The organism is Paracidovorax citrulli (genome assembly GCF_900100305.1).
In the GTDB taxonomy this organism is placed as follows: domain Bacteria; phylum Pseudomonadota; class Gammaproteobacteria; order Burkholderiales; family Burkholderiaceae_C; genus Paracidovorax; species Paracidovorax citrulli.
Genome location: NZ_FNEY01000033.1, coordinates 1 through 52,630 on the forward strand (window position 1 = coordinate 1; position 52,630 = coordinate 52,630).

General features: G+C 69.3%; 45 protein-coding genes. 18 read left to right on the forward strand and 27 right to left on the reverse strand.

Annotated elements, in window-relative coordinates; all coding sequences use genetic code 11:
- The coding region (locus BLR99_RS18495; protein ID WP_233427243.1) for an isocitrate/isopropylmalate family dehydrogenase at positions 1-383 on the reverse strand (383 nt) is incomplete at its 3' end.
- A gap of 143 nt (positions 384-526) precedes the next feature.
- Between BLR99_RS18495 and BLR99_RS18500 the strand changes: the two genes are divergently transcribed.
- From BLR99_RS18500 to BLR99_RS18510, 3 genes are all read left to right on the forward strand, one after another.
- Entirely contained in the window at positions 527-1,444 is a 918-nt protein-coding gene (locus BLR99_RS18500; protein ID WP_046059640.1) for a LysR substrate-binding domain-containing protein, read from the forward strand.
- Entirely contained in the window at positions 1,441-2,154 is a 714-nt protein-coding gene (locus BLR99_RS18505; protein WP_011795211.1) for a helix-turn-helix transcriptional regulator, read from the forward strand. Before BLR99_RS18500 ends, BLR99_RS18505 begins: the two co-directional genes overlap by 4 nt.
- A 64-nt stretch (positions 2,155-2,218) precedes the next feature.
- Positions 2,219-2,902 carry a glutathione S-transferase family protein gene (locus BLR99_RS18510; protein ID WP_011795212.1) on the forward strand — a complete coding sequence of 228 codons (684 nt, stop codon included), beginning with the start codon at positions 2,219-2,221 and terminating at the stop codon, positions 2,900-2,902.
- Between the two features lie 78 nt (positions 2,903-2,980).
- Here the strand turns inward: BLR99_RS18510 and BLR99_RS18515 are convergent, their stop codons facing one another.
- The 5 genes from BLR99_RS18515 to BLR99_RS18535 form a co-directional block, all read right to left on the reverse strand.
- Positions 2,981-3,427, reverse strand: a complete 447-nt coding sequence (locus BLR99_RS18515; RefSeq protein WP_011795213.1) for a GatB/YqeY domain-containing protein — start codon at positions 3,425-3,427, stop codon at positions 2,981-2,983.
- Positions 3,428-3,568: 141 nt separating this feature from the next.
- Positions 3,569-3,781 (reverse strand): 30S ribosomal protein S21, encoded by a 213-nt coding sequence (rpsU, locus tag BLR99_RS18520; protein ID WP_007833691.1) that lies wholly within the window; start codon positions 3,779-3,781, stop codon positions 3,569-3,571.
- A gap of 153 nt (positions 3,782-3,934) precedes the next feature.
- Entirely contained in the window at positions 3,935-4,240 is a 306-nt protein-coding gene (locus tag BLR99_RS23195) for a hypothetical protein (RefSeq protein ID WP_158296386.1), read from the reverse strand.
- The gene (locus BLR99_RS18530) at positions 4,237-4,623 is read right to left on the reverse strand and encodes an antibiotic biosynthesis monooxygenase family protein (RefSeq protein WP_011795214.1); all 387 of its coding nucleotides are present in this window, start codon (positions 4,621-4,623) and stop codon (positions 4,237-4,239) included. The genes BLR99_RS23195 and BLR99_RS18530 overlap by 4 nt, the downstream gene beginning before the upstream one ends.
- Complete coding sequence (locus tag BLR99_RS18535; RefSeq protein WP_017440479.1) at positions 4,620-4,997, reverse strand: NIPSNAP family protein; 378 nt, start codon at positions 4,995-4,997, stop codon at positions 4,620-4,622. Before BLR99_RS18535 ends, BLR99_RS18530 begins: the two co-directional genes overlap by 4 nt.
- 123 nt (positions 4,998-5,120) lie before the next feature.
- Between BLR99_RS18535 and BLR99_RS18540 the strand changes: the two genes are divergently transcribed.
- Entirely contained in the window at positions 5,121-5,888 is a 768-nt protein-coding gene (locus BLR99_RS18540) for an ArsR/SmtB family transcription factor (RefSeq protein WP_011795216.1), read from the forward strand.
- A gap of 29 nt (positions 5,889-5,917) precedes the next feature.
- Here BLR99_RS18540 and BLR99_RS18545 read toward each other — a convergent pair whose 3' ends face one another.
- The 4 genes from BLR99_RS18545 to BLR99_RS18560 all read right to left on the reverse strand — a co-directional run bounded on the left by BLR99_RS18545 (position 5,918) and on the right by BLR99_RS18560 (position 10,753).
- Complete coding sequence (locus tag BLR99_RS18545; RefSeq protein WP_017439397.1) at positions 5,918-7,177, reverse strand: BaiN/RdsA family NAD(P)/FAD-dependent oxidoreductase; 1,260 nt, start codon at positions 7,175-7,177, stop codon at positions 5,918-5,920.
- On the reverse strand, positions 7,177-8,301 hold the full coding sequence (locus BLR99_RS18550) for a sterol desaturase family protein (protein WP_011795218.1): 1,125 nt from the start codon (positions 8,299-8,301) through the stop codon (positions 7,177-7,179). The genes BLR99_RS18545 and BLR99_RS18550 overlap by 1 nt, the downstream gene beginning before the upstream one ends.
- 104 nt (positions 8,302-8,405) lie before the next feature.
- Positions 8,406-10,067, reverse strand: coding sequence for a SulP family inorganic anion transporter (locus tag BLR99_RS18555; protein WP_011795219.1), 1,662 nt, complete (start codon positions 10,065-10,067; stop codon positions 8,406-8,408).
- Positions 10,068-10,087: 20 nt separating this feature from the next.
- A complete protein-coding gene (locus tag BLR99_RS18560; protein WP_011795220.1) occupies positions 10,088-10,753 on the reverse strand; it encodes a carbonic anhydrase in 666 nt (221 codons plus the stop codon).
- A gap of 252 nt (positions 10,754-11,005) precedes the next feature.
- Here BLR99_RS18560 and BLR99_RS18565 point away from each other — a divergent pair, with 252 nt between their 5' ends.
- Positions 11,006-11,512, forward strand: a complete 507-nt coding sequence (locus BLR99_RS18565; protein WP_011795221.1) for an acyl-CoA thioesterase — start codon at positions 11,006-11,008, stop codon at positions 11,510-11,512.
- A gap of 64 nt (positions 11,513-11,576) precedes the next feature.
- Here the strand turns inward: BLR99_RS18565 and BLR99_RS18570 are convergent, their stop codons facing one another.
- The 7 genes from BLR99_RS18570 to BLR99_RS18600 all read right to left on the reverse strand — a co-directional run bounded on the left by BLR99_RS18570 (position 11,577) and on the right by BLR99_RS18600 (position 23,671).
- Entirely contained in the window at positions 11,577-13,085 is a 1,509-nt protein-coding gene (locus tag BLR99_RS18570; protein ID WP_074687430.1) for a glycoside hydrolase family 5 protein, read from the reverse strand.
- 306 nt (positions 13,086-13,391) lie between these two features.
- Positions 13,392-14,252: a uroporphyrinogen-III C-methyltransferase gene (gene cobA, locus BLR99_RS18575; RefSeq protein ID WP_011795223.1), complete on the reverse strand. Its 861-nt coding sequence runs from the start codon at positions 14,250-14,252 to the stop codon at positions 13,392-13,394.
- A complete protein-coding gene (ybiB, locus tag BLR99_RS18580) occupies positions 14,249-15,175 on the reverse strand; it encodes a DNA-binding protein YbiB (RefSeq protein ID WP_011795224.1) in 927 nt (308 codons plus the stop codon). Before ybiB ends, cobA begins: the two co-directional genes overlap by 4 nt.
- A 75-nt stretch (positions 15,176-15,250) precedes the next feature.
- On the reverse strand, positions 15,251-18,211 hold the full coding sequence (locus tag BLR99_RS18585) for a nitrate reductase (protein WP_011795225.1): 2,961 nt from the start codon (positions 18,209-18,211) through the stop codon (positions 15,251-15,253).
- A gap of 584 nt (positions 18,212-18,795) precedes the next feature.
- A complete protein-coding gene (nirD, locus tag BLR99_RS18590; RefSeq protein WP_011795226.1) occupies positions 18,796-19,179 on the reverse strand; it encodes a nitrite reductase small subunit NirD in 384 nt (127 codons plus the stop codon).
- Positions 19,180-19,235: 56 nt separating this feature from the next.
- Entirely contained in the window at positions 19,236-21,707 is a 2,472-nt protein-coding gene (nirB, locus tag BLR99_RS18595) for a nitrite reductase large subunit NirB (protein ID WP_011795227.1), read from the reverse strand.
- A gap of 410 nt (positions 21,708-22,117) precedes the next feature.
- Entirely contained in the window at positions 22,118-23,671 is a 1,554-nt protein-coding gene (locus tag BLR99_RS18600) for a methyl-accepting chemotaxis protein (protein ID WP_046059668.1), read from the reverse strand.
- Positions 23,672-23,900: 229 nt separating this feature from the next.
- Between BLR99_RS18600 and BLR99_RS18605 the strand changes: the two genes are divergently transcribed.
- The gene (locus tag BLR99_RS18605; RefSeq protein WP_011795229.1) at positions 23,901-24,338 is read left to right on the forward strand and encodes a GNAT family N-acetyltransferase; all 438 of its coding nucleotides are present in this window, start codon (positions 23,901-23,903) and stop codon (positions 24,336-24,338) included.
- 7 nt (positions 24,339-24,345) lie between these two features.
- Here the strand turns inward: BLR99_RS18605 and BLR99_RS18610 are convergent, their stop codons facing one another.
- From BLR99_RS18610 to BLR99_RS18620, 3 genes are read right to left on the reverse strand one after another with little or no spacing between them, the layout of a single operon-like run.
- Positions 24,346-25,908, reverse strand: a complete 1,563-nt coding sequence (locus tag BLR99_RS18610) for a TolC family protein (protein WP_046059667.1) — start codon at positions 25,906-25,908, stop codon at positions 24,346-24,348.
- On the reverse strand, positions 25,905-29,114 hold the full coding sequence (locus BLR99_RS18615; protein WP_046059666.1) for an efflux RND transporter permease subunit: 3,210 nt from the start codon (positions 29,112-29,114) through the stop codon (positions 25,905-25,907). The genes BLR99_RS18610 and BLR99_RS18615 overlap by 4 nt, the downstream gene beginning before the upstream one ends.
- A 9-nt stretch (positions 29,115-29,123) precedes the next feature.
- Positions 29,124-30,476 carry an efflux RND transporter periplasmic adaptor subunit gene (locus BLR99_RS18620; RefSeq protein WP_011795232.1) on the reverse strand — a complete coding sequence of 451 codons (1,353 nt, stop codon included), beginning with the start codon at positions 30,474-30,476 and terminating at the stop codon, positions 29,124-29,126.
- Between the two features lie 438 nt (positions 30,477-30,914).
- Between BLR99_RS18620 and BLR99_RS18625 the strand changes: the two genes are divergently transcribed.
- Together BLR99_RS18625 and BLR99_RS18630 are read left to right on the forward strand one after the other, a co-directional pair.
- Positions 30,915-32,567, forward strand: a complete 1,653-nt coding sequence (locus tag BLR99_RS18625; protein ID WP_074687431.1) for a methyl-accepting chemotaxis protein — start codon at positions 30,915-30,917, stop codon at positions 32,565-32,567.
- A 140-nt stretch (positions 32,568-32,707) separates the two neighbouring features.
- Positions 32,708-33,157 (forward strand): CBS domain-containing protein, encoded by a 450-nt coding sequence (locus tag BLR99_RS18630; RefSeq protein WP_011795234.1) that lies wholly within the window; start codon positions 32,708-32,710, stop codon positions 33,155-33,157.
- Between the two features lie 39 nt (positions 33,158-33,196).
- Here the strand turns inward: BLR99_RS18630 and BLR99_RS18635 are convergent, their stop codons facing one another.
- Together BLR99_RS18635 and BLR99_RS18640 are read right to left on the reverse strand one after the other, a co-directional pair.
- The gene (locus BLR99_RS18635) at positions 33,197-34,192 is read right to left on the reverse strand and encodes an LLM class flavin-dependent oxidoreductase (protein WP_074687432.1); all 996 of its coding nucleotides are present in this window, start codon (positions 34,190-34,192) and stop codon (positions 33,197-33,199) included.
- Positions 34,193-34,251: 59 nt separating this feature from the next.
- Positions 34,252-35,679: a carboxyl transferase domain-containing protein gene (locus tag BLR99_RS18640; protein ID WP_074687433.1), complete on the reverse strand. Its 1,428-nt coding sequence runs from the start codon at positions 35,677-35,679 to the stop codon at positions 34,252-34,254.
- Positions 35,680-35,937: 258 nt separating this feature from the next.
- Here BLR99_RS18640 and treF point away from each other — a divergent pair, with 258 nt between their 5' ends.
- Positions 35,938-37,635, forward strand: coding sequence for an alpha,alpha-trehalase TreF (gene treF / locus BLR99_RS18645; protein WP_377792910.1), 1,698 nt, complete (start codon positions 35,938-35,940; stop codon positions 37,633-37,635).
- Positions 37,636-37,669: 34 nt separating this feature from the next.
- Here treF and BLR99_RS18650 read toward each other — a convergent pair whose 3' ends face one another.
- Together BLR99_RS18650 and BLR99_RS18655 are read right to left on the reverse strand one after the other, a co-directional pair.
- Positions 37,670-38,173, reverse strand: a complete 504-nt coding sequence (locus BLR99_RS18650) for a cysteine--tRNA ligase (protein ID WP_017438991.1) — start codon at positions 38,171-38,173, stop codon at positions 37,670-37,672.
- A gap of 1 nt (position 38,174) precedes the next feature.
- Positions 38,175-39,224, reverse strand: a complete 1,050-nt coding sequence (locus BLR99_RS18655) for an AAA family ATPase (protein WP_029413123.1) — start codon at positions 39,222-39,224, stop codon at positions 38,175-38,177.
- A 308-nt stretch (positions 39,225-39,532) separates the two neighbouring features.
- On the opposite strand from BLR99_RS18655, the gene BLR99_RS18660 reads away from it, so the two are divergent.
- The 5 genes from BLR99_RS18660 to xth all read left to right on the forward strand — a co-directional run bounded on the left by BLR99_RS18660 (position 39,533) and on the right by xth (position 44,532).
- Positions 39,533-41,875 (forward strand): ATP-binding protein, encoded by a 2,343-nt coding sequence (locus BLR99_RS18660; RefSeq protein ID WP_048857333.1) that lies wholly within the window; start codon positions 39,533-39,535, stop codon positions 41,873-41,875.
- A 33-nt stretch (positions 41,876-41,908) separates the two neighbouring features.
- The gene (locus tag BLR99_RS18665) at positions 41,909-42,652 is read left to right on the forward strand and encodes a methyl-accepting chemotaxis protein (protein WP_377703624.1); all 744 of its coding nucleotides are present in this window, start codon (positions 41,909-41,911) and stop codon (positions 42,650-42,652) included.
- Entirely contained in the window at positions 42,649-43,227 is a 579-nt protein-coding gene (locus BLR99_RS18670) for a hypothetical protein (RefSeq protein ID WP_017439629.1), read from the forward strand. Before BLR99_RS18665 ends, BLR99_RS18670 begins: the two co-directional genes overlap by 4 nt.
- Positions 43,228-43,287: 60 nt before the next feature.
- Positions 43,288-43,653: a response regulator gene (locus BLR99_RS18675; protein WP_011795241.1), complete on the forward strand. Its 366-nt coding sequence runs from the start codon at positions 43,288-43,290 to the stop codon at positions 43,651-43,653.
- A 90-nt stretch (positions 43,654-43,743) separates the two neighbouring features.
- The gene (xth, locus tag BLR99_RS18680) at positions 43,744-44,532 is read left to right on the forward strand and encodes an exodeoxyribonuclease III (protein WP_011795242.1); all 789 of its coding nucleotides are present in this window, start codon (positions 43,744-43,746) and stop codon (positions 44,530-44,532) included.
- Between the two features lie 18 nt (positions 44,533-44,550).
- Here the strand turns inward: xth and BLR99_RS18685 are convergent, their stop codons facing one another.
- The 3 genes from BLR99_RS18685 to BLR99_RS18690 all read right to left on the reverse strand — a co-directional run bounded on the left by BLR99_RS18685 (position 44,551) and on the right by BLR99_RS18690 (position 48,887).
- Positions 44,551-46,605, reverse strand: coding sequence for an excinuclease ABC subunit UvrA (locus tag BLR99_RS18685; protein ID WP_377703627.1), 2,055 nt, complete (start codon positions 46,603-46,605; stop codon positions 44,551-44,553).
- Between the two features lie 3 nt (positions 46,606-46,608).
- A complete protein-coding gene (locus BLR99_RS23905; protein WP_377703629.1) occupies positions 46,609-47,406 on the reverse strand; it encodes an excinuclease ABC subunit UvrA in 798 nt (265 codons plus the stop codon).
- A 224-nt stretch (positions 47,407-47,630) separates the two neighbouring features.
- The gene (locus BLR99_RS18690) at positions 47,631-48,887 is read right to left on the reverse strand and encodes an MFS transporter (RefSeq protein ID WP_017438056.1); all 1,257 of its coding nucleotides are present in this window, start codon (positions 48,885-48,887) and stop codon (positions 47,631-47,633) included.
- 691 nt (positions 48,888-49,578) lie between these two features.
- Here BLR99_RS18690 and BLR99_RS18695 point away from each other — a divergent pair.
- From BLR99_RS18695 to BLR99_RS18710, 4 genes are read left to right on the forward strand one after another with little or no spacing between them, the layout of a single operon-like run.
- Positions 49,579-50,397: a transketolase gene (locus BLR99_RS18695; RefSeq protein ID WP_074687436.1), complete on the forward strand. Its 819-nt coding sequence runs from the start codon at positions 49,579-49,581 to the stop codon at positions 50,395-50,397.
- Complete coding sequence (locus BLR99_RS18700; protein ID WP_017438058.1) at positions 50,394-51,368, forward strand: transketolase family protein; 975 nt, start codon at positions 50,394-50,396, stop codon at positions 51,366-51,368. The genes BLR99_RS18695 and BLR99_RS18700 overlap by 4 nt, the downstream gene beginning before the upstream one ends.
- Positions 51,361-52,122 carry a guanylate kinase gene (locus BLR99_RS18705; RefSeq protein ID WP_228193994.1) on the forward strand — a complete coding sequence of 254 codons (762 nt, stop codon included), beginning with the start codon at positions 51,361-51,363 and terminating at the stop codon, positions 52,120-52,122. The genes BLR99_RS18700 and BLR99_RS18705 overlap by 8 nt, the downstream gene beginning before the upstream one ends.
- A complete protein-coding gene (locus BLR99_RS18710) occupies positions 52,106-52,555 on the forward strand; it encodes a hypothetical protein (RefSeq protein ID WP_074687434.1) in 450 nt (149 codons plus the stop codon). Before BLR99_RS18705 ends, BLR99_RS18710 begins: the two co-directional genes overlap by 17 nt.
- The last annotated feature ends 75 nt before the right edge of the window (positions 52,556-52,630 follow it).

The following is a 52,630-nucleotide window of genomic DNA, read 5'->3' on the forward strand; positions in this document are numbered from 1 at the left end:
CCGGGCTTGCGGCCCGCCAGCGGGCACGGCACGCCCTCGAACAGGCGCACGGGCCGCAGGTTGATGTACTGGTCGAACTCGCGGCGGAACTTCAGCAGCGAGCCCCACAGCGAGACGTGGTCGGGCACGGTGGCCGGCCAGCCCACGGCGCCGAAGAAGAGCGCGTCCATGCCCTTGAGCTGCTCCTTCCAGTCGTCGGGCATCATCTGCCCGTGCGCGAGGTAGTAGTCGCAGCTGGCCCACTCGAAGGTGTGCAGCTCCAGCGCGAAGCCGAAACGCTCGGCCGCCGCCTGGATCGCCCGCAGCCCCTCGGGCATGACTTCCTTGCCGATGCCGTCGCCGGGCAGGACGGCGATCTTGAAGGTGCGGGAGGGGGTGGTCATGGGCGAAGTCTCCGGAAAAAAGCGTGGAAAGGATGGACGGGAAGGCCGGCACGCCAAAGCGCTGGCCGCCCGCATGCCGCCGATTCTTCGGCAAACCGCATCGCAATACAATCCGCCACCCGTGGTTCCATTGTTCACATATCGTGCATAAAACGCCCGCCACCGACGACCTGCGTGTTTTCACCGCGGTGGTCCGCAAGGCCAGCTTCGCCGGGGCGGCCGCCGAACTGGGCGCCTCGCCTGCCTACGTGAGCAAGCGCATCCGCCTGCTCGAGGAAGAGCTGGCCGTGAAGCTGCTGCACCGCACGACGCGCCGGGTGGCGGTGACGGAGGAGGGTGAGCGCGTCTTCCACTGGGCGCAGCGCATCCTGGACGATTGGGACCAGTTGCTGCAGGAGGTGGCCGTGACGCGGCGCGAGCCGCGCGGGTTGCTCCGGGTGAGCTGCAGTTTCGGTTTCGGCCGGCGCATCGTGGCGCCCGCGGTGTCGCGGCTGGTGGAGCGCCACCCGGGCCTGCAGGTGCGGCTCGAAGTGTTCGACCGGCTGGTGGACGTGGCGGGGGAGGGGTTCGACCTGGACATCCGCGTGGGCGACGAGATCGCGCCGCACCTGATCGCACGCCGCCTGGCGGGCAACCACCGCGTGCTGTGCGCGGCGCCCGGCTACCTGGCGCGCAAGGGCACGCCCCGGGCGGTGGACGACCTGGCCGGCCACGACTGCCTGGTGATCAAGGAGCGTGACCATCCCTTCGGCGTCTGGCGGCTGCGCAGCGGCGCGGCGGACCGGACGGTGAAGGTGCGCGGGTCGCTGTCGGCCAACCATGGCGAAATGGCCGTGCAGTGGGCCGTGGATGGGCGCGGCATCGTGCTGCGCTCCCTGTGGGATGTCGGGCCCGACCTGGCCACCGGCCGGCTGGTGCGCGTGCTGCCCGAATGGCAGCAGGAAGCCAACGTCTGGGCCGTGTATCCCACGCGGCTGGAGCGCTCGGCCAAGGTGCGCGTGTGCGTCGAATTCCTGCAGGCCCATTTCTCGCGGGAAACGTGGGGGAGCGAGGCCGCATGAGCCGTCCCGTCCGGTCCGCCCGGTTGCTGCAGTTGCTGGACGAATTGCGCCGCTGCCGCCACCCCGTCTCTGGCGCGCTGCTGGCCGAGCGCCTGGGCGTGAGCCTGCGCACGCTGTACCGCGACATCGCCGTGCTGCGGGCGCAGGGGGCCGACGTGGCGGGCGACGCGGGTGTCGGCTACCAGCTGCGTCCCGGATTCCTGCTGCCGCCGATGATGTTTCCGCCCGATGAACTGGAGGCGCTGCTGCTGGGCGCGCGCTGGGTGGCAGCCCACGCCGATCCGGTGCTGGCCCGTGCCGCGGCGCAGGGCATGGAGCGCATTGCCAGCACGCTGCCGGCGCTGCTGCGCCTCGAAGTGGAGACCAGCGGGTTGTTCGCGCCCCAGTGGTCGGGCCCGCCGCCCGAGCCGTGGCTGGGAACCTTGCGCAACGCGATCCGGGCGGGCCATGCGGTGCGCATGCGCTACACGGACGCGGACGGCGCCGTGACCGAGCGGGTGGTGTGGCCCTTCGCCATGGCATTCCTCGACCAGATGCGCCTGCTGGCGGGCTGGTGCGAACTGCGCGAGGATTTCCGCCATTTCCGGGCCGACCGGGTACTGGCGCTGGAGGATACCGGCGTGCGCTACCCGGCCCGGCGCCACGACCTCCTGCGGCGGTGGCGCAAGGAGCGCCTGCCTGCCGGCAGCGACGTGCGGGACCTGGCCTGACTGCTGACAGGATCTGACAGCGGCGGCGCGCACACTGCGGGCTCTTTCCACCCTGGAGCCTGCGATGAGCACCGAATCCCTGACCTTCTACACCCATCCCATGTCCCGCGGCCGGGTCAGCCGCTGGATGCTGGAGGAAACCGGCCTGCCGTACGAGGAGGTCATCCTGGACTACGGCAGCACCATGAAGTCGCCGGAGTACCTCGCCATCAACCCCATGGGCAAGGTGCCCGCGCTGCGCCATGGCGACGTGACGATCACGGAAGGGGCCGCCATCTGCAAGCACCTGGCGGACCTGGTGCCGGAGAAGGCGCTGCTGCCGCCACCGGGATCGCCCCTGCGCGGCCTGTGCTACCGCTGGCTGTTCTTCGCGGCCGGGCCGCTGGAGTCGTTCCTCACGGCGCGCAAGTACGGCGCCCTGGCGCCCACCTCCGAGGCCGGCTACGGCAACGAGGCCGACCTGCTGCGCACCCTGGAGCAGGCGGTGGCCGGCAGGACGTACCTGGCGGGCGACGGCTTCACCGTGGCCGACCTGTACCTGGCGTCGGTGATGGGCTTCTACATGCGCTTCGGGATGCTGGAGCGCAGGGCCGCGTTCGAGGACTATGTGGGGCCGCACCAGCAGCGCCCCGCCGCGCTGCGCGCCACGGCCCGCGACGACGCCCTGATGGCCGCCCATCCGCATCCCGCGGCGGCGGCGGCAGCTGCGGCGGCCACAGCGACGGCAACGGCAACGGCAGTGCCATGAAAAACTGCCAGCCTCCCTGCGGGAGCGCTGGCAGCAATGGGTGCGGCGCATTGCTGCGCCAGGACGGGCAGTAAGCCGTCAGCCGGCCAGGGCCGCCTTCACGGCAGCCGACACCTGGCCCATGTCGGCCTTGCCGGCCAGGCGCGTCTTCACCACGCCCATGACCTTGCCCATGTCGCCGGGGCCCGCGGCACCCAGCTCGGCCACGATGGCTTTCACCGCGGCGGCCACTTCATCGGCCGACATGCGCTCGGGCAGGTAGGCCTGCAGCACGGCCATCTCGGACTTCTCCTTGTCCGCCAGGTCCTGGCGGCCAGCGCCCTCGAACGCGGCGATGGAATCCTTGCGCTGCTTGATGAGCTTGTCCACGATCGCGACGATGGCCGCGTCGTCCAGCGTGACGCGCTCGTCCACTTCCTTCTGCTTCATCGCGGCCTGCAGCAGCCGGATCGTGCCCAGGCGCTCGGAGTCCTTGGCGCGCATGGCGGTCTTCATATCTTCGGTGATCTGTTCCTTGAGGCCCATGGCAAATTTCCTTGTAGTTGATTGGATCAGGCAGAGAGGAAGGCTTTTTGCAGACCCGTAAACGACAAAACCCGCGCTTGGCGTCCCTAGCGCGGGTCTCCCGGCGGCGAAGCCGGCCGTACGAATCAACCTATGAGGCGATCAGTACAGCTTCTTGGGCAGCTGCATGCTGCGAACGCGCTTGTAGTGGCGCTTCACGGCGGCAGCCTTCTTGCGCTTGCGCTCGGCCGTCGGCTTTTCGTAGAACTCACGGGCGCGCAGGTCGGTCAGCAGGCCCAGCTTTTCGATGGTGCGCTTGAAGCGGCGCAGTGCCACGTCGAAGGGTTCGTTCTCTTTTACACGGATGGTGGTCATTCAGTGATGTTTCCAATAGGTGCTGCCAGCGGGTTGCGGGGAAGATCGGGCCCTGCAGCCATTCACAGCGGTTTTCCCCGTCTCTAACTAGTATTGGCCGACGGGGTTTTGCCAGCAAAGCCGAGGATTGTAGCGTTTTCTGGGTGCGGCGTGTCATGCACCTGCGCCGGCCCGATGGCAGCGGTCTTTCGCCATCCCCTGCAAGCCCGGCTGTAGCCCGCCATGGTGCGGAAATTGCTGCCGGGCGAGTTCATCCCGATCGCGGAGGAGGCGGGCCTCATCCGCGCCATCGGCGCCTGGGTACTGGACCAGGCCTGCGCGCAGTGGGCGCTCTGGCGGCCTGCCGGTATCGGTGAACCTGTCGGCCGCGCAACGGGCCGATCCGCTGCTGGTGCCGGACATCGCCCCGGCCGCCGCGCGCTGCCCGGCCGGTGGCTTCCGTGCAAGGGTGACGGTCATGGGCAGCGGGTAGCGGTTCCGGCGGGTCCGGGCGCCTCTGCACCGGGGCACGAAGCCGCGCCGTCCGGCGCTTGGGCGCGGTCGTGCAGGCCGTAGTCCCGCAGCACGCGGGCCACGCGCAGCCGGTAGTCGGCGAAGACGCCGCCGCGGCCGGCGGCCTGCGCGCCGCGGTGGTCCGCATGGCAGCGCCAGCGCGCCACCGCGGCCTCGTCGCGCCAGAAGGACAGCGACAGCAGCTTGCCGGGCGTGGCCAGGCTCTCGAAGCGCTCCAGCCCGAGAAAGCCGTCCATGTCCTGCAGCGCCGCGTGCAGGGCCGCGGCGCGCGCGAGGTATTCCTCGCGGCCCGCGGCCGAAGGCAGGGCCTCGAAAATCACGGCGATCATGGCGCGGCTCCTTCGGCCGGCGGGACTGCGCGGCCGGCGTCCACGGGCCATGCCGGCTTTTCGAACGTGCCCGGCACCGCCATGGCGAAGCGGCGCTCCTCGCGCAGGATGAAGCGCTGGCGCTGCGCCCGCTCGAAATTGGCGCGGCCTTCGGGGTCGGCGCGCAGGCGGGCGCGGTAGGCCTCGTAGGCCGCGAGGCTGTCGAAGGCGACCAGGCCCCAGGCCTCGCAATTGCTGCCCTCGTGCGGCAGGAAATAGCCCACGAGATGGTCGCCGCAGCGCGGGATGACGCGGCCCCAGTGCTCGGCGTAGTCTCGGAAGGCGTCGATCTGGAAAGGATCGATCTCGTAGCGGATGAAGCAGGTGATGGGCACGGTGCGGGCTCCTGGTGGGGGTGGCGGAAAACGGCGCGAGGCATGCAGTGAAAGGTGCATGCGTTGCGCACCGGTCCATTGGACGGGCCGCGCCGGACGGGATGCTTCGCCCGGTAGCGAAGCGTGCCGGAGGCGGCCTGCGGCACACTGCGGAGCGTGAACACCAACCAGATCGCCCGCGTGGCCGGGCTTATCGGCGAACCCGCCCGCGCGGCCATGCTGCTGGCCCTCATGGACGGGCGGGCGCTCACCGCGCGCGAACTCGCGGGCGCCGCGCGGATTTCCGCGGCCACCGCCAGCCGGCACCTGGCGCTGCTGGTGGATGCCGGCCTGCTGGCCGTGCGCAGCCAGGGGCGCCATCGTTACCACGCCCTGGCCGGCGCCGATGTGGCGCGGCTACTCGAAGGACTGATGCAGTTCACCGTGCGCCCCGCGGCCGTCCCGCCGCGCACCGTGGCTGCGGGGCCGCGCGATGCGGCGCTGCGCATGGCGCGCACCTGCTACGACCATCTGGCAGGCCGCCTGGGCGTGGCGGTGGCCGACCACCTGCTGGAAGAGGGCGCCGTCGAGTTCGATGGCGAGGAGGGCGGCCGCGCCACGGACCGGGCCGCCGCCGTGCTCGCTCGCCTGGGCCTGGAGGCTGCCGCCGCCCTGGACGGCGGCGCGCGCCGGCCCGTGTGCCGCCCCTGCCTGGACTGGAGCGAGCGCCGTCCCCACCTGGCCGGCCGGCTGGGCGCCCTGGTCTGCGCCCATTGCCTGGACAGCGGCTGGCTGGCGCGCGGCGCCGGCTCCCGCGCGCTGGCCGTCACGCCGCGCGGTGCGGTGGCGCTGCGGGATGCGCTGGGCGTGGCCCGCTGGGCCGAGGTGACGGGGCCCGCGCAGAGGGGCTGAGGGGGGGCGGCACACCGCCCGCACTGCGGTTATCGTCCGGTGCCGCCCTGTGCCGGCAGCGCCTGCGCGCAGGCATGCGCGCTCGCCCAGGCCCACTGGAAGTTGTAGCCGCCCAGCCAGCCGGTGATGTCCACCACCTCGCCGATGAAATACAGGCCGGGCTGCGCGGCCGCCTCCATGGTCTGCTGCGACAGCGCGCGCGTGTCGATGCCGCCCAGCGTTACCTCGGCCTTTTTGTAGCCCTCGGTGCCGGTGGGCGTCAGTTCCCAGCGCGCCAACTGGTCGGCCAGCCGCGCCAGCGCCTTGTCGGAGGCTTCGTTGATGGGACGCTGCCATTCCGGGCTCTGCCGGGCCCAGGTATCGGCCAGGCGGCCGGGCACCAGCGTGGCGAGCTCGTTGGCGATCAGTCTCTTCGACCGTGCCTTGCCCTGCGCGAGCGCTCCGGGCAGGTCGGAGCCGGGCGCCAGGTCGATGGCCAGCGGCGTGCCCGGCTGCCAGTAGCTGGAGATCTGCAGCACGGCCGGACCGGACAGGCCGCGGTGCGTGAACAGCAGGTCTTCCAGGAAGGCCGTGCGCTGCTTCTTCGTGCCGGTGGCGATCTCGACGGGAAGCGCCAGCCCGGCCAGCTGCGCATAGGGTGCCCAGGCGTCGCCGTCGAAGGTGAGCGGCACGAGGCCCGGGCGGCGCTCCACCAGCGGGATGCCGAACTGCTGCGCCAGGCGGTAGCCGAAATCGGTCGCGCCGATCTTGGGGATGGAGAGCCCGCCCGTGGCCACCACCAGGCTGCAGGCCCGCACCGGGCCGCGGTCGGTATCGACGTGGTACCGGGGAGCGTCCGCTCCATCGGCGCCCGCGGGGTGGACGCCCACCTTCTTCACGGCGCAGGGCTGCCAGCGCTCGACCCCGCCGGCATCGCACTCGGCCAGCAGCATCCGGATCAGGTCTTCCGCCGACCGGTCGGCGAAGAGCTGGCCCTTGTGCTTCTCGTGGTAGGCGATGCCGTGGCGCTCGACCAGCGCGATGAAGTCTGCCGGGGTGTAGCGCGACAGTGCCGAGCGCGCGAACTGCGGGTTCTGCCCCACGAAGTGCCGGTGCGGCGCGCGCACGTCCAGGTCGCGGTTGGTGAAGTTGCAGCGCCCGCCGCCGGAGATGCGGATCTTCTCGGCCACCTTCTCGGCATGGTCGATCAGCAGCACCTTCAGGCCGCGCTGGCCGGCCTGGGCGGCACAGAACAGGCCGGCGGCGCCGGCACCGATGATGACGGCGTCGAACCGTGGCAGCGAATGCATCAGCCTTTCCAGGTGAACGGGAACTTCAGCTGCTGGATGAATCCGTTGGGCACGTAGTCGCCCAGCACGCCGTACTTCTCGGGCCACAGGCGGTCGCTCCGGACCGCGGTGCCGAAGAGGTAGTCGAGGAAGGCGAAATGCGCGGCGTAGTTGCGGTCCAGCGCTTCCTGGTCCTGGCTGTGGTGCCAGTGGTGGAAGTTGGGCGTGACGAGCACGTAGCGCAGCGGGCCGAGGCGCACGCTCACGTTGGCATGGTTGAACACCGCCTGGAAGCCGACGATGACGATGTAGGCATCGATCACCTCCTTCGAGAAACCCAGCACGTAGATGGGGGCCAGTACCAGCGTGCGGGTGATGAGCAGTTCCAGGATGTGCTGGCGCGAGCCCGCCATCCAGTCCATGCTCTTGACGCTGTGGTGCACGGCGTGCAGGCGCCAGAGCACGGGCACCTCGTGGTAGGCGCGGTGCGTCCAGTACTGCACGAGGTCGGCCACCAGGATGATCAGGAAGAGCGCCACCCAGAAGTTCAGGCCCTGCACCCAGCCGCGGATGCCGTCGCTGGCGGCCCACCCGAACAGCTTGTGCACCAGCAGGTTGGTCGCGAGCAGCACGAAGCCCACCACCATGTGGTTCACGATGAAATGGTGGAAATCGCACTGCCACTCGGGGCGGAAGATGGGCTGGTCGCGCCGCAGGGCGAAGAGCTTCTCGATGAAGATGAAGATCAGCGCGCTGCCCAGCAGATCGAGGATGAACCAGTCCAGGCCGATGTAGGGCGTGTTGTCCGCAAAGTCGTGCACGGGCACCTTGTGGCCGCCGAGCAGCGCGGCCGAGGTCACGAGCAGGAAGGCCGCCGACGAGAGCCAGCGCGAGCGGTTGAACACGATGTTGACGAGCGAGAGCCCGCCGGCCACCACGAGCGCTGCGAACAGCACCATGCGCAGCACATCGACGTTGTAGGCCTTGCGCAGCTGCGGCGTGGTGAGGTATTCGGGGAAGTGGAAGGCGAGCACGCCCAGGAAGCTCAGGATGCCGAGCGAGAGCGCGATGACGCCGGAGATGTGGCCTCGGCCCGGACGCAATTCGCCGTGGCTGGCGGTGAAGTCGTTGAGTTTGTCGAGCATGGGACTGCCGCAAGGGTCTGTGAAGCGAGGCGCGAGTGTAGCGAACCCGCGCCCCGCCCGGCACCCCCCACCAGGGTGGGGGGAAGCGGCGTGCCCCGCGCGGCTCAGCCCGCGGCGGCGCGGGGGCGCAGCAGCGCCGCGAGGCCGGCGATGCCCACGGCGCCCCCGAGACCGGAGTCCGGCGTGGCGCCCGGCAGGGAGCGGCATTCCACGTGGATGCCGCGCTCTTCGGCATGCGCGAGGAAGTCCTGCAGCGTCTCGCGGATGTCCCGGTCCAGGAAGCGGCAGTCGCAGCCGTCGATCACCAGTGTCTGCCCCTCCCGGACCCGCGAGAGATAGCCGCGCAGGCTGGCGCGGCTGAAGAACGAGACGTCCTTGTTGAGCCGCAGCAGGTGCATGTCGCCGTCCGACACCATCGACAGCGCGCCGCGCGTGTTGGACTCGATGACGAACAGCATGCTGCTGGCCAGGCCGATGAGGATGCCCATGAGCAGGTCGGTGGCGAGGATGGCCCCCACGGTGACCGCGAACGGGATGAACACGCCCCAGCCTTCGCGCCACACGGCCGCCACCAGCGAGGGCTTGGCGAGCTTGTAGCCGGTGTGCAGCAGCACGGCGGCCAGCGCCGCGAGGGGGATCCATTCGAGGAACTCGGCCAGGAACAGCAGGCTCGCGAGCAGCAGCAGGCCGTGCAGGATGGCCGACAGCCGGGTGCGCGCGCCGGCCTGCACATTGGCGGAGCTGCGCACGATCACCGCGGTGATCGGCAGGCCGCCGAGCAGGCCCGCGACGATGTTGCCGATGCCCTGGGCGCGCAGTTCACGGTTGGGCGGGGCCACGCGCTTCATGGGGTCGAGCCGGTCGGTGGCTTCCAGGCTCAGCAGCGTCTCCAGGCTGGCGACGAACGCCAGGGTCAGCGCGACGGTATAGACCTGCGGGTTCGCGAGCGCCGACCAGTCGGGCGTGGAGAACTGGGCCCAGAGCCCCGCGAGGCTGTGGACGTCCGGCAGGGCCACGCGCTGGGCGTCGGTCAGTGCGGCCGAGGGCCGCGCGGCGAGCGCGGCGGCATGGCAGCCGACGCCCCAGACCACCGCGACCAGCGGACCCGGAAGGCGGCCGAGCACCGGAAGCCGCTTGACGAAGGCGGTGTCCCACGCGAAGAGGATCGCCAGGGCGCCGGCCGCGATGACCGTGGCGCCCACGCTGACGGCGCTGAAGAGATGGCGCACGGCATCGAACGTGTCCGCCGCGGAAGGCACGGCGCGCATGGCGTGGTCGGTGGACTGGAAACCGAAGGCGATGGGAAGCTGCTTGATGATCAGCAGCAGGCCGATGGCCGCGAGCATGCCCTTGATGACGGCGGCGGGAAAGCAGGCGCCGATCTTGCCGGCGCGCAGCCGGCCGAGCAGCCATTGCAGCGCCCCCGCCAGCACGACGGCGGTGAGGAAGGCCGGATAGCTGCCGAGGCTGGCGATGGAGCCCACGACGATCACCACCAGCCCGGCGGCGGGACCGCTGACGCTCAGGTGGGAGCCCGAGAGCGCACCGACGACGAGGCCGCCCACGATGCCGGACACGAGCCCGGCCATGAGGGGAACCCCGCTGGCGAGCGCGATGCCCAGGCACAGCGGCAGGGCCACGAGGAAGACGACGATGCTCGCTGGCGCGTCCTGCCGCACGTGGGCGAACAGGCCGCGCGGTGCGTGGGTCGCGGGAGAAGGGGAGGTTGCGGCGGCGCGCGCCGCTCGGAGGTCTGCGGTGGTCATTGGCGAGTCTCCTGGCGGTGTCAGGCCGCTTCGGCCCAGTGGCGGCTGTCGGCGTCGAGGGCGATCACCTGGCGCAGGCGCCCGTCGCGCAGCGCATAGACCCAGCCCAGCAGGGCGAGCGGCTGGCCCCGTTCCCAGGCCTGGCGCACCGGCGCGGTGGCAGACAGCACGTGCACCTGCTCGGCCACGTTCAATGCGACGAAGCGGTCCACGCGCGAGCACAGGTCCTGCTCGGCGTCCGGGAGGCTCTCGCCCGTTTCGATCTCCTGAACGCGGCGGCGGTAGAGCGAGCGCAGCGGGCGGATGTGGCGGCCGAGGTAGTCGCCCTCGCCGGGTTCGCCCACCCGTTCGCGCGACTGCAGGAGGGCGGCCCGCACGCCGCCGCAGCCTTCATGGCCGCAGACGATGACGGCCGGCACGCGCAGCACGTCGATGGCGTACTGGAGGGCGCTCATGATGTTGGTGTCGTCCGGCCGCACGAGGTTGGCGACGCTGCGGTGGACGAACAGTTCGCCCGGCAGGGCGTTGGTGATGCGTTCGGCGGGCACGCGGCTGTCGGCGCATCCGATCCAGAGGGCCCGGGGTTGCTGGCCGCTCACGAGGTTCTCGAAAAAGGCGGGGTCTCGTGAAGTCATCTCGTCGGCCCAGGCGCGGTTCTGGAGCAGCAGGCGGGTGGTGAGGTCCATGGTTTCCTCCTTGGGGGCGGTGTTTTAGGATGTTGCAGCGCAGCATTCAAGGTTACCGTCAGACGGAATTCCTGTGGGTGGAATTTCGGTTGCTTACATGGATGTTTCTTTGAATGCTTCGGATAACTTCTGGTTACGGCCGCGTTGGCGGCACGCCTCTGGATTGCCGGGGCGCAGACCCCATGCCGGCAAGGGTTTTCAGGGCGCGACGGCTGCGTTCCGGGCCCGGTCGCCACCTCTAGAATCGCCGCCATGACCATGCCCCACAGTCCAGCCCACCAGCTCAGCATGACGGTGCTCATGTCGCCCGACATGGCCAATTTCTCCGGCAATGTGCATGGGGGCGCGGTCCTCAAGCTGCTGGACCAGGTCGCCTACTCCTGCGCGGCCCGCTATTCGGGCAGTTACGTGGTCACGCTGAGCGTGGACCAGGTGACCTTCCTGCAGCCGATTCACGTGGGCGAGCTGGTCACCTTCCTGGCGAGCGTGAACTACACCGGCACCTCGTCGATGGAGATCGGCATCAAGGTGGTGGCCGAGGAGATCCGCACCCAGATCGTGCGGCACGTGAACAGTTGCTTCTTCACGATGGTGGCTGTGGACGAGGCCCGCAAGCCCACGCCGGTGCCGCCGTTGTCGCCCTCCACGGCGGACGAGCGGCGGCGCTGGGAGGCGGCGCTGCTGCGCAAGAGCCTGCGCAAGGAGCAGGCGGAGCGTTTCGCTCAGATCCAGCGCGAGGCGGCGCTGGTGCACGGCTGACGGCGGTGGGCCGCCGCAGGCGCCGCCCGGGCTGGCCGGCGCTTGGCGCCTGCAGGCGCGCCGGTCAGCGCGCCGCGCAGAAACCGAATTCGGCGGTGCCCCCTGGCGCGAGCGTCCGGTTCCACGAGACGCCGGAGGCCTGCAGCGTGTCGCCCGACTGCGTCCAGACCGCATTCCAGAGGTTGTTGACCGTGCCCTGCACGCCGACGGATATTGCCCAGTCGCCCGCGGCGGCACCATTGTTGGTCACCTGCACGCGCTGGCAGTAGCCCGCGCCCCAGTCGCTGTCGGTGACCTGCCGCACACCGAAGCTCGCACCCGAATTCGGATTCGGATTCGGATTCGGATTCGGATTCGGATTCGGATTCGGATTCGGATTCGGATTGGGATTCGGATTGGGATTGGGATTGGGATTGGGATTGGGGTTGGGGTTGGGGTTGGGGTCGGGGTCGGCCCCGCCCGTGCCCCAGAGGCGGTTCAGGAGCTGCACCTTGTCCGTGCGCACCGTGTTCCAGTCGTCGTCCAGGATGCCGCCGGTGTCGCCGCTGTTGGGATTCCAGGACCAGTAGAAGCCGCTGCGGATGCCCTTGCCGATGAGGTAGGCCACCAGGGCGTTCTGCCACTGCACGTCGCGCGGGTCGCCGCGGCCGTACTTGCCGCCGAATTCGCCCGGCAGCACGGCGTGGCCGGCCTGCACGAAGCGGCCGAAGTGCTGCTCCCAGATGCCGGGCATGTTGGCGGGGAAGTCCGCTGCGTTGAAATACGACTGCATGGCCACGTCGGGCCCGTAGGCGTGCGGCGCCAGCAGCAGGCGGTCGGCGGGAATGTCCAGCGGCGTGCAGGCCAGGGGTTCCAGGTTGCCGCCCCAGAAGTGGCCGCTGCTGGTGGAACAGGAAGGGTTCTCGCCGACGCCTTCCACCGCGACGATCCAGCGCGGCGCGGCCTGCACGACCGCGGCGGCGGCGCGCTCGGCGGCGCGGTTCCAGTCGGTGGCAGCGTTGCCGGTGCCCCAGGTGGCGGCGCCGTGGGGCTCGTTCTTCAGGTCGATGCCGATCACCCCGGGCACGCCCTTGTAGCGGTTGGCGGCGAAGACCAGGTCGGCGATCCACTGCTGCTCGCTGTAGGCCGGCGTGTACCAGAGCTCGCTGATGGCCTGGCAATCCGGCGTGTGGTGGTCCAGCAGCACGAACATGCCGCGGTCGCTGATTTCCTGCACGACCTTGTCGAGGATCTGCTGCGAGTTCAGTCCCTGCAGGTCGGGGTTGCGGCTGTAGTCGATGCTGCCGGGGCCGGTGCCGCGCAGGCTTCGCGGGCAGAAGGGCAGGCGCACGGCGTTGAAGCCCTGCTGCTGCATCTGGCCGATCATGTCCTTCCAGTTGCGCGCCCAGAGGCCGTGCACCACGTGCTCTCCGGTCTCGAAGCCGAACCAGTTCACGCCGCGCAGCTGCACGGCCTGGCCGGCGTCGTCCACCACCTGGCCGTTGCTGATGGAATAGCTCCATGCCACGTTGCCGCATGCGAGCAGGCTGGCGGCCAGTGCGACGGCCCTCCCCACGGATCCAAGTTGTGCCATGGTTTCTTTCTCTCCCTCCCGGTCTTGCCGGATCAATTCGAGTGTGGTGGCCGCGCCGCGAAGGCCGTGCCTTGCTGGCGCGGGGCCTGGCGAAGCGCACGGCCGGGCTGGATCATAGGAGGAGCAAATGCGGGCGAAATGTTTCGATTCCGCGCGGTTGTAAGAGCCTGTGCGCTTGGCGCGTCGTGGTGCGCCAGCGTATCGGCGGCGCGGCGCTTGGGGGAGTGCGCCGCGGGACCGGAAGGGCGGCCGTGGAAACCTCTTCGGGTGGTGCGATGGAAACTCTCGCGCCCGCCGCTGGCGCCTTCAGCCGGCGTGCCGCAGCGGCGGTGGCGCCACCGGCAGGGGCTGTCCCAGGCCGTCGCCGGCCGCGGCTGCCACGCCGGCGGCCACGTCGCCCACCACGATGACCGAGGGACTGCCGAGCTGTTCGCGCTCGATGGTGGCGTGCAGCTCGCCCAGCGTGGTGAGCGCGTGGCGCTGGCAGGGCAGGCTCACGTGCTGGATGATGACCACGGGGGTGCAGGCCGGCAGGCCGGTGAGCAATTCTTCCTGGATGTGCGCGGCGCTGCTCACGCCCATGTAGATCACCAGCGTCAGGCGCGCGGCGCGGGCCGTGGCGGCGAGCTGGCGCCAGTCGATGCCGCTGTCGCCGGGCTTGGCGTGGCCGGTGACGAAGACCACGCCGTGGGCGTGCTCGCGGTGCGTGAGCGGCGTGCCGAGCAGGGTCATGCCCGCCAGGCCGGCCGTGATGCCGTTGACCACGGTGACCTCGATGCCGGCCGCGCGCAGGTGCTCGACCTCTTCGCCGCCGCGCCCGAAGATGAAAGGATCGCCGCCCTTGAGCCGCACCACGTTCTCGCCTTCGTTCACGGCCATGACCATGAGCTTCTCGATGAAGGCCTGCGGCGTGCTCTTGCAGCCGCCGCGCTTGCCGACGTGCACCACCCGCGCACCGGGCGCGGCGAGGGCGACGATCTCGTCGCTGACGAGGTCGTCCACCAGCAGCACGGTGGCCGCCTGGATGGCCTTGAGGGCCTTGAGGGTGAGCAGTTCGGGGTCGCCCGGTCCCGCGCCGACGAGCGTGCAGGTGCCGCGCGGCGCGGCGCCATAGGGGCGGGCCGGTGCGGTGGGGGCGGTCTGCGAGGGAGGGACGGAACGGTTCATGGGGCTGTCTCCGTGGAGTTCTGGCGGGCAAGACGCAAGATGTGTTCCACCTGCCGGGAGAGCGGGGCGGGCACGGGCAGTTCGCCCGCGAGCACCTGCTGCGTGTAGCGTGCGGTGGTGTCCACGTCGATGTCCGCGGGCAGGCCGGGCACCTCGCTCGCGGTGCCGGGCTGCTGCTCGTCCCATACATGGTGCGCGCCGCGCACGAAGGCGTCGTAACGGGGCGTGCGGCGCGGGTCGGCGGCGACTTCGCCCTCCAGGCCGCGCGAGAGCAGCACGTCCATGCCGCGCGCGGTGAAGGTGGCGTGCAGCATGTCCAGGTATTCGGGGTGGGTGTAGGCGGTGACGAGCAGCGACGGGCCGCGCACCGGATTCATGAGCTTGACCACGCTGTGCCCCGGGTTGCGCAGGCCGACGACCTCGCGCACCGCCAGCAGCCGCGCGAGCCCCGGGCTGAGCAGGCCCGTGCGGACGTGCGCGACGCTGCCGGGCGCGACCGCCTCGGGCGACTCCATGGGCGCCACGCCCAGGGCCTGCAGCACGTCGCTGGCGAGCACGCGGCGCGCCTCGGTGCGCATGCCGTGCAGCAGCACGGGCAGGCCCTCGCGGGCCAGCAGCAGCGCGAGCAGCGGCGTGAGCACGGGCAGCCGGCGCGCGCCGTTATAGCTGGGCAGCACGACGGTGGGCACCTCGCCTGCGGGAACGGGAGCGAGGCGGGCGTGGGTGGCGTCGAGGAAACCGCACATCTCGTCGGCGGTTTCGCCCTTGATGCGCATGGCGATGCAGAAGGCGCCCACTTCATAGTCTGTGACCTGCCCGTCGAGCACCTGCCCGAAGAGATCGGCGGCCTGTTCGCGGCCGATGGCGCGGGCGCCGCGCGCGCCGCGGCCGAGGTCCTTGAGGTAGTGGCTGATGCTGCCCATGGAAGCGGAAATGGGTTGTTCGTGGAGCGGATGCCGCAGGGACGCGCATTCTCCCGTAATTCAGAGAACTTCCGGTTATATGGAGGACTCCGCGGCCGGCACGGCCACGCTGCCCCGCACCATCCGGCGGAGTTCCGGCAGGCAGGAGCCGCACTGCGTGCCGCACCCCAGCGCCGCCTGCAGCTGGCCCAGCCGCTCGGCATCGCCGCCGTGGCACCGCCCGAGCTGTGCTGCGATCGCCACATCGCTCACGTTCATGCAGCTGCACACGGGGCGGCTGCGCGGCGGGGCGGGCGTGGCGCTGTCCGGGGCCTGCAGGCCCGGCGACAGCAGCCGGCGACCATAGCCCTGCGCGGGCCGCTCTTCCTGCAACAGTCCGCGCAGCCAGGCCTCCGCGCTGGTGTCTCCGGCCAGCAGCAGGGCGCCCAGCCGCAGTTCCTGGCTGCCGGCGGTGCCGGTGCCGGGCTCCATGCCGGGCCCGCCGGCCGCCGTGGGCGCGGCTTCGAGCCGCATGGCCCGCCGCTGGCCGCGCCGGGCGTCGGCGTAGCGGAGGGTGTCGGCGCCGCCCAGGCCGAGCAGGGCCTCGATGCGTGCCAGCAGCGCATCGGGCGCGGGAGCGGCGCCGGCGGCCCGCAGGAGCACCCCGTGGCGCTCGCGCGCAGGCTCCGACAGGGGCGCGTTGTTGCCGAACGGCACGCAGACCGCGAAGGGGAAGCCGGCCAGCAGGCCGGCGAGCTGCGCGCGCACGGCCAGGGCTTCATCCGCCGGCAGCCAGGCCATGCCGTAGAGCCGCCAGGGCAGGGCGGCCCGCTCGATGTGCACGGCCGCATGCTTGAGCTCGGGCTGCTTCGATGCCGGGCAGAAGGCCGGCGAGGTGACGGCGTTCACGCCCAGGGCGGGCGGCGGTGCGTCCGTGCCGTCTGCGATGCCGTCCTGCGCGCCGGCGTGGCCGCAGAGCATTTCACCGCCCCAGTGCATGGCGATGAAGGCCTGCGAGAGCCCCACGTCGGTGCTGGCCTGCACGGGCACGACGACCGCGCCCCGCCGGCTTTCCACCCGCACCAGCTCGCCTTCGGCGAGCCGGCGGCGCTCCATGTCCTGCGGGTGCAACTGCACGCAGGGTTCGGGCGTGTGGCCGAAGAGGCGGCCCAGGGTGCCGGTGCGGCTCATGCCGTGCCACTGGTCGCGCAGGCGGCCGGTGGTGAGGCTGAACGGATAGCGGGCGCTGCGCGGCTCGGCGACGGGTTTCCAGGGAGCGGCGGCGAAGCGCGCGCGGCCGTCCGGCGTGGGGAAGACCCCGTCCTCGTAGAGGCGGGCGCGGCCCTGCGCGGCCCCTTCCGGAAACGGCCAGTGCTGCGGTCCCTGCATGTCGATCAGTGCCCACGACAGGCCCGTGATGTCCAGGTCGCGGCCGCGCGTGGTCTCGCGGTGCTCGTTCCAGATCGCCTCGGCACCGGCCTCGGCGCCGCCTGTGTCGTAGGGGAACAGGCTGGCGCCTTGCGGGCGCAGCCGGTCCTGCAGCCGGCGCGCGAATTCCACCGCGATCGCCCAGTCGTGCCGGGCCTGCCCCGGCGCCGGCACGGCCGGCCGCACCCGCGAAATGCGGCGCTCGCTGTTGGTGACGGTGCCCGTTTTCTCGCCCCAGGTGGTGGCGGGCAGCAGCAGGTCGGCATAGGCACAGGTGGCGGTCGTGGAAAAGGCCTCCTGCACCACGACGAACTCCGCGCGTTCCAGAGCGCGGCGCACCGTGGCCTGGTCCGGCAGGCTCTGCGCGGGATTGGTGCAGGCGATCCACAGCGCGCGGATCTCCCCGTCGGCGGCGGCCTGGAACATCTCCACCGCCGTCCTGCCGGGCGTGGCGGGCACCTCGGGCACGCCCCAGAGCGCGGCCACCTCGGCGCGGTGCGCGGGGTTCGCCAGGTCGCGGTGGGCGGAGAGCAGGTTGGCCAGCCCACCCACCTCCCGCCCGCCCATGGCATTGGGCTGGCCGGTGAGCGAGAAGGGACCCGCGCCGGGGCGTCCGATCTGGCCGCAGGCAAGGTGGAGATTGACGAGGGCGGCGTTCTTGTCCGTGCCGCTGCTGCTCTGGTTGAGTCCCTGGCAGTAGAGGCTCAGTGTCGGGGCGCGGCCCCCGGCGCCGCTCGCGGGCGCATCGGCGCCGCCGAGCGCGAACCAGCGCGCGGCCGTGGCGAGCTGCGCCTCGGTGACGCCGCAGACCTCGGCCACCCGCGCGGGCGTGCAGTCGCGCACGGTGGCCTTGAGCGCCTCGAAGCCCGTGGTGTGCGCCGCGATGTAGCCGGCGTCCACCCAGCCCTCCCAGAGCATGAGGTGCAGCATGCCGTGGCAGAGCATGACGTCGGTGCCGGGCAGGATGGGCAGGTGCAGGTCGGCCATCGCCGCCGTCTCGGTGCGGCGCGGGTCGGCCACGATGATCTTCATGCCCGGGTTCGCGGCCCGCGCGTCCTCGATGCGCCGCATGAGGATGGGGTGCGCCCAGGCCGTGTTGCTGCCCGTGATGAACAGGCACTGCGCCAGCGCCAGGTCTTCATAGCAGGCCGGCGGCGCGTCCGCGCCCAGCGTGGCCTTGTAGCCCGCGACGGCGCTGCTCATGCACAGGCGGGAATTGGTGTCGATGTTGTTGGTGCCGATCAGCCCCTTGGCCAGCTTGTTGAAGACGTAGTAGTCCTCGGTGAGCAACTGGCCCGATACGTAGAACCCGACCGCATCGGGGCCGTGCGCCTGCACGATGTCCGCGAACTTCTCCGCGGCCATGTCCAGCGCGGCATCCCAGCCGATGGGGCCGGGCGCCTGGCCGCGCTGGGTGCGGTGCAGCGGCGTGAGCAGGCGGGTCTGCAGGGCGACGGGCTGCGTGGCGGTGAGGTGCAGCGTGGAGCCCTTGGTGCAGAGGCGGCCGAAATTGGCGGGATGGGTGGGGTCGCCGCGCACGCCGGTGATCCGGTTGCCGGTGGATTCGATGATGACGCCGCAGCCGGTGCCGCAGTAGGGGCAGGTGGAGTGGGTTTCTTTGTTGTGCATGGCGGGGGGCTGCTGGTTGGTTTTTTCCCGGGGCCGGGATGCGCGCCCGGCGGCGCACCTACTTTCTTTTGCTTCGCCAAAAGAAAGTAGGCAAAGAAAAGGCGAGCCCTGGTGTCTGCGTCCCCCTTCGCCCCGCAGGGGCGAAGGGGGCAGCCTGCGGTGCTCGGAGGCAAGGCGCGGCTGCGGAACTCGCTGCGCGCTGGCGCGCTCCGCTCGGACAACCGCAGCCAGTCAGATGACGAAGCAGGCGTGTCCTTCGGCACGCCTGCGCGCCTTGCCTCCTGCGCTCCTCGGCGCAGCCACGAGGGCGGGGTGCAGCATACGGGCCATTGCTTCGCTCGGCCCTTGGTGCGCGAGTGCTGCGCACCGCGCACCGTTTTTCTTGGGGGCCGAGCGCAGCGATGGCCCGGGTCACCCCTTCTGGATGCGCCTGGGGGTCGCATCCAGCAGGGTCGCCTTTCTTTTGGCTACTTTTCTTTGGCGAAGCAAAGAAAAGTAGCTCGCCCGCCGGGGCGATATCCCGGCTCCGGAAGGAAAACTCAACACAACGGCTCATGGCGCCACCGGGGATAGGGGGCGAATCCCTAAGCCGCCACACCCCGCCTCACCGGCCCCGCCACCGGCCTGGCCTCCCCCACCGCATGCCCCGCGAGCTCGCCCGCATCCAGGAACACCTTCCCATCCTCCACTTTCACCGCGAACCGCGGCGTGCAGCCTTCGTCCGGTGCGGCGGCCTGCCCGTCGCACAGGCCGATGCTCCAGTTGTGCAGGGGGCAGGCGACGCTGCGGCCGAAGACGATGCCCTGCGAGAGCGGGCCGCCCTTGTGCGGGCAGCGGTCGAGGAGGGCGAAGACGTCTCCGGCGTCGTTGCGGAACACCGCGACGTCGAGCCCGTGCGGCCGGGCGACGCGGCGCGCGCCGAGCACGGGGATGTCGTCCACGCGGCAGATGGGGGTCCATTGGGTCATCGGGGGCCTCTCGCGGGTTTCGTGGGAATTCGGGGAAGGATCGGGACGGTCAGGAATCAGCGGGTGGCTTCGGCTGCAGCAGCGGAAGGCGCCAGCGGGACGAACTGCCGGGTATCCACCGCGGCCTTGTCGAACTCGAACCAGGGGTCGGGCTCGCCGTCGAGCGCGAACTGCAGCTGGGCCCAGAGCGCCTTGCGGCCTGCGTGGTCTTCGAGGATGCGCTTCTTCACGTAGTCCAGGCCCACGCGGTTCACGTAGTGCACGGTGCGCTCCAGGTACCAGCCCTCCTGGCGATAGAGCTCGCAGAAGGCGCCCGTGTATTCGAGCACTTCCTCGGCGGTCTTGAGCTTGGTGAAGAAGTGGGCGACCTCGGTCTTGATGCCGCCGTTGCCGGCGATGTACATCTCCCAGCCGGAGTCCACGCCGATGATGCCCACGTCCTTGATGCCGGCCTCGGCGCAGTTGCGCGGGCAGCCGCTCACGGCGAACTTGACCTTGTGGGGGGCGTACATGCGCCACATCGCGCGCTCCAGGTCCTTGCCCATCTGCGTGCTGTCCTGCGTGCCCATGCGGCACCATTCGCTGCCCACGCAGGTCTTCACCGTGCGCAGCGCCTTGGCGTAGGCGTGGCCGCTGGGCATGCCGATGTCCTTCCAGACGTTGACGAGGTCTTCCTTCTTCACGCCGAGCAGGTCGATGCGCTGGCCGCCCGTGACCTTCACGGTGGGGATGTTGTATTTGTCCACGGCATCGGCGATGCGGCGCAGTTCGTCGGCGGTGGTTTCGCCGCCCCACATGCGCGGAACCACGCTGTACGTGCCGTCCTTCTGGATGTTGGCGTGCGAGCGCTCGTTGATGGCGCGGCTCTGCGGGTCGTCCCTGGCTTCCTTGGGCCAGGTGCTGATCAGGTAGTAGTTCACCGCGGGCCGGCAGGTGGGGCAGCCATCGGGCGTCTTCCACTCCAGGAATTTGAAAACGTCCTGGATGGTGAGCAGGCGGTGGGTGCGGATCGCGTCGCGCACGGCCTGGTGGCCGTGGTCGGTGCAGCCGCAGACGGCCTTGGTCCGGGGCGTGGCGGAGTAGTCGCCGCCCGCGGTGAACATGATGATCTGCTCCACGAGGCCGGTGCAGGAGCCGCAGCTCGCGCTGGCCTTGGTGTGCTTGCGCACGTCCTCCAGCGTGAACAGGCCCTTGTCCTTGATCGCCTTGCAGATCGCGCCCTTGGTCACGCCATTGCAGCCGCAGACCTCGTCGGTATCCTGCATGGCGGCGGCCTTGCTCTGGCCCTGGTGGCCGGTGTCGCCGAGGTGGGATTCGCCGAACATCAGCTTGTCGCGGATATCTCCGATGGAGCGGCCCTCGCGCAGCAGCTTGAAGTACCAGCTGCCGTCCACGGTGTCGCCGTAGAGACAGGCACCCACGAGTTGGTCGTCGCGGATCACCAGCTTCTTGTACACCCCGCCGAAGGGATCGCTCATCACGATTTCCTCCGTGCCCTCGCCGCCCTGGAAGTTGCCGGCGGAAAACAGGTCGATGCCGGTCACCTTGAGCTTGGTGGAGGTGAGCGAGCCCTGGTAGCGCGCGATGCCGTACTCGGCCAGGTGGTTGGCCAGCACCTTGCCCTGCTCGAAGAGCGGCGCCACGAGGCCGTAGGCGATGCCGCGGTGCGCGGCGCATTCGCCCACCGCGTAGATGCGGGCATCGGTCACCGTCTGCAGCGTGTCGCTCACCACGATGCCGCGGTTCACGTGCAGGCGCATGCTCTCGGCGAGCTGCGTGCTCGGGCGGATGCCCACGGCCATGACGACGAGCTGGGCAGGCACCTCCGTGCCGTCCTGGAAGCGCACGGCGGCCACGCGGCCCGAGGCATCGCCCACCAGCTCCCGGGTCTGCGCCTTCATGAGGAAGCCCATGCCGCGCTCCGCCAGGGATTTCTGCAGCATGCGGCCGGCCACGTCGTCGAGCTGGCGCTCCATGAGCCACTCGCTCGCATGCACCACGGTCACGCGCATGCCGCGCTTCATGAGGCCGTTGGCGGCCTCCAGCCCGAGCAGTCCTCCGCCGATCACGACCGCGTCGCGGTAGATGGCGGCCGCATCGATCATGGCCTGGGTGTCGGCGATGTCGCGGTAGGCCAGCACGCCCGAAAGCTGATTGCCGGGAATGGGCAGGATGAAGGGATTGGAGCCGGTGGCGAGGATCAGCCGGTCGTAGGGCGCCTCGATGGTGCGGCCCTGGGCGTCCGTGCCGTGCACGATGCGCCGGGTACGATCCACCTCGCGCACGGTGCAGCCCGCGTGCAGCGTGATGCCGTTGTCCTCGTACCAGGACCAGTCGTTGAGGACGATCTCCTCCAGCGTCTGCTCGCCCGCGAGCACGGGCGACAGCAGGATGCGGTTGTAGTTGGGGTGCGGTTCGGCGCCGAAGACGGTGATCTCGTACAGATCGGGCGCGATCTTCAGCAGCTCCTCGAGCGTGCGCACGCCGGCCATGCCGTTGCCCACCATCACCAATCTGGATTTCTTCATCGTGACCCCCACGGGCGGTTCGGAAAACAAAAAAGGCGTCCGCACCCTGCATGCGCCGCAATAGCGGGCCGCTCGCACGGGTGGGGACGCCTTCGTCCTGGCCTGCACCCCCTGCGCCATTGCAGGGGGGCGGACCGCGTGGCCATCCTCGGCCACGCGAAGTCTTTAGCAATGGACGTGCCAGGACGCGGGCGTCATCGGTGTGCGGGTACGCTTGGGAGGGCGTCCAGCGAATCTACTGCGCGGGCTGCTGCAATTTGCACGGTTTTCGTTATGGAATCCATAACGTTTGATTGCGGCATGACGGGCGGGCGTGAACCGCTTCGGTGCATCGCCCCGCCCTGGTGCATGCTGCCTTGAGCGGAAATCCCGGGGTGCGAGGTGATGCGCCGGGCGACCTCGCCTCGTCGTCAGGTCGAGGTGCCGGCGTGGAGGCGGAAGAGGGAAACCGCTTCCATCAGCGCCACGGCCTGCTGCTCGAGGCTGCGGGCGGCCGCAGCGCTTTCCTCGGCCAAGGCGGCATTGCGCTGCGTGGAGTCCTCCAGCTGCCCTATCGTCGTGCCGACCTGCGCGATGCCGTCGCTCTGGTCCGATGTGGCGGCACTGATTTCCGTCACGACCACGGCCATGCGGGACACGGCCGCCTCGATCTCCCGCATGGCATCGCCCGACTCGCTGGCGATCGAGGACCCGTTGCGAACCTGCCCCTGGCTGCTCTGGATGAGGTCCCTGATCTCCCGCGCGGCGGCCGCGCTGCGCTGGGCCAGGCTTCTGACCTCCGCCGCGACCACGGCGAAACCCCGGCCGTCCTCCCCGGCCCGGGCAGCCTCCACGGCGGCATTCAGCGCGAGGATGTTGGTCTGGAAGGCAATGCCGTCGATCACGCCGATGATGTCGCCGATGCGCGATGAACTCCCGTCGATGCCGCTCATGGCCTCGACCACGCGGGAGACGGCATCGCGGCCCTTCAGCGCCACCTCTGCCGCTTCCTGGGCGAGCTGGCTGGCGGTCCGGGTGTGATCCGCGTTGGAGCGCACTGTCTCGGTCAGCGCATCCATGGTGGCCGAGGTCTCCTGCAGGGCGCCGGCCTGGCCCTCGGTCTGCTGGCTGAGGTTGGAACTGCCCGCGGCGATCTGCGTGGCGCCGGTGGATATCGAGTCCGCGACGTCCCGCACTTTCATGACGATGCCGTGCAGGCTCTGCTGCATGGCCGCGATCGATGCGAAAACGCTGTCCGGATGGGTCCCGGGGGGCAGCGGAATCGGCGTCAGGTCACCGCCGGCCACGCGGCGCGCGGCGCCGCCCAGGTCCGCGGGTTCGCCGCCCAGCGACAGCCTGACGCTGCGCACGATCCACCAGCATGCGCCGACCGCCAGTACCGTACCGAGGCCGCCCAGAGCCATGGTGATCCATGCGGTGAGGTGCGCATCCTTGCGCGCCTGCAGCGCGAGCGCCTCCGACAGTTCCACCTGCCGCTTGACGCTCTCGTCCACGGCCTTGAAAAGCGGCATCTGGCGGTCGCGCATGGGCCCGATGAGGTTTTTGCGCGCTTCGTCCAGGGAGCCCTGCAATGCCAGACGCGACGTCTTGTCGATTTCGGCATTGAACGCATCGATGAAGCCGGCCACCTCCTGCAGGCGCTGGCGCGCTGTCTCATCGGTTTCTGCCCGCAGGATCTCCGACAGGACATTCTTGTTGGTGGTCTTGATCGCGTCCGATTTCTTGAGCTCGGCCTGCTGGAAGGCGCGGTCCTGGCTGATGAGGACATTGCGCAGCTGGTGGCCCTGGGCATTGAAGTTGTTCCGCAGGAGTTGCAAATTCTCCAGCCGTGCGATCCGCTCGCTGGCGATGCGGTCCGCGACGTCTGCCAATGCGTTCGTGCGCCGGGCGGAGTAGCCGCACACGGTCACGAGAAGGGTGACGATGAGCACGTAGGCCAGGGCTATGCGCGTGGAAAGCTTCATGACGTAAGGGGGAGGGGCTGTATCAGGATTAATGTAACAAAATTGAGAAAACTGTTGGGTGACTTTGGGAAAAATGTCACGCAGAACTGAAACGGGCTCCAGCGGGACCATGGGCGCGGCGGCGGGGAGATGATTTCGCGTGTGCGTGAACTCTTTCGCTGCGGGTCGCGGGATTGCAGCGGATGGCCTGCACACTGCGTGGCAACGATGTTTCCCCGAGGAGCCTTCCATGAGCCTGCAGAACGCCACCGCCCGGATGGGCATGCTGCCTGCCCACCCGCCGCGCTTCGATACCGAGCGCTTCGTCGTCGTGCCCCTGCAGCCCGCGAAGGCGCGTGAGCTGCTGGAGGTCCTGCTGTGCGATCCCCTGCTGGCCGAGCAACTGCCCTGGCTGGCGGACAAGTCCGCCGACGGCGCGCGGTCCGAGGCGCTGCTCGCCAGCATGCAGTGCGCCGCTGGCACGGCCATCATCTGGGGCATCGTGGAAAGGGCGCGCGCGGCCTGCATCGGCGCGGTGATCGCCCGCCACAGCCTGGAGGGCATCGACGTGGAGGTGCTCTGCGCGTCGCAGTTCTTCGGGCAGGGGGTGGCCGACGAGGCCGGCGAACCCGCCATGGCATGGCTGGACGATGCGATGGAAGTGACGCTCCTGCCCCTGGACGCCTGATGGCGGCTCAGCCGTCGCTGTCGCCCCATCCACCGAGCACCTTGTAGAGCGTGACCCGGTTGGACTGGTCGGCCAGTTGCACGCCGATCAGCCCCTGCTGCGCGGTGTAGAGCGAGCGCTGCGCATCCAGCACGGCCAGGTAGCTGTCGGCGCCCAGCCGCCACCGGGCCAGGGTCAGGTCGAGCGCGCGCTGGCTGGAGTCCACGAGGGATTGCTGCGCCTGCAGGCGCTCCTGCAGCGTGGCGCGCTCGGCCAGCGCGTCCGCTGCCTCGCGAAAGGCCGTCTGCACGGTCTTCTCGTACTGGGCCAGGGCGGTTTCCCGCGCGACCTCGGCCACGCGCAGGTTGGCCCGGTTGCGCCCGCCGTCGAAGATCGGCAGGCGGATCTGCGGCGCGAAGCTCCAGGTGCCGTTGCCCGCGCCGAAAAGTCCCGACAGTTCGTTGCTCGCCGTGCCCACGCTGGTGGTGAGCGTGATGGAAGGGAAGAACGCGGCGCGCGCGGCGCCGATATTGGCGAACGCGCCCCGCAGCGAGCGCTCGGCCGCCTGCACGTCCGGGCGGTGCAGCAGCGTGGAAGACGGCAGCGAGCCCGCGGGCACCGCCAGGGCCTGCGCCACCGACACCGCGGGCCGCTGCCAGCGCGCCGGATCGGGACTGCCGGCGCGGTCGCCGCCCGGCGCGGAGGCCCCGGTTTCCGCGGGCGGCGGCGCCAGCGCCTCCAAGGCCGCGGGCGGCAGCAGGGCATCGTCCACGGGGCGTCCCGCCAGCAGGTGGAGCGCGTTGCGGTCCCTGGCGAGCTGGGTGGCGGCGCTGGCGAGGTCGGTGCGCGCCGCATCGACCGTGGCCTGCGTCTGCGTGAGCGTGAGGCCCGAGGTGGCTCCCTGTTCATAGCTGCGCCGCGCCAGGGCGAGCGACTGCGACCGGGTGCGCAGCGTTTCGCGCGCCAGCAGCAGGCGGCGCGCGTCGGCGTCGAGCGCGAGCCAGGCGCCGGCCACGTCGGCCACCAGGCTCAGGCGCACGCTGCGCGCGTTCTCGCCCACGCGCAGGAATTCCTGCAGCGCGGCATCGTTGAGGTTGCGCACCCGGCCGAAGAAGTCGATCTCGTAGCTCGCGAAGCCGATCTGGGCGCTGTACTGGCTGGCCGTGCTGGCGCGGCCGGCGGCGGTGAGATCGTCGGCCGTGCGGCTGCGGGTGCCGGCGCCCGTGGCGCCCACGGTGGGGAAGAGGTCCGCGCGGCTCACGCCGTACTGGGCCCGGGCCCGCTCGATGGCCAGCACGGCCACGCGCAGGTCGCGGTTGGCTTCGAGCGATTGCGCGATCACGCCCCGCAGCCGCGGCTCCGTGATGAACGACTCCCAGGGCCTCAGGCCGATGTCCACCGCGATTCCGAAGGTCACGCTGTCGGTGCCGCGGGTGGACGGGGAACCGACCACCTCCGGCACGGGCAGCGCGGGCTTCCAGAACGGCGGCGCGAGGTTGGTGCAGCCCGCCGCGAGCAGCGCGGCGGCCAGGGTCGCCCCGCTGGCGAGGCGCGGGCAGGCGAAAAGGGAGGGAAAGGGCGCGCGCGTCATGCGGAGGCTCCGGAGGCAGGGCTGGAAGGCGGGGGGGCGTCGGTGCCCGCCGACGGGTGCGCCGCGTCGGGCCCGGTACGCGCCCCGCGCCGGGCGAAGAAGCCGCGGATCAGCACGAAGAACACCGGCACGAAGAAGATGCCCAGCACCGTGGCAGACACCATGCCGCCCAGCACCGCGGTGCCGATCGCCTGGCGCCCGCCCGCGCCCGCGCCGGTGCCGATCGCCAGCGGCAGCACGCCGAAGCCGAAGGCCAGCGAGGTCATCAGGATGGGCCGCAGCCGCAGCCGCACGGCCTCGAGCGTGGCGTCGATCACGCTGCGCCCGGCGGCCTGCAACTGGGTGGCGAATTCCACGATCAGGATGGCGTTCTTCGATGCCAGCCCCACGGTGGTCAGCAGCCCCACCTGGAAGTACACGTCGTTCGACAGTCCTCGGATGCCGATGCCCAGCAGCGCACCCACGATGCCCAGCGGCACCACCAGGATCACCGAGAACGGCACCGACCAGCTCTCGTACAGCGCGGCCAGGCACAGAAATACGAACAGGATGGAGATCGCGTAGAGCAGCGGCGCCTGCGAGCCCGAGAGCCGTTCCTGGTAGGAGGCGCCGGTCCATTCGTAGCCGATGCCCGGAGGCATCTGCTTCATGATCTCGTCCACCGCCGCCATGGCCGCGCCGGAGCTGACGCCCGGCGCCGCGTCGCCCACGAACTCGTAGCTCGGGCTGCCGTTGTAGCGCTGCAGCTGCGGGGAGCCGTAGGTCCAGTTCGTGGAAGAGAACGCGCTGAACGGCACCATCTGGCCCTGGTTGTTGCGCACCGTCCAGGGGCCGATGTCCTGCGGCAGCATGCGGTAGGGCGCGTCGCCCTGCATGTACACGCGCTTGACGCGGCCCTTGTTGAGGAAATCGTTCACGTAAGTGCCGCCGATGGCGCTCGAGAGCGTGCTGTTGATGTCGGCGGTGGCCAGGCCCAGCGCACCGGCCTTGGCGTCGTCGATGGACACGCCCAGCTGGGCGGTGTCGTCGGGGTTGTTGCTGCGCACGTTGGAGAGCTCGGGCCGCCCGGAGGCGAGCTTCAGCACCTGGTCGCGCGCGGCCACGAGCGCCGCGTGGCCCAGCCCGTTCAGGTCCTTGAGCTGGAAGTTGAAGCCCGCGTTGGCGCCCAGCCCGCGCACGGCCGGCGGCAGCACGACGAAGATGCGCGCGTCCCGGATCCGGCGCAGGTCGCGGGTCGCCTTGCGCGCGATCGCGTCGGCGCTCTGCCCGGGGCCCTGGCGTTCGCTCCAGGTCTTCAGGCGCACGAATCCGCGCGCGGAACTCTGGTCGCCGTTGGCCCCGGTGATGGAGTTGAAGCTCACCACGTCGGGCTGCTCGGCGAAGTATTTCTGCACCTCGGCCATCACCGCCTGCAGCCGGGTATTGGACGAGCCCGCGGGCAGGGTGATCTGCACCTGCATGGCCCCCTGGTCCTCGTTGGGCAGGAAGGAAGTGGGCAGGCGCATGAACAGCACCGCCATGCCGCCCACGATGAGCGCGTAGATCAGCATCATGCGGCCGCCACGGCGCACGATGCGGCCCACGCCGCGCTGGTAGCCGTCGGCCGTGCGGTCGAAGCGGCGGTTGAAGCCGGCGAAAAAGCGGTCCAGCCAGCCCAGCGGGCCGCGCCGCGGCACGCCGCCGTGCGGGCTGTGCGCGCCCTTCGGGATGGGCTTGAGCAGCGTGGCGCAGAGCGCCGGCGTGAGCGTGAGGGCCACCAGCACCGACAGCACCATCGCCGAAACCACGGTGATCGAGAACTGCCGGTAGATCACGCCCGTCGAGCCGCCGAAGAATGCCATCGGGATGAACACCGCCGAGAGCGTGAGCGCGATGCCCACCAGGGCCGGCGTGATCTCCGCCATCGACTTGCGGGTGGCCTCCTTCGGCGTAAGCCCTTCCTCGCTCATCACGCGCTCGACGTTCTCCACCACCACGATCGCGTCGTCCACCAGCAGGCCGATCGCCAGCACCATGCCGAACATCGTGAGCGTGTTGATCGAATAGCCCGCCGCCGAGAGCACCCCGAAGGTGCCCAGCAGCACCACCGGCACGGCGATGGCCGGGATCAGCGTGGCGCGGAAGTTCTGCAGGAAGAGATACATCACCAGCACCACGAGCACCATGGCCTCGGCCAGCGCCTTGACCACCTCGTCGATGGAGGCCTCGACGAACGGCGTGGTGTCGTAGCTCGTGAACGGCTTGAGCTGGTAGGGGAAGAAGGGCCGCAGCTCTGCGATCTTGGCGTTCACCGCCTCGGCCACCGCCATGGCGTTGGCGCCGTCGGCCAGCACCACGCCCATGCCCGCGCCCGGCCGCCCGTTGAGCCGCGAGGTGATGGTGAGGTTCTCCGCGCCGAGTTCGATGCGCGCGACGTCCTTCAGGCGCACCACCGAGCCGTCGGTGGCCACCTTGAGCACGATGTTCTCGAACTCGGCCCGGCTCTGCAGCTTGCTGCGCGCGGTGATGGTGGCGTTGAGCTGCTGGCCGCCCACGGCGGGCAGGGCGCCGAGCTGCCCCGCCGAAACCTGCGCGTTCTGCGCGTTGATGGCGCTGCCCACGTCGGAGGGCATCAGCGCGTATTTTTCGAGCTTGGCGGGATCCATCCACACGCGCATCGCGTAGGGCGTGCCGAAGGTCGCCACGTCGCCCACGCCATCGACGCGGCTGATGACGTCCACGAGGTTGCTGGAGATGTAGTCGCCGATGTCCACCTGCGTGACCGACGGGTCGGGCGAGGTGAAGCTGACGATCATCAGGTAATCGTTGCCGCCCTTGGTGACCGTCACGCCGCGGCTCTGCACCGCCGGCGGCAGGCGCGACATGGCCTGCTGCAGCTTGTTCTGCACCTGCACCTGCGCCACGTCGATGTTGGTGCCGGCGTTGAAGGTGAGCGTGGTGCGCGAGCTGCCCGAGGCGTCGCTGGTCGAGCCCATGTAGATGAGGTTGTCCAGCCCCTTGAGCTGCTGCTCGATCACCTGCGTGACCGATTCCTCCACCGTCTTGGCCGATGCGCCGGTGTAGATGGCGCTGATGGATACGCGCGGCGGCGCGATGTCGGGGTACTGCTCCAGCGGCAGATTGCGGATCGACATCGCGCCCGCGAGCATGATGACGATGGCGATGACCCACGCGAAGATGGGCCGGTGGATGAAGAACTGGGCCATGGCGCGTCCTCAGCGCGCGGCCGCCGGGGCGCTGCCCGCGGCGCCGGGGGCAGCGGGTGCCGGCGCCGATGTTCCCTGGGAGGGCGAGAGCGCGGCGCCCTGCGGCAGGCTCTTCACCTCCACCGGCTTCACCGCGTCGCCCGGCTGGATGCGCTGCAGGCCGTCCACGATGACGCGGTCGCCCGGCGCCATGCCCGCCGTCGCCACCCAGCGATTGCCCACGGCCGCGCCCACCTCGATGCCGCGGCGCTCCACCTGGTCCTGCGCGTTGGCGACCAGCACGCTGGCATTGCCGGCGGCGTCGCGCGTCACGCCCTGCTGCGGCACGAGCAGGGCCTGCTCGTTCACGCCGGTCTCCAGCACGGCGCGCACGTACATGCCGGGCATGAGCAGCCCGTCCGGGTTGGGCACCACGCCGCGCAGCGTGACCGCGCCGGTCGTCGGATTGACCGTGATGCCGCTGAACTGCAGCCGGCCGGCGTGGGCATAGGTGCTGCCGTCCTCGAGCCTGAGCCGCATGCGCGCCTGGCCCTCCCCGACGCGCTGCAGCCGGCCATTCGCCAGTTCGGTCTTCCAGCGCAGCACGTCGGTGCTCGACTGGGTGACGTCCACGTAGAGCGGATCGACCTGCGAGACGGTGGTGAGGGCGGTCGCCTGGTTGGCGGTGACCAGGGCCCCGGGCGTGACGCTGGACGTCGCCGTGCGGCCGGAGATGGGCGACTGGATGCGCGCGTAACCCAGGTTGATGCGCGCCGTGGCCACCGCGGCGCGTGCCACGGCCACATCCGAGCGCGCCTGCTGGGCCGCCGCCTGGCTGTCGTCCGCCACCTGCCGGCTGACGGCCTCGATCTTCGCCAGCTCGGCATTGCGCCGCGCGTTCGACTCCGCCGATGCGGCGGTGGCCTGGGCCCGGCCCAGCGAGGCCTCGGCGCTGGCCAGGGCCGCCTCCAGCGGCGCCGGGTCGAGCTGGTAGAGCGCCTGGCCCGCCTTCACTTCCGCGCCCTCCGTGAACAGTCGTTTCTGCACGATCCCGCCCACCTGGGGCCGGATCTCGGCCACGAGATAGGCATTGGTGCGTCCCGGCAATTCGGTGGTCACGGACTGGCGCTCGGGCTGCAGCGTGACCACGCCCACTTCCACGGGGCCGCGCGGCGCCGGCGCCGGGGCCTTGTCCGAACAGCCGGCCAGGATCGTCCCCAGGCCCAGCACCAGCCACGCGGCGCGGATCCGCCGTGCGCCACGGGCGCGGCCACCCTCCAGCGCGACCGTGGGAGTGCGCGACGGTCGTTCGAGCGGAAAGGCAGCGGCGGAAACGGGAGGGACGGCGAAGCGGGGGGCGGAGCAGGAGGGCGTGGAATTCATGGCGGGCGCTGCTGGGAGAACCAGGCATTCTCACCGCCGAATGAAAACGGCTTGTGAAGCGCGAAGGCCAGCGTTTCCGCATTCCGTTCCTGCGGCCGCCGTGCTGTGGCATACCAGGCTTGCATGGAACTTGCATCGTGGAGTCCACGCTACAGGGCCTTGGAATACACCGGATTCCGCAAACAGTCCGCCTGTTCCGTCAATCGGAATGGCAGCATGGCAATCTGCGAAGCGCCCAGTGCCATGGCGAGTTTGGGCCGATGGCGGGGCCAGGGCCTTGAAAGAGAGCTTGGGGCACCGAAGCCAGAATTCTGATTACGGATGAGTTTTTCTGGTTGCATCAATTTTGCAGTTTTGACTTAATGCTTCACCAATAGCCGTCCGAGCCGAAACGCTGTCCCGCTTCCAACAGAAATCATCCAGCCGAGGAGAAACCCCATGCGCGTCAACCTTCCCGTCACCACCCAGGAATACCCCTTCCCACGGGGCGAGACACTGGTTTCCACCACCGACCTGCAAGGGCGCATCCTCTACTGCAATCCCATGTTCGTGGAGGTGAGCGGGTACGAGCGCGCCGAGCTGCTGGGCCAGCCGCACAACATGATCCGCCACCCGGACATGCCGGAAGAGGCGTTCCGCGACATGTGGGAAACCATCGCCGCCGGGTGGCCGTGGTCCGCCGCGGTGAAGAACCGCCGCAAGGACGGCACTTACTACTGGGTCATGGCCAACGTCACGCCGCTGATGGAGGACGGGCGCCCGGTGGGATACATGTCCGTGCGCACCGAGGCCTCGCGCGAGCAGATCGCGGACGCGGAAGCGCTCTACGGCCGGATGCGCGCGGAGAAGCAGGCCGGCCGCATGGTGCATGCGCTGCAGCGCGGCCGGGTCGTGCGCAGGACGCTGTCCGGTCGCATCCGCCAGGCGTTGGAGATCGGCCTGGGCGGGCAGGTGGCCATGGCCTTCGCCGCCGTATGGCTGGCGGCGTTCCTCGCGGGACTCGTGGACCAGGAATCGGGCATGTTCTCCGCGCTGGCGTGGCTGGCCGCCGCCGGCGTGGCCCTGGGCGGATTCGCATGGGTGCGCCGCACCGCCGTGCTGCCGCTCGTCGCCATGGTGGGGGCTGCCAACCGGATGGCGGCCGGCGACCTCACGCAGAGCGTCACCGTGACGCGCACCGGCCTGACCGGCGAACTGCAGCGCGCGCTCGCGCAGCTCAACGTCAATCTGCTGTCCATCGTGCGCGACGCCCGGCAGGAGAGCGACAAGATGCGCATGTCGAGCCGCGAGATCGCGCAGGGCAACCAGGAGCTGTCTTCCCGCACCGAGAACCAGGCGAGCAATCTGCAGCAGACGGCCGCCTCGATGGAGGAGATCACCGGCACCGTCAAGCAGACCGCCGACTCCGCGCGCCAGGCCAGCGAACTCGCCCAGCAGGCCACCGGCGTGGCCGAGCGCACCAGCGGCGCGGTGGAAGAGGTGGCCACGACCATGCGCGAGATCCAGACCTCGTCCGGCCGCATCGGCGAAATCACCGGGCTGATCGATTCCATCGCCTTCCAGACCAACATCCTCGCGCTGAACGCGGCCGTGGAGGCGGCGCGCGCGGGCGAGCACGGCCGCGGCTTCGCCGTGGTGGCCGCCGAGGTGCGCAGCCTGTCGCAGCGCACACAGTCCGCCGCCAAGGAAATCCGCCAACTGATCGAGGAATCCGCGGCGCGGGTGGGCGAGGGCCACGCGCGCACCGATGGTGCCCGCCGGACCATGCAGGAATCGCTCGAACTGGTGCGCCGCGTGGGCGTGTTCATCGGGGAGATCCACAGCGCCTCGAACGAGCAGCTCTCGGGCATCTCGCAGGTGAATGCGGCCGTTGCCCAACTGGACACCATCACCCAGCAGAACGCGGCGCTGGTGGAGGAGAGCGCGGCTCTGGCCATCGAACTCGAACGGCAGGCGCAGACCGTGTCGGAGTCGGTGCAGGTGTTCCGCCTGGACCGGGGGCCCCGCGCCGCCGCGCCCGACGCCGTGGCCCTGCGCAAGGCGGCCAAGGCCGGCAGGGCCACCGCCGCGGCACTGCCCGCGCTGCGCTGACGCCCGCCGCGGCGGCTTTTTGCAACCTTGTGTATCCCGCCCGGCCATGGCCGGGCCACGCCCCGTTGCGGTCCGCGCGGCTTGCATGGACACTGGCGCCAGGCCAGATGCCGTTCACCATCCAGCACCGGGAGGCTTCCATGACCGCAGTCGCAGACATCCTCAGATCCAAGGCCCACCAGGAGGTCTTCACCATCGCGCCGTCCGACTCCATGCTCGACGCGCTGCGCCTGATGGCCGACAAGGGCATCGGTGCGCTGCTCGTGATGGACGGGGAGCGCATCGCCGGCATCGTCACCGAGCGGGATTACGCGCGCAAGGTGGCGCTGCTGGGGCGCACGTCGGGCGACACCCGCGTGGCGGACGTGATGACGCGCGCCGTGCGCTTCGTGCGGCCCGCGCAGACCAGCGGCCAGTGCCTGGCGCTCATGAGCGAGAACCGGCTGCGGCACCTGCCCGTCGTGGAGGAGGACGGCACGCTCGTGGGCCTCATCTCCATCGGCGACCTCGTGAAGGACGTGATCTCCGAGCAGCAGTTCATCATCGAGCAGATGGAGCAGTACATCACCGGGGGCGGACGGCCCGCCTAGGCGGCTCGCCGGCGCCGCTCCGGAACACGGCGCTCCCCGTCAAAGCGCAAGCGAGGTCTGCTGCTGGCCGAAGTGCCTCCCGAGTGCGGGGATGACCTGCAGGCCATAGAGCCGGTAGGACGTCAGCAGGGCATTCCTGTCCAGGGTATTGCCCGTGAAGAAGCCCACCATGTGGCCAGCCCCCGTGCGGCGCGCCTGCTCCACGATCTGCTCCACGACATCGGCAGGCGACCCGGCGATGGTGTCCTGTTCGAGGATGGAGGGAATGCGGTGGCGTGCGGTGTCGGCCTGTTCCAGCGCCTCGGCCCGGCCCGGTGCCACGAAGATGCACCGCCTGATCGCCAGCCGGGAAGACACCTCGTCTTCGGACCCGGCATGGATGGCGTTGCGGTATTCATCGAAGAGTGCGCAGACTTCGTCCACGGAGAGGAAGCCCGTACAGACCTTGTGCCCCTCGCGAGCGGCTTCCTGCGCGGCCCTGGCGCTGCGCACCGTCGCCCAGACCGGCGGGAAGGGCCTCTGCAGTGGCGACGGAACGATGTGGAGGTTCTTCAGCGTCCAGTAGGTGCCCGCATGCTCCAGGGGGACCGTGTCCATCGCCTTCCGGATGATGTGCCGGGCTTCATCGAACATCGGCTGCAGATGCTCCTGGTCCACGCCCAGGGCAGCCGCCTCGTCCGGACCGGACCCGCGTGCCAGGCCGACTTCCAGCCGTCCTCCGCTCAGGTGGTCGAGTACGCCGATCTCCTCCAGGACACGCCACGGCTGGCTGAGCGGAAGCACCCATCCCAGGACTCCGATCCTCAACCGCTTCGTCACTGCCGCGGCCGCGGCCGCGACCAGGGCGGGCGCCGGAGAAACCCGTGCGCCGCCGAAATGGTGTTCGCTGAAGAAGATGCCTTCGTATCCGAGCGCTTCCGCGTCGGCCCAGCTCTTTCTTCGCCAGGTGAGTTCCGCCTGATAGTTGGCCGGGTCGAAAGCGGCAGGGTTTTCGTCAGCGGAAACGTTGAATTGTTCGAAGATCCAGGATTTCATCGGTGCAGTGTTTTCATTTTCCAGGGGATTCGGGGATGCCGGGCGGGCGGCTTTGCGGGTCATGCACGCTTGCGCATAGGGGTCGGGTTCCTGGCGCGTGCCCCAGGCTGCCCCGGCGCGGCCTCTGTCGTCAGATAGGGGGCGAGGTAGTGCAGGATCCTTTCCCGCGTGTCTGCAGGGTCGATCACTTCCGTGACGAGGCCTTTCTCCGCCAGCCGGGCCGGCGCCGAGATCTCGCGGCGGAGCAGTTCCACCACCCGCCGCTTTTCAGGGGGAGCGCTTTCCAATATCGCTTCCATCGTTTTGATGCCGAAAACCCCGATATGGGCGTGCGGAAAGGCGAGAATCGCCACGGGGTCGAAGCCGGGGCCGTGCATGGCGTACAGTCCGCCGGTAAAAGCCTTTCGCACGACGATGAGGATTTTCGGGACGGTGCTCCGGACATGCGCCGAAAACAGTTCGGCCGCTGCGGAGAATATGCCGCTGCGCTCCGCTTCCCTGCCTATCATGAAACCCGGTACATCCGCGAAGAAAACGATGGGAATGCGGAGCTTGTCTGCAATGCGGATGGCGCGGACCATTTTCCTGGCCGATGGCCCCTGGATGGCGCCCGACTGGTGCCTGGGATTGTTGGCGATCAGCGCCATGGGGTGTTTCCCCACGGTCGCGAAACCGGTCAGGACCTCGGGAGCGTGGCGGGGGCTGATTTCCACCAGGCTGCCTGCATCGGCGACCGCCTCGACCAGGGCGTGCGCGTCGTAGGGCCTGCCAGGGTCGTGCGGGATGAGGCTGCCGATGTCCATTGGCCGCGGCCTGGGGCCCCTCGCCGGCCTCCTGGGTGCTTGCCGGCTGTCCAGGCGTATCAGCTTTCGCGCGCATGCGAACAGCGCCTGCTCGTCGTCGAAAACCAGTTGCGCCGAACCGGCGTCGCTGTGCACTTGCGCTCCCCCCAGCGACTGCAGGTCGCATTCCTGCCCCAGCATGGCCCGGACCATGTCGGGGCGTCCCATGCACAGGGCCCCTTTGCGGGTCATCAGCACGAGGTCGGCCAGCATGAGCGGCAACGCGAGAGGGCCGGAGGTCGGTCCCAGGACGGCGGAAACCATCAGATGCTGTTCCGCGAACCTGGCCAGGCACGCGCTGACCCGCCCCATGCCGGAAGGCGACAGCAGCAGGGTGGAAAGATCTGCCGTGATCACGCGGGTGGTATCGAATCCCCGGTCCGGATCGCCCAGTTGATCCTGCACATAAAGCAGGGGGGCGCCCGCCTGCGCCGCCTGCTCGACAGTGCGGATGATGTGCGGCGCGGTGTTCCGTTGCAGTCGATCGTCGAATTCGCAGTCACGGCCCCGGTTCATGATCAGGAAAACGGTGCGTGAATCGACGAGGCCCTTGCCGCAGATGAAATGGCTTTCAATGGATGGTCGCGTTTCGGTGAATGTTCCAGTATCGAAAATCGATCTTGTTCTGGCTGCGGAAATCGACAAGGGTTTCTCCTCGTGTTTTGTCGGGATTGTTATGTAAATAATTCTCGAGAATTTGAGGTGAAGAGAAATTTAATTTCTGCGGCGATTAACTAATTTGTATGTGGATGGGAGGGCACGGCGCTGCGTCCGACGCGCTGCCCGGGCATTTCCGACAGGATATGGCCAGGTCGCGGTGGTCCAATGCGAGAACTCGGCCGTAGCCCATCCGTTGTCCCGAAGGCTCCCTTCCTGACCCTGACCCTGACCCTGACCCGCCGCATGTCCGCATTGCCCACACATTCCAGCGCAGAGCCCCGGGCGCACCATGCGGTGCCGCCCATCGAGGGCACCGGTCCCATCGACGCCACCCCGGCCGCCCGCGCCGCCGCGGCCCGCAGCGTTCCGCCACCGGACACGCGCTCCCCGGCCGACCGCTACGAGGAGCTGTTCGTGGAGGTGCAGCGCCAGCGCGTGTTCGAGGATTCCAAGACCTTCGTGGACTGTGCGCCCCGCATGCCGCCCGAAGACATCCTGGCCGCCTACCGCGCCGAACGCGGCGGTCCCGGCTTCGACCTGGCCGGCTTCGTGCATCGCCACTTCACCCCGCCGCGCAGCGCCTGCGAGCGTTCCACCGCGCCGCCGGGCCTGCCGCTGGCGGCGCACATCGACGCGCTCTGGGACGAACTGGCGCGGCACCCGGCCCACCACCCCCGGCGCGGTTCCCTGCTGGAACTGCCGCATCCCTACGTCGTGCCCGGCGGCCGCTTCGTGGAGATGTACTACTGGGATTCGTACTTCACCATGCTGGGCCTGGTGCCCAGCGGGCGCCCGCGGCTGCTGCATGCGATGACGGACAACTTCGCCTACCTCATCGACACCTACGGCCACGTGCCCAACGGCACGCGCACCTATTACCTGAGCCGCTCGCAGCCGCCGGTGTTCGCGCTGATGGCGGGCCTGTGCGAATCCACGCGGGGGCAGGGCGCGGGCCGCTACCTGCCGCAGATGCTGCGCGAATACGCTTTCTGGATGGACGGCGCCGACGGGCTGGAGCCCGGCGGTACCCACCGGCGCGTGGTGGCCCTGCCCGACGGCAGCGTGCTCAACCGTTACTGGGACGACCGCGACACCCCGCGGGAGGAATCCTGGCGCGAGGACATGGAAACCGCCGCCGCCTGCACCCGCCCGGCGCACGAGGTGTTCCGCGACCTGCGCGCGGCGGCGGAGTCGGGCTGGGATTTCAGCTCGCGCTGGCTGGACGACCTGGACGCCGCCGCCGCGCGCACCGCCTGCCTGGCCGGCATCTGCACCACGCGCATCCTGCCCGTGGACCTGAACGCGCTGCTGCACGCGAGCGAGACCATGATCGCGCGCCTGAGCCGCGAAGCGGGCGACACCGCCACCGCGGAGGATTTCGAGGGCCGCGCCGCGCGCCGTGCCGAGGCCATGACCCGCTTCCTCTGGAACGACGAGGCCGGTGCTTTTCTGGACTACGACTGGAAGAACCGCGTGCCACGGACCGCCCTCACCGCCGCGACGGTGGCGCCGCTTTTCACGGGCACCGCCACGCTGGAACAGGCGCGCGCGCTCGCTGCGACCGTGCGGCGGCGCCTGCTGGTGCGCGGCGGCCTCGCCACCACCGAGATCGCGAGCGGCGAACAGTGGGACCGGCCCAATGGCTGGGCACCGATGCAATGGATGGGCGCGCAAGGCTTCGCGCGCTATGGCGACCGGGACGAGGGCTGCCGCCAGCTGGCCAGCGACATCCGCGAGCGCTGGCTTGCCACCGTGCGCCACGTGTACGAGCAGGAAGGCCGGCTGGTGGAGAAATACGCGCTGTGCGAGAACGACTGCGATGCGTCCGCGGGCGGCGACGGCGGCGAATATCCGCTGCAGGACGGCTTCGGCTGGACGAACGGTGTGGTGCGGGCGTGGCTGGATGACCCGGCGTGGAAGGGGTCAACCGCCAAGGCCTGAGCCCCGGTTGAAGATACCCATCTTCAAGGAGATGTCAGAGTCGCACGGTCCAGGGAAGTCCTGCCATGTGGCTGACGGAGCAGACCTTGGGATGCGCGTCCACTGCACGTAGCCGCTGCTTGAGCTTCTGCCGGAGATCTGCGGGGTCCACCATCCTCGAGTGCTTTTCGCTCTGCTCGACGTGGAGCACGATCTTGAGGGATAGGCATTTAAGTAACTGGTGGCTCAGCGTCTTTTCATCCGTGTCCTGAGCGTTCAGGCGGGCGGGCAGCATGGCCGCGAGAGTGTGCAGGACCTTGGCTGCAACCGCATCGGCCAGCATGGATGGCTTTTCCGTATCCGGGTGCCGGTAGTCCTTCACTTCCACGAAGTACGCATGCTTTTCAGGCGAAAGCGCTACCACATCCACCGCTTTCAGACCATTGCAGATCCGGCTCATGTCTCCGCGATAGAAACTCCATTCATCGTATTTGCTTGCAGTCCAGCCCTCTGGAAAAGTGAAGTCCAGCCCATCCACATGCAGCGTGCTCTCAGGCATGTCAGTCCTCCAGTTCCAGGTAGCGGTCGGACTGGGCGAGGCTTTCCTCCAGCGCTGTGATATCTCCAATGTCCGCCAGGGTGGGGCCTTGGATGACAGCGATCCCGTTGTCGGAGGGCTGCAGTCCAAAGAATCGGGCTGCGACATCTGGATGGCGGTGGTCCTGCATCAGGATTTCGATCTCGCGCAGCAGAAACAGGCTGTGGGTCGCAAGAAATATCTGAATGCCTGACCGACTCAGGGCCGCTATGACGGCTGCAACCTCCTTGACCAGGCGCGGATTCAAGTTGGCTTCGGGCTCGTCCCAGAAAAGGTAGCCTCGGTCCAGCAGCACACCGGATGCGATCAGGCGTGCGAGCATGCCCAATTTTCTGAGTCCTTCGGCCACGAGAGGCATTTCCATTCTGCCGCTGCTGTGCTGGAGATAGAAGCGTCCGTTCGAATCGAGGTCGATGCTTCCATTCATGGCCTTTTCCAGTGGTTGGAGCAGTTCCTTGATCCGGTGCTGTTTCGGGCCTCGCTGTAGCGGAGTTCCCAGCAGCAGGCAGGTGTCGCGCCAGGTTTCCTCGAACTCGAGAAAACGGCTTTCATAGATGGAGACGAAGTTGGGAAAGATGGTCAGCAACTCGCGCGTCGGAAGATAGACGGGTGAAGAGGTGAGCCATTTCCTGGGAACGTTGCCCACGGCGACTTCCGACTTGCTGTTCGTGGCAAAGCTGAAGTCGATGTTCAACTCTGCGTCGGCGAAGAGCAAGGAGACATCGCACCGCTCTCGGCCTTGCCGCCTCCTGGCAAGGCGTCCCAGGCTTTCAGGGCGGAATACATTGACGAGCTTGGTGGCAAGAAGACTTTGCAGTGCAGATTTGGTCGGCGTCTCTGCAGTCGGTTTCCTGCCCTCGTCATGGCTGGCCGCCATGACGGAATAGGCCGCTTTCAGCAAATGCGTTTTGCCGGCGCCGTTCTCGCCGACGATCACATTCAGTTGAGCAGAAAAGTCCAATTTCACGTCGGAAAAGACCGTGAAATTTTTCAGGTGCATCTGTTTCAGCATTGTTTTCCTCACCTGGCGTTGGGGTGGACGTAGCGCCTTTTTCTAGTTGAAGAGATGTCGTTCATGCCGATGGTAACCAGTGCCCGGGCTTTCGATGCGACGTCCCTGCCTACGGTCGCATCCCTCTGCCGCAAAGGCAGGAGCGAGCGGCCGAGGCTGCCTCTGCGGTATGTGCAGACGCATTTCCTTCGTCTGGCCCGTCGTCGCCGCGCCGAGACGGCCGCCACCTCCACGGGGTTTGTCATCCCCGCGCCATATGCCGATTCCATACTGGATGCATCTTGTTACATGCGTGGATCGCCCCTGCCATGACCGTCCGCTTGCGCATCACCCTGCTGATCGTTCTCGCCTTTCTCGCCTTGTGCTCTGTCGGGGGCTTCGCGCTCTACCAGTCGGCCGAGGGGGCCCGGCAGGTCAAGCGGGTGACCGAGGGCGTCGTGCCCAGCGCCATCCATTCCGTGGAGCTCATGGGCCAGCTCAAGGACGTGCAGATGGCCGCGCTGGGCATGGTGTCCGCGAGCGACGCGGATGCCGCGCAGAAACTGCACGAGCAACTGGTGGAGCGCAAGGCGGTGCTGCAGAAGGCGCTGGACAAGCAACTGCAGGAGGCCGACAGCGATGCGCAGCGCTGCCTGGTGAAAGAGGCCGCCATGAGCCTGGAGAACTACTTCGCGGCCATCGACGACACGGCGCGCTTCAAGCTCGCCGGCCAGCAGGACGCGGCCGAGGCCTTCATGGCCGCCACGGTGGACCAGTACCTGCGCGAGCAGGGCCAGATGATCGATGCCATCCAGGTGGAGAAGCGCCGCACCAAGGACGAGGCCATCGGCTCGCTCAACGCCCAGCTGGAGCACACCACGACCACGCTGCTGGCCGTGGCCGCCGTCGCCATCCTGGGCCTGGCCGCCGCGGGCTACCTGCTCTACCGCCAGATCGTGCGCCCCATCCGCGAGATGGAGCTCAAGATGACCGAGATCGCCACGAGCCAGGATTTCTCGCACCGCGTGCCCGTCACCCGCATGGACGAAATCGGCCGCTCGCTCACCGCCTTCAACGCGATGGTGGAGAAGATCCAGGAAAGCTCCGAGCTGGTGCGCCGCAAGACGGCCGACATCCAGGCCATGCTGCACACCATTCCCCAGGGCATCCTGACCCTGCAGGCCGGGCGCACCATCCACCCCGAATACTCGGACCACCTCGCGCGCATCCTGGAAGAGGACGGCATCGCCGGCCGCACGCTCGATGCGCTGCTGTTCGACCGCTCAGACCTGAGTGCCGATGCGCGCGCCCAGGCCCTGGCTGCGATCGACGCCTGCATCGGCGAGGACGAACTCAACTTCTCGTTCAACGCCCACCTGCTGCCGCAGGAGTTGCAGGCGCGCTTCGGCGGCGACCGCGTGAAGGTGATCGAGCTGGGCTGGTCGCCCATCACGGCTGCCGACGGCACCGTGGAGCGCCTGCTGCTGAGCCTGCGCGACGTGACGGAGCTGCGCGAGCTGGCGCGGGACGCCCAGGCGCGCAAGGAGGAACTGGCCATGGTCGGCGAACTGCTGGGCGTGGCGGCAGACAAGTTCCGCGAGTTCTCCGAAAGCGCCGGGCGCCTGCTGCAGGACAACCGGGCGCTGCTCGGCTCCGCGGTGTCGCGGCCCGATGCGCTGCCGGACGCCCTGGCGGCTCTGTTCCGCCACATGCATACCGTCAAGGGCAACGCCCGCACCTACGGCCTGCTGCGCATCGCCGATGCGGCGCATGTGGCAGAGCAGCGCTACGCGGCGCTGCGGGACGACCCTGCCGGCTGGGGCGATGCCGTCCTGCAGTCCAGGCTGGAGGCCGAACTCGAGGCGGTGGCCGGGGCTCTCCAGGCCTATGTGCGCGTGAATGACGGCACCCTGGGTCGCGGCGCGGGCCACGCGGTGGGCGATGCGCAGGCGGTGCAGCTGCCGCGCGCCCGCATCGAGGAACTGTGCGCGCGCATCGGCGCCCTGGCGCGGGACCCCGGCTGCACCCCGGCCCACCGCGCCGCGCTGGAGCGCATCGCCGCCGCGCTCGCCGACGCCGACGCGGCCGGGCTGGACGAAGTGGTGGGCGGCGTGGCCGCCTCCCTGCCGGCGCTGGCCCGGGACCTGGGCAAGGAGGCCCCGGAGGTCGTCCTGCAGTCCGGCGTGCCCGTGGCCGTGAAGCCGCAGGCCGCCGATGCGCTGCGCAATGCCTTCATGCACCTGCTGCGCAATGCGCTGGACCATGGCATCGAGCCCGCGGGCGAGCGCGCAGCGCGCGGCAAGCCCGCCGCGGGCCGCATCCGCATCGGCGCCGCGCTGGATGCGCAGGAGCTGGAAATCCGGCTCGCCGACGACGGCCGCGGCCTCGACCTGGACCGCATCCAGGCCCAGGCCCGCGCGCGGGGCCTGATCGCGGAAGACGCCGCGCCCGCGCCCGGGGACGTCGCCCACCTGATCTTCGCGCCGGGCTTTTCCACGGCCGGGGAGGTGACGGCCGTGTCGGGCCGCGGCGTGGGAATGGATGCGGTCAAGGCATTCGTGGAATCGCTGGGCGGCCGCATCCAGCTGGTGCTGGCCGGCGGCGCCCCGCGCGCGGCCACGCCGTTCGAAACCGTGCTGCGCCTGCCCGCCCGCTGGGCGGTGGTGGCCTGACGTGGGGGGTGGAGCGACATGATGGATGGCTGGATGCAGCTCCTGGCAGGCTGCGTGCTGGGGGGTGGATGTGTGGCGGCCGCAGCCGCCTGGCTGTCCGCGCGCCGCCGATCGGCGCTGGAGCAGGCACGGCGGCAGGCCATGGACGGTGCGGCGGCCGGAGATGCCGCAGCGCGCGAGGCGGCGCGAGCGCTGGAGGCGCGCAGCGCGCAGCTGGAGGCCGAACTGGCGCAGGCCCGGCGGCAGTTCGACGATGCGTCCGCCGAATGGGAGCGCAGGCTGGAGGGCGAGGGGCGCGCATCCGAACACCGCCTGCGGGAGCGCGCGGACCACACGCTCGGCCATGCGCGGGCCCAGGCCGAGGCGCTGCGCGAACTGCAGGGCATCGGCAAGACCTTCGAGCGCTGGCACGCGGACATGAGCACCCTCGTGGCCCACAACCGCAGCCTGCACGACAAGAACGACGCCTTCTCGCAGATCGTGCGCAAGATGGTGATCGTGGCGCTCAACGCCTCCATCGAGGCCGCGCGTGCCGGCGTGGCGGGCCGCGGCTTCGACGTGGTGGCCACCGAGATGCGCGAACTCTCGGCCAGCGCCGAACGGCTCTCGCGCGACTACCGCACCAGCCTCTACGAAAACGACCTGATCGCCACCACCACCTTCCAGGACATGCAGGCCGGCGGCAAGATGGTGATCAATGCCGCCATGGGCCTGGAACTGGCCAACCGCCGGATCCAGGCCGCCCTGGACGGTGCCGCGGTGGTGGAAGGCGCATGAGCGCTCCGGTCTCCTTCCTCGGCCCCCGCGCCCGCGACAGCCTGGACCGCATGATGGTTTCGGCCCTGCAGCAGAGCGTGGCGCGCTGCAGCGGCGTGGCCGTGCAGCCGGTGGACGCGCTGCCGGACAGGGACGGCCCCACCCACATGGCCGTGCTCTCGATCGCCTCGTTCTCCTTCCGCGTCGTCGCGGCCCTGCATTTCGCGCACGGCCCGGCCTGGCGCGCGTGGGTGGCGCAAACCGCCGGGCTGGACGCCGCCGGCATGGGCGATCAGGCCTTCCTCGACCGGATCTGCGAGATGGGCAACCTCTGCTGTGGCGCGATCAACCGCGACCTGGGTGCCTTCCAGGCCTTCCTCGGCCTGTCCACACCGCAGATCCTCGATGCGCGCTGCGCGCCGTATTTCACGCGCGCGGGTTTCGAGCACGTGCGCCATTTCCGCATGGACGTGCGGCCCGACCTGGCGCTGCACGCCTCGCTCTGCGCGCGCGCCTACGTGCCGCAGGATTTCCACTGGACCGGCGGCGCCGCGGCACCGGAGGCGGTGGCGTCCGGCGAACTCGAACTGTTCTAGGGTCGTCCGCCGGCCCCCTGTCCCATTCCTTCTTCTGAACTTTTCCAAAAGGAGCACCCCATGGCCAACATCCTTGTCGTCGATGATTCGAGCACCGTGCGCAGCGAAGTGGGCCACTTCCTGGGCAGCAACGGCTTCCAGGTCGCGCTCGCCGTCGATGGCCGCGACGGGCTCGCCAAGCTCAAGCAGCACAGCGGCATCAAGCTCATCGTGTGCGACGTGAACATGCCCCACATGGACGGCCTGACCATGGTGGAGCGCGTGCGCAGCGAGCTCGGCAACCACCGCGTGAACATCGTCATGCTCACCACCGAAAGCTCGCCCGCCATGAAGGAGCGCGGCAAGGCCGCGGGCGTGAAGGGCTGGATCGTCAAGCCCTTCAACGGCCCCGCGGTGCTGGGTTCGTTCCAGAAGCTGGCCGCCTGAGCTTTGCGGCCCGGCTGGCGGCACGACGGCGCCGCCGCCTACCGCCGGCCCGCCGCCGCGGCGTAGCCTTGGGGGCTCGAAAGAGCCGCCATGAAAATCGCCACCTTCAACGTCAACAGCATCCGCGCCCGCCTGCCGGCGCTGCTCCAGTGGCTGGAGGAATCCCGCCCCGATGTCGCCTGCCTGCAGGAACTCAAGTGCACCGACGACGCCTTCCCGGCCGGGGAGATCCGGGCCGCGGGCTACGGCGCGCTCTGGCACGGGCAGAAGGCCTGGAACGGCGTGGCCATCCTCGCGCGCGGGGCCAATCCCATCGAGGTGCAGCGCGGGCTGCCCGGCGACGAAGCCGACAGCCAGAGCCGCTATCTGGAGGCCGCCGTGGACGGAGTGCTGGTCGCCTGCCTCTACCTGCCCAACGGCAACCCGGCCCCCGGCCCGAAGTTCGACTACAAGCTCGCGTGGCTCGACCGCCTCGCGCGGCGGGCCGGCGTGCTGCGCGACCGCCCCGAGCCGGTGGTGCTGGCGGGGGACTTCAACATCATTCCCACCGAGCGCGACGTGTACAAACCCGGGGCCTGGGTGGACGACGCGTTGTTCCGCTCCGAGGTGCGCGATGCCTTCCGCGCCCTGGTGGACAGCGGCTGGACCGACGCGCTTCGCGCGGTGCATCCCGACGAGACGGTCTATACCTTCTGGGACTACCTGCGCCAGCGCTTTCAGCGCAACGCCGGCCTGCGTATCGACCACCTGCTGCTCAACCCCGCGGCGGCCCACCGCCTGCAGGACGCGGGCGTGGACCGCGAAGTGCGCGGCCGGCCCCGGCCCAGCGACCATGCCCCGGCCTGGGCGCTGCTGGCACCGGGGCAGGGCGGGACATGAGCCGCCGCCCGCCAGGCGTCAGGCGCCAGGCTCTCCGGCCAGCGCCCGGGCCAGGTAGGGCGCGGTCCGGCTGCCGGCCTGGCGCGCGACCTCGGACGGCGTGCCCGCCGCCACGATGCGGCCGCCGTCGCCACCCGCACCGGGGCCCATGTCGATCACCCAGTCGCACGCCGCCACCACGCGCATGTCGTGCTCCACCACGACGACCGTATTGCCCGCAGCGGCCAGCCCGTCGAGCTGCACCAGCAGGCGGTCCACGTCGGCCGGGTGCAGTCCGGTGGTGGGCTCGTCGAGCACATACAGCGTGTCGCCCCGCTGCGGGCGCTGCAGCTCGGTGGCCAGCTTGATGCGCTGCGCCTCGCCGCCGCTCAGTTCCGTGGCCGGCTGGCCCAGGCGCAGGTAGCCCAGGCCGATTTCACGCAGCAGTGCCAGCGGCCGCAGCACCGCGGCCTCTCGCGCGAAAGCCTCGCAGGCCGCGTCCACCGTCAGGCGCAGCACATCGGCGATGTCCAGGCCGTTCCAGCGCACCTCCAGCGTCGCCGGGTTGTAGCGCGCGCCATGGCAATCGGGGCAGGGAGCGTACACGCTGGGCAGGAAGAGCAGCTCCACGCTCACCGAACCTTCGCCCTCGCAGGTCGGGCAGCGCCCCGCCGCCACGTTGAATGAAAACCGCCCCGGCCCGTAGCGCCGCCGCCGCGCGGCGGGCGTGGCGGCGAACAGCTTGCGCACCCCGTCGAACAGTCCCGTGTAGGTGGCGAGGTTGGAGCGCGGCGTGCGGCCGATGGGCTTCTGGTCCACGCGCACCAGGCGGCGAATGCCCGCCAGCTCCGCGATCCGGCCGGCCGTTGCGCCCCCGGGATCGTCGGCGGCCCCGGGGTCGTCGTCCTGCGGCGCCGCATGTGGCGGGCCGCCCGGGCTGCCATCCGGGACGGACTCTTCATCCTCCCGCGCGTCCGCCAGCGGCGAGCCGAGCGCCTGCGCGACCAGCTCCACCAGCGCGCGGCTCACCAGACTGGACTTGCCCGAGCCCGAAACCCCCGTCACCGCCGTAAGGCAGCCCGCGGGGAAGGCCGCATCGACGCCCTTCAGGTTGTGGCGCCCGATGCCTTCGAGCCGCAGCCAGCCCGCGGCCTCGCGCGGTGTGCGCTGCACCGGTGCCGGCCCGTCCCGCCCGGGAAACAGGTAGCGCCGCGTCCGCGACGGTTGCACGGCGGCCAGCCCGTCCGGCGGGCCGCTGTAGAGCACTTCGCCGCCGTGCATGCCCGCGCCGGGCCCCACATCCACCAGCCAGTCGGCGGCCCGCATCGTGGCCAGGTCGTGTTCCACCACGAACAGCGAATTGCCCGCGCGTTTGAGCCGGTGCAGCGCGGCCCGCAGCGCCTCGCCGTCGGCAGGGTGCAGCCCGGCCGACGGCTCGTCGAGCACATACACCACCCCGAACAGCTGGGAGCCCAACTGCGTGGCCAGCCGCAGGCGCTGCAGCTCGCCGGACGACAGCGAGGGCGTGGAGCGGTCCAGCGTCAGGTAATGCAGCCCCAGCTGCGACAGCGCGGCGATGCGCGCGCCGATCTCCTGCGCCAGCCGCTGGGCGGCCAGCACCTTTTCTTCCGACAGGTCCGGCGTGCGGCGCACGTCCGGCGCTGCGGCATGGGCCGAGCCACCCGCGGCCACGCGGCGCGCGATATGGGCCCGGTGGCTGTCGGCGCCCGGGCGTGCTGGCGCGCGCGATCCGCCGGACGGGCGCAGGCTGTCGCCCAGCCGGCCTTCCGCCGCGGGCTGCAGCAGGCGGGCCAGTTCGCCGAGCGGCAGGCGCCCCAGTTCGGCGATGTCGTGGCCCGCGAAGGTGACGGACAGCGCCTCGGGCTTGAGGCGCTTGCCGCCGCAGGCCGGGCAGGGGCTGCCTACCAGGAAGGCCGCCGCGCGCTCGCGCATGCGGGCGCTCTGGCTGTGCGCGAAGCTGTGCAGCACATGGCGCCGCGCGCTGCTGAAGGTGCCCATGTAGCTGGGCGGCGTGCCCGCCTTGCGCGCCGCCTGCGCGGCCTTGCGGTCCAGGCCCGCATAGACGGGCACCACCGGCTACTCGTCGGTGAACAGGATCCAGTCGCGCGTCTTGCGCGGCAGGTCGCGCCAGGGCACGTCCACATCGTGGCCCAGCATGACGAGGATGTCGCGCAGGTTCTGCCCGCCCCAGGCGGTCGGCCAGGCCGCCACGGCGCGCTCGCGGATGGTGAGGCGGTCGTCCGGCACCAGAGACCGCTCCGTCACCTCGTACACCCGCCCCATGCCGTGGCAGTGCGGGCACGCGCCCTCCGGCGTGTTCGGCGAGAAGTCTTCCGCATACAGCATGGGCTGGCGCGCCGGATACTGCCCGGCGCGTGAATACAGCAGCCGCAGCAGGCTGGAAATCGTCGTCGCGCTGCCCACCGAAGAGCGCGCCGTCGGCGTGCCGCGCTGCTGCTGCAGGGCCACCGCGGGCGGCAGCCCGTCGATGGCATCCACCTCGGGCGTGCCGGCCTGGTCGATCAGGCGCCGCGCATAGGGCGCCACCGACTCCAGGTAGCGGCGCTGCGCCTCGGCATACAGCGTGCCGAAGGCCAGGGACGACTTGCCCGAGCCCGACACACCCGTGAACACCACCAGCGCATCGCGCGGGATGTCCACATCCACGTTCCGGAGGTTGTGCTCCCGCGCGCCGCGCACGCGCACGAAGCCGTCGATGGATGGCGTGGCGGGCGATGTGGCCCGGGGCGCGGGTTGCGGCGATGGCGATGGCGATGGCGATGGCGATGGCTCCGCCGCGGGCCGCGGTTCGCTGCGCGATGTGCGCCGGGATCTGGATGGGGATGGGGAATGGGGCTTGGACTGGGAGGGCATGGAGGCCTTTCTTCCTCGGGGCTCGGCCGCTGACACCCGCCCGGCCTGCGTCGCGATGGCTCATCAGCGTGGCCGGCCCGGGCGCCGACACAGGGACGGCAGCCACCGAAGCTCGAAGCTAGCACCGCCCGCCCGGCATCCGCGCCAGCGGCGCGGCCCGTCGTCGCGTAGGACGAGGGCACCCCGGCGCCAGGCCGGCGGCCGTGGCACCGTCCCGTGCCAAGTCAGGCCCGGGCTTTCTTGCGCGTATCGGGCAGCAAGGCCGTCGCCAGCCCCAGCAGCGGCAGGAAAGACGTCACGCCATACACCCACACGATGCCGTGGATGTCCGCCAGGTCACCGAGCCCGGCCGCCCCGATCCCGCCGATGCCGAACATCAATCCGAACATCAGGCCCGACACCAGCCCCACGCGGCCCGGCACGGCCTCCTGCGCATACACCACGAGCGCGGCGAAGGCGGAAGACATCACCAGCCCGATCACGACCGCGAGCACCGCCGTCCACGCGAGGCCCACATGCGGCAGCGCCAGCGCGAACGGCGCCACGCCCAGGAACGAGATCCAGATCACCGCCTTGCGGCCGATGCGGTCGCCCACCGGCCCGCCCGCGAACGTGCCCGCCGCCACCGCCGCGAGGAAGAGAAACAGGAACATCTGGCTCGTCTGCACGCTGACGTGGAAGCGCTCGATCAGGTAGAACGTGAAGTAGTTGGTGAACGAAGCGATATAGACGAACTTCGCGAACATCAGCACGCAGATCACGGCCACCGCCCGCACCACGCCGGCCCGGTCCAGCCCCTCGCTGCCGCCCCGCGCCAGGCCACGGGCCTTCGCCGCCCCATGGTGGCGCACCCACACCGTGAGCCGGTACAGCACGAAGATCGCCAGCAGCGCCGCCACCATGAACCACGCGACCGCCGGCTGGCCGTGCGGAATCACGATGGCCGCCGTCAGCAGCGGCCCGATCGCCGTGCCCGTGTTGCCGCCCACCTGGAACGTGGACTGCGCCGTGCCGAACCGCCCGCCCGAGGCCAGCCGCGCGATCCGCGACGCCTCCGGGTGGAACGTGGCCGAACCCACGCCCACCACCGCGGCCGCGACCAGCAGCATCGGATAGCTGTGCGCCACGGCCAGCAGCGCGACGCCCAGCAGCGTCATGCACATGCCCGCCGGCAGCAGGTAGGGCTTGGGGTGCTTGTCGGTATAGAACCCGATCCACGGCTGCAGCAGCGACGCCGTCACCTGGTACACCAGCGCGATGATCCCGATCTGCCCGAAGCTCAGCGAGAAATTCGCCTTCAGCATCGGGAAGATCGACGGCAGCATCGCCTGGATCATGTCGTTGAGCAGGTGGGCGAAGGCCGCGCCGCCGACGATGGGCAGGAGAAAGGCCTGGGGCGTGGTGTCCTGCATCGGCGGGGTCGCGGCGGCGGGCGGGGCGAAGGGCGCTGGTTGCGCGGGATCTGCGGTCGTGGCGGTCATCGTGGGGTGGGGAAAGGGCTTTAGAGGCCGGCGTCCCTGGCCTGCAGGTGGAGGCAGGGCAGGGCGGCTGCGGAAAGCAACGAGCGTACGCCGTCGGCCTGTGGCAGGTTCGCGCGCTTCTGCCAATCTCTGTCGTGATCCTGCCATTGCGCATGGCGCTGATCGCCAGGAGGAAGGCACGGTGGGTCAGCGCGATGGGCGTTGGCTCGCCGCATGCAGACCGACGACACCGCGACGACACCGCGACGACACCGCGACGACACCGCATTGCGCGCACCTCTGCAAGCCCTCGAAACCGAACTGCACCGGCCGGCGACCCGCAGGAACGCCGCGCGGCTCCGTCACGCTGCTCACCTACCGCTCGGCGCACCCCAGCCGCGGCTTCGGTGGCCAGCCTCGCCCCGCTGTCGCAATTTCTGCGGCAGGCGGTTCCTGGCGCAATTGCTCGCCATGTGATTTCGGGATGTTGACCGGACAAGCAGAAACATTGCGATACAAGAATTTGGAATCTGCTTATTTTCTGTCGTTATACTTTCATCAAAACCGGCTCTCAGTGAAGCCGCAACGCAGGCCACGTTCCTGCATCGATCCCGGCGCCGGACTGTGGATCGTTCGAATATTTCTTAGGGGAGGGGGAGATACCATGAGAACCCATGGAAATGGGGCAGACGGCCTGGCAGTGGCCAGGGGCATGCGGGGGTGCCCCCGGTTGGATGTCGATCGTTCCAGAAAAATCGCGCAACGCGCCCGAATCCGGTGCTTGACGGTAACGGCCCAAAGCCATTTCGGCCACCTTGGCCCAGATTTCTCCGCCATAGATATTCTGACGGTCCTCTACGGATCGGTCATGGCATCCCGTTCTTTCAACGACCCGTTGCGAGACCGTTTCGTCCTCAGCAAAGGGCATGCTGCCTTGGCCCTTTATTCGGTATTGATCGAATTGGGACTCTGGAACGAAGGCATGCTGCTGGATTATGGTCGTCCAGGGGGATTGCTCGGCGGCCATCCTTCGTCCTCCGTTGGCGGAATCGAAACCTGTACCGGTGCGCTGGGGCATGGATTGCCTTTCGCCACGGGCGCGGCTGCCGCTGCATTGGCCAATGGCAGCAGGCACAGGACGTTTGTCCTTCTCGGAGACGGCGAATTGCAGGAAGGGAGCAACTGGGAGGCGGCGATGTTTGCGAGTGCGCGGCGTCTCGGTAATCTGACGGCCATTGTGGACCGCAACGGACTGCAGCAAGGACGAGGCACGGAGCAGGTCAACCCGTTGGGGCCTTTGGCAGACAAATGGCGCGCTTTCGGTTGGGACGTCGAGGAAATCGACGGTCATGACCACGACGCCATTTTCGACGGTCTTGCCCGGGGTACGCGTGCAACGCGGCCGCGGTGCCTGATCGCGATGACGAAAAAAGGCAAAGGTGTTTCTTTCATGGAGGGGAATGCAGCGTGGCACCACAAACTGCCTTCGCCAGCGGAGGCTGCGCAGGCGCTGGAAGAGTTGAGCCGATGAACGTGGACGAGGGCTTGGAAGATCCCAAGGACGCCTTCGCCGCGGAAGTGCTGCATCTCGCCAGGCACGATCCCAGGGTGTGCCTGGTGATCAACGATTGCCTGTCTTCGACGAATGCCAAATTCTTTCTGGAAGAGTTTCCGGATCGGGTTTTCGACGTCGGTATTGCCGAGCAGAACATGGTGGGCGTGGCGGCCGGGCTGGCCAGCGGCGGCATGATTCCGTTTGTCTGCGCGGCGTCATGCTTTCTTTCGGGGAGAGCGCTGGAGCAGATCAAGGTGGACATCGCCATGTCGAAGGCCAACGTGAAGCTCTGCGGGTTCAGCAGCGGTTTCACCTACGGCTCGCTCGGGGCGACGCACCACGCGATCGAGGACATCGCGTGGATCCGGGTCCTTCCGAACGTCCGCTTTGCCGCGCCATGCGACGCTCGCGAAGCGAAGGCCGTCGCCAGGGCCCTGCATGCGCATGAAGGGCCGGCATTCGTCCGTCTGGCGCGAGGGGCGCGGCGAAACATCACCAGCCGCGACGAGTATCGGTTCGGCCACGCCGAGAGGCTGCGTGACGGACGCGATGTCGCGCTGCTGGGCACCGGTTCGATGGTGCATCACCTCGTCCAGGCCGCGCGGCTCCTGGAGGACGACGGCATCACGTGCCGCGTCCTGAATTTCTCCAGCATCGCGCCGCTCGATACGGCAGCCATTGTCCAGGCCTGCCGGGATACGATGGGAATCGTATGCGCCGAGGAGCACCAGGTCGGGGGAGGCCTGTTCGGTGCCGTTGCGGAGGTGGTCGTCAGCCGTGCGCCGACACCGATGCTGGCGCTCGGCGTGCCGGGTGTATTCGCGCCGGTAGGCGACAGCAGCGACCTGCTCAGGCATTTCGGGCTGGAGCCCGCGCAGATGGCCTCGCGTGTGCGGCATTGGCTGGCTGCGATGAATCGCGAAAACAAGGAAATGGCCAGTGCATAAACAACCACTATTGCCGGAGGCTGCGCCCAAGGTCAGTTTCGACGACAAGCCCACCAGCACTTTCTTCGTGGTCTCGGGCCCCGGTGGTACGGGAAAAACCACCCTGATCAAACGTTGGCTCCGCGATTCTCCCGACCTGGGTTATGTCCCCAACGTCACGACGCGCGCGCCGCGTTCTTCCTCTGCCGTCGATGAGTCCGGATTCTACGAATTCGTATCGAGGCACGAATTCCAGGAGATGGTCAAGGCAGAGGCCTTCGCGCAATGGGTGAATCCGTCGGAAGGGAAGTACTACGGCACGCCGATCAAACCCCTGCAGGAGGCCATCGCGGCGGGAAAGGACCTGGTGTTCGATTACACGCCGCAGCTGTACATCAACCTTCGCCGCCAATTCAGGGAGCAGGTCGTCGGGATATTCGTCATTCCTCCGACATTCGAGGAGCTTCTCGTGCGCCTCGAGAAACGGGGGACGGAGCGGGGCGAGGAACTCTATATCAAGCAGCAGATGGCGCTGCAGGACCTCAGCTACGTCGATGAACACGAATACCACCTCGTCAACAAAGACCTGGACGGCAGTCTTGCGGTTCTCAAGGCGATACAAATCGCCGAAAGGCACAGGCTCGTCCGCTTGAGAAACGTGGGGCCGACCTGCAAGAAGCTTTCGCCGCGTTCGATGATGTTCTACTACGATCCCTTGTTCGAGCGTATCAATCGCATCGCACAACTGCAGCCGCAAAATGCCGATGCAGAATGAATATGGTGAACTGCTCTCGCTGCTCACGGTACAGGATGCGAAGATCCAGGCTTATCGGAGCGATTTCGTTTCCGAGGAAGCGTGGGAAATCCTGTGCCGGGTCTGGGGCGATCGTGTGGGCGAATTCGTCTATGGCCATTCATTCGTGCTGATCAAGCCCGAGGCCCTGGCCAGGCGCTGCAGCCAGTCAGTGCTCCTGTTCCTGCAAAAGAAGAGGCTGGTACCTGTCGCGGTGACACGGGTATCCGTTGACCGGAATGCCGCGCACCTCATATGGCGTTTTCAATGGAATGCGGCGACGGTGGATCGGGTGCGGTTGACCAATATGGTCAATGCGCAAAGCGATTCCATCCTGGTCCTGGTGCGTGACGCTGACCACGGGGTGGTTCCCGCGTCGGTCAAGCTCTGGGGCATGCCCCCCGCGTCAGAATAGTTGTCGCCTCGATAGGACTCCGGTGTTCGGAGTTCATGAAGGTAGTAGGAGGCTGTGTAGTTGTGGTCGAAGGTC

Coding starts and splice junctions, on each gene's coding strand:
- BLR99_RS18505 (WP_011795211.1), top strand. CDS start 1,441: ATGAGCCGTCCCGTCCGGTCCGCCCGGTTGCTGCAGTTGCTGGACGAA.
- BLR99_RS18510 (WP_011795212.1), top strand. CDS start 2,219: ATGAGCACCGAATCCCTGACCTTCTACACCCATCCCATGTCCCGCGGC.
- BLR99_RS18515 (WP_011795213.1), bottom strand. CDS start 3,427: ATGGGCCTCAAGGAACAGATCACCGAAGATATGAAGACCGCCATGCGC.
- rpsU (WP_007833691.1), bottom strand. CDS start 3,781: ATGACCACCATCCGTGTAAAAGAGAACGAACCCTTCGACGTGGCACTG.
- BLR99_RS23195 (WP_158296386.1), bottom strand. CDS start 4,240: ATGACCGTCACCCTTGCACGGAAGCCACCGGCCGGGCAGCGCGCGGCG.
- BLR99_RS18530 (WP_011795214.1), bottom strand. CDS start 4,623: ATGATCGCCGTGATTTTCGAGGCCCTGCCTTCGGCCGCGGGCCGCGAG.
- BLR99_RS18545 (WP_017439397.1), bottom strand. CDS start 7,177: ATGCATTCGCTGCCACGGTTCGACGCCGTCATCATCGGTGCCGGCGCC.
- BLR99_RS18550 (WP_011795218.1), bottom strand. CDS start 8,301: ATGCTCGACAAACTCAACGACTTCACCGCCAGCCACGGCGAATTGCGT.
- BLR99_RS18555 (WP_011795219.1), bottom strand. CDS start 10,067: ATGACCACCGCAGACCTCCGAGCGGCGCGCGCCGCCGCAACCTCCCCT.
- BLR99_RS18560 (WP_011795220.1), bottom strand. CDS start 10,753: ATGGACCTCACCACCCGCCTGCTGCTCCAGAACCGCGCCTGGGCCGAC.
- BLR99_RS18565 (WP_011795221.1), top strand. CDS start 11,006: ATGACCATGCCCCACAGTCCAGCCCACCAGCTCAGCATGACGGTGCTC.
- BLR99_RS18570 (WP_074687430.1), bottom strand. CDS start 13,085: ATGGCACAACTTGGATCCGTGGGGAGGGCCGTCGCACTGGCCGCCAGC.
- cobA (WP_011795223.1), bottom strand. CDS start 14,252: ATGAACCGTTCCGTCCCTCCCTCGCAGACCGCCCCCACCGCACCGGCC.
- ybiB (WP_011795224.1), bottom strand. CDS start 15,175: ATGGGCAGCATCAGCCACTACCTCAAGGACCTCGGCCGCGGCGCGCGC.
- BLR99_RS18585 (WP_011795225.1), bottom strand. CDS start 18,211: ATGCACAACAAAGAAACCCACTCCACCTGCCCCTACTGCGGCACCGGC.
- nirD (WP_011795226.1), bottom strand. CDS start 19,179: ATGACCCAATGGACCCCCATCTGCCGCGTGGACGACATCCCCGTGCTC.
- nirB (WP_011795227.1), bottom strand. CDS start 21,707: ATGAAGAAATCCAGATTGGTGATGGTGGGCAACGGCATGGCCGGCGTG.
- BLR99_RS18600 (WP_046059668.1), bottom strand. CDS start 23,671: ATGAAGCTTTCCACGCGCATAGCCCTGGCCTACGTGCTCATCGTCACC.
- BLR99_RS18605 (WP_011795229.1), top strand. CDS start 23,901: ATGAGCCTGCAGAACGCCACCGCCCGGATGGGCATGCTGCCTGCCCAC.
- BLR99_RS18610 (WP_046059667.1), bottom strand. CDS start 25,908: ATGACGCGCGCGCCCTTTCCCTCCCTTTTCGCCTGCCCGCGCCTCGCC.
- BLR99_RS18615 (WP_046059666.1), bottom strand. CDS start 29,114: ATGGCCCAGTTCTTCATCCACCGGCCCATCTTCGCGTGGGTCATCGCC.
- BLR99_RS18620 (WP_011795232.1), bottom strand. CDS start 30,476: ATGAATTCCACGCCCTCCTGCTCCGCCCCCCGCTTCGCCGTCCCTCCC.
- BLR99_RS18625 (WP_074687431.1), top strand. CDS start 30,915: ATGCGCGTCAACCTTCCCGTCACCACCCAGGAATACCCCTTCCCACGG.
- BLR99_RS18630 (WP_011795234.1), top strand. CDS start 32,708: ATGACCGCAGTCGCAGACATCCTCAGATCCAAGGCCCACCAGGAGGTC.
- BLR99_RS18635 (WP_074687432.1), bottom strand. CDS start 34,192: ATGAAATCCTGGATCTTCGAACAATTCAACGTTTCCGCTGACGAAAAC.
- treF (WP_377792910.1), top strand. CDS start 35,938: ATGTCCGCATTGCCCACACATTCCAGCGCAGAGCCCCGGGCGCACCAT.
- BLR99_RS18650 (WP_017438991.1), bottom strand. CDS start 38,173: ATGCCTGAGAGCACGCTGCATGTGGATGGGCTGGACTTCACTTTTCCA.
- BLR99_RS18655 (WP_029413123.1), bottom strand. CDS start 39,224: ATGCTGAAACAGATGCACCTGAAAAATTTCACGGTCTTTTCCGACGTG.
- BLR99_RS18660 (WP_048857333.1), top strand. CDS start 39,533: ATGACCGTCCGCTTGCGCATCACCCTGCTGATCGTTCTCGCCTTTCTC.
- BLR99_RS18665 (WP_377703624.1), top strand. CDS start 41,909: ATGCAGCTCCTGGCAGGCTGCGTGCTGGGGGGTGGATGTGTGGCGGCC.
- BLR99_RS18670 (WP_017439629.1), top strand. CDS start 42,649: ATGAGCGCTCCGGTCTCCTTCCTCGGCCCCCGCGCCCGCGACAGCCTG.
- BLR99_RS18675 (WP_011795241.1), top strand. CDS start 43,288: ATGGCCAACATCCTTGTCGTCGATGATTCGAGCACCGTGCGCAGCGAA.
- xth (WP_011795242.1), top strand. CDS start 43,744: ATGAAAATCGCCACCTTCAACGTCAACAGCATCCGCGCCCGCCTGCCG.
- BLR99_RS23905 (WP_377703629.1), bottom strand. CDS start 47,406: ATGCCCTCCCAGTCCAAGCCCCATTCCCCATCCCCATCCAGATCCCGG.
- BLR99_RS18690 (WP_017438056.1), bottom strand. CDS start 48,887: ATGACCGCCACGACCGCAGATCCCGCGCAACCAGCGCCCTTCGCCCCG.
- BLR99_RS18695 (WP_074687436.1), top strand. CDS start 49,579: ATGCGGGGGTGCCCCCGGTTGGATGTCGATCGTTCCAGAAAAATCGCG.
- BLR99_RS18700 (WP_017438058.1), top strand. CDS start 50,394: ATGAACGTGGACGAGGGCTTGGAAGATCCCAAGGACGCCTTCGCCGCG.
- BLR99_RS18710 (WP_074687434.1), top strand. CDS start 52,106: ATGCCGATGCAGAATGAATATGGTGAACTGCTCTCGCTGCTCACGGTA.